The 44,701-nt window shown below is 71.4% G+C and carries 48 protein-coding genes and 1 tRNA gene (1 of these 49 cut by a window edge); 26 read left to right on the plus strand and 23 right to left on the minus strand.

The annotated features are described in order from the left end of the window. Positions 1-522: the 5' portion of a phosphotransferase gene (locus AB0M82_RS15195; RefSeq protein WP_364721771.1), read on the minus strand. 300 nt of this gene lie to the left of the window's left edge; the window shows 522 of its 822 coding nt (coding positions 1-522); it begins with the start codon at positions 520-522; its stop codon lies beyond the left edge, outside the window. A 136-nt stretch (positions 523-658) separates the two neighbouring features. Between AB0M82_RS15195 and ctaD the strand changes: the two genes are divergently transcribed. The 4 genes from ctaD (at position 659) to AB0M82_RS15215 (ending at position 5,057) form a co-directional block, all read left to right on the plus strand. Then, the gene (gene ctaD, locus AB0M82_RS15200; protein ID WP_364721773.1) at positions 659-2,446 is read left to right on the plus strand and encodes a cytochrome c oxidase subunit I; all 1,788 of its coding nucleotides are present in this window, start codon (positions 659-661) and stop codon (positions 2,444-2,446) included. Positions 2,447-2,630: 184 nt separating this feature from the next. Further along, entirely contained in the window at positions 2,631-3,860 is a 1,230-nt protein-coding gene (gene serB / locus AB0M82_RS15205) for a phosphoserine phosphatase SerB (RefSeq protein ID WP_364721775.1), read from the plus strand. Then, positions 3,857-4,636 (plus strand): peptidyl-tRNA hydrolase, encoded by a 780-nt coding sequence (locus AB0M82_RS15210; RefSeq protein WP_364721777.1) that lies wholly within the window; start codon positions 3,857-3,859, stop codon positions 4,634-4,636. The genes serB and AB0M82_RS15210 overlap by 4 nt, the downstream gene beginning before the upstream one ends. 16 nt (positions 4,637-4,652) lie before the next feature. Beyond that, entirely contained in the window at positions 4,653-5,057 is a 405-nt protein-coding gene (locus tag AB0M82_RS15215) for an OsmC family protein (protein ID WP_364721779.1), read from the plus strand. Here the strand turns inward: AB0M82_RS15215 and AB0M82_RS15220 are convergent. The 6 genes from AB0M82_RS15220 to AB0M82_RS15245 all read right to left on the minus strand — a co-directional run bounded on the left by AB0M82_RS15220 (position 5,054) and on the right by AB0M82_RS15245 (position 11,105). Beyond that, positions 5,054-5,395 (minus strand): hypothetical protein, encoded by a 342-nt coding sequence (locus tag AB0M82_RS15220; protein ID WP_364721781.1) that lies wholly within the window; start codon positions 5,393-5,395, stop codon positions 5,054-5,056. The two genes, AB0M82_RS15215 and AB0M82_RS15220, sit on opposite strands and share 4 nt — an antisense overlap. A 58-nt stretch (positions 5,396-5,453) precedes the next feature. Then, positions 5,454-7,505 (minus strand): ATP-dependent DNA helicase, encoded by a 2,052-nt coding sequence (locus AB0M82_RS15225; RefSeq protein ID WP_364721783.1) that lies wholly within the window; start codon positions 7,503-7,505, stop codon positions 5,454-5,456. A gap of 105 nt (positions 7,506-7,610) precedes the next feature. After that, positions 7,611-8,198, minus strand: coding sequence for a biotin transporter BioY (locus AB0M82_RS15230; RefSeq protein WP_364721785.1), 588 nt, complete (start codon positions 8,196-8,198; stop codon positions 7,611-7,613). A gap of 353 nt (positions 8,199-8,551) precedes the next feature. Next, a complete protein-coding gene (locus AB0M82_RS15235) occupies positions 8,552-9,196 on the minus strand; it encodes a bifunctional 4-hydroxy-2-oxoglutarate aldolase/2-dehydro-3-deoxy-phosphogluconate aldolase (RefSeq protein WP_364721787.1) in 645 nt (214 codons plus the stop codon). Then, positions 9,193-9,771, minus strand: a complete 579-nt coding sequence (locus AB0M82_RS15240) for an isochorismatase family protein (protein ID WP_364721789.1) — start codon at positions 9,769-9,771, stop codon at positions 9,193-9,195. The genes AB0M82_RS15235 and AB0M82_RS15240 overlap by 4 nt, the downstream gene beginning before the upstream one ends. A 32-nt stretch (positions 9,772-9,803) precedes the next feature. Continuing rightward, positions 9,804-11,105, minus strand: coding sequence for a nicotinate phosphoribosyltransferase (locus AB0M82_RS15245; RefSeq protein WP_364721791.1), 1,302 nt, complete (start codon positions 11,103-11,105; stop codon positions 9,804-9,806). Positions 11,106-11,180: 75 nt separating this feature from the next. Between AB0M82_RS15245 and clpS the strand changes: the two genes are divergently transcribed. The 7 genes from clpS to AB0M82_RS15280 all read left to right on the plus strand — a co-directional run bounded on the left by clpS (position 11,181) and on the right by AB0M82_RS15280 (position 15,512). Continuing rightward, a complete protein-coding gene (clpS, locus tag AB0M82_RS15250) occupies positions 11,181-11,480 on the plus strand; it encodes an ATP-dependent Clp protease adapter ClpS (protein ID WP_364721793.1) in 300 nt (99 codons plus the stop codon). Further along, positions 11,477-12,034, plus strand: a complete 558-nt coding sequence (locus AB0M82_RS15255; protein ID WP_125313000.1) for a DUF2017 domain-containing protein — start codon at positions 11,477-11,479, stop codon at positions 12,032-12,034. Before clpS ends, AB0M82_RS15255 begins: the two co-directional genes overlap by 4 nt. Next, a complete protein-coding gene (locus tag AB0M82_RS15260) occupies positions 12,031-13,014 on the plus strand; it encodes a P1 family peptidase (protein ID WP_364721795.1) in 984 nt (327 codons plus the stop codon). Before AB0M82_RS15255 ends, AB0M82_RS15260 begins: the two co-directional genes overlap by 4 nt. Positions 13,015-13,078: 64 nt before the next feature. Continuing rightward, positions 13,079-13,486 carry a M67 family metallopeptidase gene (locus tag AB0M82_RS15265; protein ID WP_364721797.1) on the plus strand — a complete coding sequence of 136 codons (408 nt, stop codon included), beginning with the start codon at positions 13,079-13,081 and terminating at the stop codon, positions 13,484-13,486. A gap of 69 nt (positions 13,487-13,555) precedes the next feature. Further along, complete coding sequence (locus AB0M82_RS15270) at positions 13,556-13,828, plus strand: MoaD/ThiS family protein (RefSeq protein WP_364721799.1); 273 nt, start codon at positions 13,556-13,558, stop codon at positions 13,826-13,828. Positions 13,829-13,831: 3 nt separating this feature from the next. Beyond that, positions 13,832-14,782, plus strand: a complete 951-nt coding sequence (locus AB0M82_RS15275; protein ID WP_364721801.1) for a cysteine synthase — start codon at positions 13,832-13,834, stop codon at positions 14,780-14,782. Between the two features lie 13 nt (positions 14,783-14,795). Next, positions 14,796-15,512: an aspartate/glutamate racemase family protein gene (locus tag AB0M82_RS15280; protein WP_364721803.1), complete on the plus strand. Its 717-nt coding sequence runs from the start codon at positions 14,796-14,798 to the stop codon at positions 15,510-15,512. A gap of 2 nt (positions 15,513-15,514) precedes the next feature. Here AB0M82_RS15280 and AB0M82_RS15285 read toward each other — a convergent pair whose 3' ends face one another. Continuing rightward, on the minus strand, positions 15,515-16,372 hold the full coding sequence (locus AB0M82_RS15285; RefSeq protein WP_364721804.1) for an arylamine N-acetyltransferase: 858 nt from the start codon (positions 16,370-16,372) through the stop codon (positions 15,515-15,517). A gap of 93 nt (positions 16,373-16,465) precedes the next feature. Between AB0M82_RS15285 and AB0M82_RS15290 the strand changes: the two genes are divergently transcribed. The 5 genes from AB0M82_RS15290 to rdgB are packed head-to-tail and all read left to right on the plus strand — an operon-like array spanning position 16,466 to position 20,127. After that, the gene (locus AB0M82_RS15290) at positions 16,466-17,128 is read left to right on the plus strand and encodes a rhomboid family intramembrane serine protease (protein WP_364721806.1); all 663 of its coding nucleotides are present in this window, start codon (positions 16,466-16,468) and stop codon (positions 17,126-17,128) included. Beyond that, positions 17,125-17,931, plus strand: coding sequence for a glutamate racemase (gene murI, locus AB0M82_RS15295; RefSeq protein WP_364721808.1), 807 nt, complete (start codon positions 17,125-17,127; stop codon positions 17,929-17,931). Before AB0M82_RS15290 ends, murI begins: the two co-directional genes overlap by 4 nt. 29 nt (positions 17,932-17,960) lie before the next feature. Beyond that, positions 17,961-18,728, plus strand: coding sequence for an MBL fold metallo-hydrolase (locus AB0M82_RS15300; protein ID WP_364721810.1), 768 nt, complete (start codon positions 17,961-17,963; stop codon positions 18,726-18,728). A 23-nt stretch (positions 18,729-18,751) separates the two neighbouring features. Next, a complete protein-coding gene (gene rph, locus AB0M82_RS15305; protein WP_364721812.1) occupies positions 18,752-19,528 on the plus strand; it encodes a ribonuclease PH in 777 nt (258 codons plus the stop codon). Further along, entirely contained in the window at positions 19,525-20,127 is a 603-nt protein-coding gene (rdgB, locus tag AB0M82_RS15310) for an RdgB/HAM1 family non-canonical purine NTP pyrophosphatase (protein ID WP_364721814.1), read from the plus strand. The genes rph and rdgB overlap by 4 nt, the downstream gene beginning before the upstream one ends. 1 nt (position 20,128) lies before the next feature. On the opposite strand, the gene AB0M82_RS15315 is transcribed toward rdgB, so the two are convergent. The 6 genes from AB0M82_RS15315 to AB0M82_RS15340 all read right to left on the minus strand — a co-directional run bounded on the left by AB0M82_RS15315 (position 20,129) and on the right by AB0M82_RS15340 (position 24,206). Then, positions 20,129-20,593, minus strand: a complete 465-nt coding sequence (locus AB0M82_RS15315) for a VOC family protein (protein WP_364721816.1) — start codon at positions 20,591-20,593, stop codon at positions 20,129-20,131. A 118-nt stretch (positions 20,594-20,711) separates the two neighbouring features. Further along, a complete protein-coding gene (gene bcp, locus AB0M82_RS15320; RefSeq protein ID WP_364721818.1) occupies positions 20,712-21,185 on the minus strand; it encodes a thioredoxin-dependent thiol peroxidase in 474 nt (157 codons plus the stop codon). Positions 21,186-21,208: 23 nt separating this feature from the next. Then, a complete protein-coding gene (locus AB0M82_RS15325) occupies positions 21,209-21,754 on the minus strand; it encodes a DUF4352 domain-containing protein (protein ID WP_364721820.1) in 546 nt (181 codons plus the stop codon). Positions 21,755-21,944: 190 nt separating this feature from the next. Then, positions 21,945-22,127 (minus strand): hypothetical protein, encoded by a 183-nt coding sequence (locus tag AB0M82_RS15330; protein ID WP_364721822.1) that lies wholly within the window; start codon positions 22,125-22,127, stop codon positions 21,945-21,947. 195 nt (positions 22,128-22,322) lie between these two features. After that, positions 22,323-23,210, minus strand: a complete 888-nt coding sequence (locus tag AB0M82_RS15335; RefSeq protein WP_364721824.1) for a hypothetical protein — start codon at positions 23,208-23,210, stop codon at positions 22,323-22,325. A 69-nt stretch (positions 23,211-23,279) separates the two neighbouring features. Then, positions 23,280-24,206 carry a helix-turn-helix domain-containing protein gene (locus AB0M82_RS15340; RefSeq protein WP_364721826.1) on the minus strand — a complete coding sequence of 309 codons (927 nt, stop codon included), beginning with the start codon at positions 24,204-24,206 and terminating at the stop codon, positions 23,280-23,282. Positions 24,207-24,276: 70 nt separating this feature from the next. On the opposite strand from AB0M82_RS15340, the gene AB0M82_RS15345 reads away from it, so the two are divergent. Together AB0M82_RS15345 and AB0M82_RS15350 are read left to right on the plus strand one after the other, a co-directional pair. Then, a complete protein-coding gene (locus tag AB0M82_RS15345; protein WP_364721828.1) occupies positions 24,277-25,233 on the plus strand; it encodes a saccharopine dehydrogenase NADP-binding domain-containing protein in 957 nt (318 codons plus the stop codon). 10 nt (positions 25,234-25,243) lie between these two features. After that, positions 25,244-25,546, plus strand: a complete 303-nt coding sequence (locus AB0M82_RS15350; RefSeq protein WP_364721829.1) for a hypothetical protein — start codon at positions 25,244-25,246, stop codon at positions 25,544-25,546. 11 nt (positions 25,547-25,557) lie between these two features. Here the strand turns inward: AB0M82_RS15350 and AB0M82_RS15355 are convergent. After that, positions 25,558-25,631: transfer RNA gene (locus AB0M82_RS15355), tRNA-Leu, on the minus strand. A 120-nt stretch (positions 25,632-25,751) separates the two neighbouring features. Between AB0M82_RS15355 and AB0M82_RS15360 the strand changes: the two genes are divergently transcribed. Further along, the gene (locus AB0M82_RS15360) at positions 25,752-25,973 is read left to right on the plus strand and encodes a DUF3618 domain-containing protein (protein ID WP_364721831.1); all 222 of its coding nucleotides are present in this window, start codon (positions 25,752-25,754) and stop codon (positions 25,971-25,973) included. Positions 25,974-25,979: 6 nt separating this feature from the next. Here AB0M82_RS15360 and AB0M82_RS15365 read toward each other — a convergent pair whose 3' ends face one another. The 5 genes from AB0M82_RS15365 to AB0M82_RS15385 form a co-directional block, all read right to left on the minus strand. Beyond that, on the minus strand, positions 25,980-26,414 hold the full coding sequence (locus AB0M82_RS15365; protein ID WP_364722025.1) for a hypothetical protein: 435 nt from the start codon (positions 26,412-26,414) through the stop codon (positions 25,980-25,982). A 212-nt stretch (positions 26,415-26,626) separates the two neighbouring features. Further along, entirely contained in the window at positions 26,627-27,184 is a 558-nt protein-coding gene (locus AB0M82_RS15370) for a helix-turn-helix domain-containing protein (RefSeq protein WP_364722027.1), read from the minus strand. A 112-nt stretch (positions 27,185-27,296) separates the two neighbouring features. Further along, entirely contained in the window at positions 27,297-27,767 is a 471-nt protein-coding gene (locus AB0M82_RS15375; protein ID WP_364721833.1) for a helix-turn-helix domain-containing protein, read from the minus strand. 180 nt (positions 27,768-27,947) lie between these two features. Then, a complete protein-coding gene (locus AB0M82_RS15380; RefSeq protein WP_364721835.1) occupies positions 27,948-29,612 on the minus strand; it encodes an LCP family protein in 1,665 nt (554 codons plus the stop codon). 146 nt (positions 29,613-29,758) lie between these two features. Next, positions 29,759-31,912 carry a phospholipase A2 gene (locus tag AB0M82_RS15385; protein ID WP_364721837.1) on the minus strand — a complete coding sequence of 718 codons (2,154 nt, stop codon included), beginning with the start codon at positions 31,910-31,912 and terminating at the stop codon, positions 29,759-29,761. A 150-nt stretch (positions 31,913-32,062) separates the two neighbouring features. Here AB0M82_RS15385 and AB0M82_RS15390 point away from each other — a divergent pair, with 150 nt between their 5' ends. Next, positions 32,063-33,049, plus strand: coding sequence for a hypothetical protein (locus AB0M82_RS15390; protein WP_364721838.1), 987 nt, complete (start codon positions 32,063-32,065; stop codon positions 33,047-33,049). On the opposite strand, the gene AB0M82_RS15395 is transcribed toward AB0M82_RS15390, so the two are convergent. Both AB0M82_RS15395 and AB0M82_RS15400 read right to left on the minus strand, forming a co-directional pair. Continuing rightward, positions 33,027-34,256, minus strand: a complete 1,230-nt coding sequence (locus AB0M82_RS15395; protein WP_364722029.1) for a GGDEF domain-containing protein — start codon at positions 34,254-34,256, stop codon at positions 33,027-33,029. The two genes, AB0M82_RS15390 and AB0M82_RS15395, sit on opposite strands and share 23 nt — an antisense overlap. A gap of 523 nt (positions 34,257-34,779) precedes the next feature. Continuing rightward, a complete protein-coding gene (locus tag AB0M82_RS15400) occupies positions 34,780-36,027 on the minus strand; it encodes an MFS transporter (protein WP_364721840.1) in 1,248 nt (415 codons plus the stop codon). A gap of 352 nt (positions 36,028-36,379) precedes the next feature. Here AB0M82_RS15400 and AB0M82_RS15405 point away from each other — a divergent pair, with 352 nt between their 5' ends. Further along, on the plus strand, positions 36,380-37,276 hold the full coding sequence (locus tag AB0M82_RS15405) for an SDR family oxidoreductase (protein WP_364721842.1): 897 nt from the start codon (positions 36,380-36,382) through the stop codon (positions 37,274-37,276). A 92-nt stretch (positions 37,277-37,368) separates the two neighbouring features. Here AB0M82_RS15405 and AB0M82_RS15410 read toward each other — a convergent pair whose 3' ends face one another. Further along, positions 37,369-39,225 (minus strand): AMP-dependent synthetase/ligase, encoded by a 1,857-nt coding sequence (locus AB0M82_RS15410; protein WP_364721844.1) that lies wholly within the window; start codon positions 39,223-39,225, stop codon positions 37,369-37,371. Positions 39,226-39,446: 221 nt separating this feature from the next. Here AB0M82_RS15410 and AB0M82_RS15415 point away from each other — a divergent pair, with 221 nt between their 5' ends. The 5 genes from AB0M82_RS15415 (at position 39,447) to AB0M82_RS15435 (ending at position 44,585) form a co-directional block, all read left to right on the plus strand. Next, positions 39,447-40,103 (plus strand): transcriptional regulator, encoded by a 657-nt coding sequence (locus tag AB0M82_RS15415; RefSeq protein ID WP_364721845.1) that lies wholly within the window; start codon positions 39,447-39,449, stop codon positions 40,101-40,103. A 595-nt stretch (positions 40,104-40,698) separates the two neighbouring features. Then, complete coding sequence (locus AB0M82_RS15420; protein WP_364721847.1) at positions 40,699-43,215, plus strand: nitrate- and nitrite sensing domain-containing protein; 2,517 nt, start codon at positions 40,699-40,701, stop codon at positions 43,213-43,215. Beyond that, positions 43,215-43,634, plus strand: coding sequence for a roadblock/LC7 domain-containing protein (locus tag AB0M82_RS15425; RefSeq protein ID WP_004561732.1), 420 nt, complete (start codon positions 43,215-43,217; stop codon positions 43,632-43,634). The genes AB0M82_RS15420 and AB0M82_RS15425 overlap by 1 nt, the downstream gene beginning before the upstream one ends. Beyond that, a complete protein-coding gene (locus AB0M82_RS15430; protein WP_364721849.1) occupies positions 43,631-44,002 on the plus strand; it encodes a DUF742 domain-containing protein in 372 nt (123 codons plus the stop codon). The genes AB0M82_RS15425 and AB0M82_RS15430 overlap by 4 nt, the downstream gene beginning before the upstream one ends. Beyond that, positions 43,983-44,585 carry an ATP/GTP-binding protein gene (locus AB0M82_RS15435; protein WP_004561734.1) on the plus strand — a complete coding sequence of 201 codons (603 nt, stop codon included), beginning with the start codon at positions 43,983-43,985 and terminating at the stop codon, positions 44,583-44,585. The genes AB0M82_RS15430 and AB0M82_RS15435 overlap by 20 nt, the downstream gene beginning before the upstream one ends. Positions 44,586-44,701 lie beyond the last annotated feature (116 nt).

Below are 44,701 nucleotides of genomic sequence, written 5' to 3' on the forward strand. Positions count from 1 at the left end.
GGCGACGTCCGGCAGCGTCGCGGCGAGGCGGGCCGTCTCCGCGCGCAACCGGGGCGTTTCGCCGTCCAGGTCGTGCCGGCCGAAGATGCGCTCCAGGTCGTCGAGCGGGCCGCGCCGGGGCAGTTCGCCCGGGAACTCCCGCAGTGCCGAGTGCACCTCGGCGAGCGAGCCCGCGACGACGTCCGGTGCGTACCGGTGGTCCGGATCGTGCGGGGTGTGGTGCCAGAGTGTGACCGGCAGATCCTCGGCGAAATGGGGTCCGGCCGGGGGATCGGTGGCCGGTGAGACGACGAGCACACCACGTTCGGTGAGGAACCGGGACACGGCCACGTCCCGCTCCTGCCACGCCGCCCCGGGCCGCGCCAGGCGGATGGTGCCCGGCACCCGCGCGACCAGCGGACCCAGCTTCACCAGCACGTTCGAGCGCTCGTGGAGCACCTCGGGCTCGTGCTCGCGCAGGCCGAGCCGGGACGTCACGGTCAGTGCCGCGCGAACCGCGGCGCGCGTGTAGTCGTCGGCCACGGCCCGATCTTGCCAGCCGGTGCGCGCGACTGTCGGTAGTGAGGGATACGATCCCCCCTGACCGCCGGAGCCGGGCCCAGCCCGCGCCCGGCGGCCGGACGATGACCACCACAAGGTTTCAGTGTTGGAGGCAGGAGTGACGGCCGTAGCCCCCAAGCCGATCGCCACGCGCCCGTACCCCGCGCGCGAGTCGGTTAAGGGTTCGTACCTGCTGCGGTTGTTCCGCACGACGGACCACAAGCAGATCGGGATCATGTACCTGGTCACGTCGTTCGCCTTCTTCATGGCGGGCGGCGCGATGGCCATGCTCATCCGCACCGAGCTGGCGCGGCCCGGGCAGCAGTTCCTGTCCCAGGAGCAGTACAACCAGCTGTTCACCATGCACGGCACGGTGATGCTGCTGCTGTACGCGACCCCGATCCTGTTCGGTTTCGCGAACTTCATCCTGCCGCTGCAGATCGGCTCGCCGGATGTCGCGTTCCCGCGGCTCAACGCGTTCTCGTACTGGCTGTACCTCTTCGGCGGCCTGATCGTGATGTCCGGCTTCCTGACCCCGGGTGGCGCCGCCGACTTCGGCTGGTTCGCCTACACCCCGCTGTCGGACGCGATCCACTCGCCGGGCGTCGGCGCGGACCTGTGGATCTCCGGCCTGGTGATCGGTGGTCTCGGCACCATCCTCGGCGCGGTCAACATGATCACTACCGTGGTCTGCCTGCGCGCGCCGGGCATGACGATGTACCGGATGCCGATCTTCACCTGGAACATCCTGGTCACGAGCATCCTGGTGCTGCTCGCCTTCCCGATCCTGACCGCGGCCTTGATGGGCCTGCTGGCGGACCGGCATCTCGGGGCGCACGTGTTCGACCCCGAAAACGGCGGCGTGATCCTCTGGCAGCACCTGTTCTGGTTCTTCGGCCATCCCGAGGTGTACATCGTCGCGCTGCCGTTCTTCGGCATCGTGTCGGAGATCTTCCCGGTGTTCAGCCGGAAGCCGATGTTCGGCTACAAGAGCCTGGTGTGGGCGACGCTGGCGATCGCGGCCCTGTCGGTCGCGGTGTGGGCGCACCACATGTACGCCACCGGCGCCGTGCTGCTGCCGTTCTTCTCCTTCATGACCTTCCTGATCGCGGTCCCGACCGGCGTGAAGTTCTTCAACTGGATCGGCACGATGTGGAAGGGCCAGCTGTCCTTCGAGACGCCGATGATCTTCTCGATGGGCTTCATCGTCACGTTCCTCTTCGGCGGCCTGACCGGCATCATGCTGGCCGCGCCGGCGATCGACTTCCACGTGTCGGACAGCTACTTCGTCGTCGCGCACTTCCACTACGTGCTCTACGGCACGATCGTGTTCGCCACCTTCGCCGGCATCTACTTCTGGTTCCCGAAGATCACCGGCCGGATGATGGACGAGAAGCTGGGCAAGTGGCACTTCTGGACCACGTTCATCGGCTTCCACATGACGTTCCTGGTCCAGCACTGGCTGGGCGCGGAAGGCATGCCGCGCCGGTACGCGGACTACCTGACCAGTGACGGCTTCACCACGCTGAACACGATCTCCACGATCGGCGCGTACATCCTCGGCGCCTCGACGCTGCCGTTCATCTGGAACGTCTTCAAGAGCTACCGGTACGGCGAGATCGTCACGGTGGACGACCCGTGGGGCTTCGGCAACTCGCTCGAGTGGGCGACCTCCTGCCCGCCGCCGCGGCACAACTTCACCGAGCTGCCCCGGATCCGCTCCGAGCGGCCCGCGTTCGAGCTGCACTACCCGCACATGCTCGAGCGCATCCACAAGGAAGGCGAGATCGGCTTCTTCGGGAAGCAGAAGGTCAACAGCCACGCGGCGCCGTCGCAACTGCTCACCGAAGCGGTGATCCCGGGAGACCACTCCAAGGACAACGCGAGCGAGCAAGGCGACAAGTAGGACCCCCTGAACGAGTCAGCGCGTGCCCGGCTTCGGTGAAGCCGGGCACGCGCTTTGCTTACCGATCCGGCCAGAGCAGGCCGAGCCCTCACGTGGCTGTGGTCGGATTGGTAACAATCGGCCCACTTGGCCGAGTCCGGCCCGGCAGACTGACCGTGCAGCGTTGCCGAACGAGGGATGACCAGTGACACAGACCCCCGTCCTGATCACGACGACCGGCCCCGACAAGCCGGGCGTCTCGTCCGTGCTGTTCGCCGTGCTGACCCTGCACGACGTCGACGTGCTCGACGTCGAGCAGGTCGTCATCCGCGGGCAGCTGGTGCTCGGCGTGCTCGCCGGGGTCTACCGCGACCCGGAGGGCCTGCAGGAGTCGGTCGAGCAGGCGATGGCGTCCGTCGGCATGCAGGTCGAGGTCAAGATCGGTGCGGCGATCGGGGAGGACCCGTTCGCGCTGGGCCGCGGCGACTCGTCCCACGTGCTGGTCGTGCTGGGCCGTCCGGTCACCGCGCGGGGCTTCTCGGAGGTCGCGCGCCGGCTGGCGTCGCTCGGCGCCAACATCGACGCGATCCGCAGCGTCGCCGACTATCCCGTGACCGGGCTGGAGCTGTACGTCTCGGTCGACCGGGACACCCCCGAAGCCGACGCGGCGCTGCGCCTGGAACTCGCCGACGCCGCGGTCGAGGCCGGCATCGACATCGCCGTGGAGCGGGCGGGCATCATGCGGCGCGCGAAGCGGCTGGTCGTCTTCGACGTCGACTCGACCCTGATCCAGGGCGAGGTCATCGAGATGCTGGGCGCGCACGCCGGGGTGGAGCCGGAGATCCGCGAGATCACCGAAGCGGCCATGCGCGGTGAACTGAACTTCACGGAGTCGCTGGAACGGCGGGTCGCGCTGCTGGCCGGTCTGCCGGCCACGGCGATCGACGAGGTCGCCGCGTCGATCGAGCTCACCCCGGGCGCCCGCACGACGATCCGCACGCTCAAGCGGATGGGCTTCCGCACCGGCGTGGTGTCCGGCGGGTTCACCCAGGTCATCGACGGCCTGGCGGAGGAGCTCGGCCTCGACTTCGCGGCGGCGAACGAGCTCGAGATCGTGGACGGCAAGCTCACCGGGAAGGTGGTCGGCGAGATCGTCGACCGCGCGGGCAAGGCGAAGGTGCTTCGCCGCTTCGCCGGTGAGTACGACATCCCGCTCGAGCAGTGCGTCGCGGTCGGGGACGGCGCCAACGACATCGACATGCTTTCCGCGGCGGGCATGGGGGTCGCGTTCAACGCCAAGCCCGCGCTGCGCGAGGTGGCCGACACCGCGCTGTCGCACCCCTACCTCGACGTCGTGCTGTTCGTGCTCGGCCTCACCCGCAGCGAAGTCGAAGCGGCCGACGCCGCCGACGGGCTCGAGCTGATGCGTCCGTGAGCAGCGTTCTCGACCCGCTGGGCGCCCGCTACGCCTTCTGGCTCGGGCTCCCGGCCGAAGACACCTCGGACACCTCCGACGAGCTCCCGGAGGAGGTCCGGGCGATGCCGGTGATCCTGCGCATCGAACGCGCCGAGCCGCCGGGCCGCACCCCGCTGCTGGAAGCCGCGGCGGCGGCCGCGCTGGCGGTGTGCCTGGACGAGCGCGCCGAGCCCGGCGGCGAGTGGGCCGAGCCGATGCACGCGTGGCTCGACAACCGGATCCGGAAGGTCGCGCGGCGGGCGCGGGGCGCGCACTGGGCGGCCGTCCAGGACCTGCCGGGCATCACCTGCGAGGTCGACGGCGCCGAGGCCAGGGCCCTGGTGCCGGGCCTGGTCACCGAGACGCCCAAAGAGGTCGCGCGGCTGCAGATCTCGGGCAGCGAACTACCACCGGACGAGCCGGGCCCGGTCCCGGACGGCGTCCCGTTGCTCCTGCTCAACCCGCACGTGCCGATGACCGTCGGCAAGGCCGCCGCCCAGGTCGGCCACGCCACGATGATCCTCGCCGCGCTGCTCGGCGAAGCGAAGCTGGCCGGCTGGGCCGAACGGGGTTACCGGACCGCGGTGCGCACGGCGAGCGTCGCGCGGTGGAAGGAACTGCACCCGGGAGACGATCCCGAGGGCGCGTGGCGGCGCGACCGGGTGATCGCCGTCCGGGACGCCGGGTTCACCGAGGTCGACCCGGGGACGATCACGGTTCTTGCCCAGTGGGAACCGGAACAAGTGTCTTCCTGACCGGGTTGGAGCGGGCATGGGACTCGAAGTACGACGCGACGGGCAGCACGCGTTCGTCGGGCGCAACGACCGGGGCGCCGAGGTGCGGCTGGGCCGGGCGGGCGCCGAAGGAGCGTTTTCGCCCGCCGAACTGCTGCAGATCGCGGCCGCGGGCTGCGGCGCGGTGACCGCCGAAGAGCTGATCACGCGGCGGGTCGGCGAAGACGCGAAGTTCTGTGTCACCGTCTCGGCCGACCGGCGCGAAGGTGCTTCGGAACTGGATGCCGTGCACGTCGCTTTCGACGTCGATGTGTCGACATTGGCGGCGGATCACCGGGCGGCGCTGGCCGCCGCCGTGGACCGGGCGATCGAACGGCTCTGCACGGTGAGCCGGACGCTCAAGAAGGGCGTCCCCGTGACGGAGACCTTCCCCCGAACCTAGTTCTGGCTGGATTCCCAGACAACGTAGGCCTGGTCCGCGTCGGTCGTCATGGCTTCGATGAACTTCTCGTTGTCGAAGCCGGGCAGGGCCTGCAGCCGTTCGATCAGCGCGTCGGCCGCCGGGTCGCCGCTCGGCACCGCGGTGCCCTTGCCGTCGTTACCCACCAGCATGAAGAAGACGTCTTCGTTCCAGGGGCCGTCAGGGATGACCCTGACCATCACCGAGGACAGCTCGGACCACGTGACGGCCTCTTCGCTGCCGTCCGCGAGCCGCCGCCGCACTCCGGTGTCGTCGACGCTGACGGTCCGGGACTGGGCGCTGGACGAATCCTGGGTCAACCGGTGCTCCCTTGTTGCTTCGGTGGGTTCACCGTACCGGGCGCGGCCGTGGACCGCGTCACGCGGGCGCGGCTGCGTCGAGCCGCCGCAGCGCTTCCCGCACCACTTTCGGGTCCATCGTCGGCCAGAACGGCGGCAGTGACGCGCGCAGGAAGCCGCCGTAGCGGGCGTTCGCCAGCCGGGAGTCCAGCACCGCCACCACACCGCGGTCGGTGACCGACCGGTGCAGCCGCCCGGTGCCCTGTGCGAGCAGCAGCGCGGCGTGCGTGGCTGCCACGGTGAGGAACCCGTTGCCGCCCCGGGCTTCCACCGCGCGCTGCCGCGCCGAGGACACCGGGTCGTCCGGGCGCGGGAACGGGATCCGGTCGACGACCACGAGCTGCAGCGACGGCCCGGGAACGTCCACGCCCTGCCACAGGCTGAGCGTGCCGAACAGGCACGTGCGGACGTCTTCGGAGAACTTCTGGACCAGCAGCGACGTCGCGTCGTCGCCCTGGCACAGGATCGGGAAGTCCAGCCGCTCGCGCATCTCCTCGGTGGCCTGCTTGGCCGCCCGCATCGAGGAGAACAGCCCGAGCGTGCGCCCGCCCGCGGCCTCGATCAGCTCGGCCAATTCGTCCATTGTGGACGACGTCAGGCCGTCGCGGCCCGGTGGCGGCAGGTGCTTGGCCAGGTACAGGATGCCGTTCTTCCGGTGGTCGAACGGCGAGCCGACGTCCAGGCCGGTCCACTTCGGGCCGGTTTCCACGTCGGACGGCGCTTCCTTGTCCGTCGCCGCGCCGGGCGCCTTCTCGACCCGCGCCGGGGCGGGCGGGAGCCCCCACTGGCGCGCCATGGTGTCGAACGTGCCGCCGAGGGTCAGGGTCGCCGAGGTCAGGATCGTCGTGTGCTGGTTGAACACGCGCTCGCGCAGCAGCCCGGCGACACCGAGCGGCGCCACCTTCAGCGCCGGCGGCCGCGGGTTCGACGCGTACTTGTCGCCGGACAGCCAGACGACGTCGCGCTGGTGCGCCTGGTCCTCCTCGAACGCCTCCAGCAGCCGGACCGCGGTGTCGTGCACCTCGTCGAGCAGCGACCGCGCCAGCTTGCGCGCCGTGGCCCCCTCGACGTCCTCCTTGCGGTCGGAGCCCAGCGCGGTGATGCACGCGTGCGCGGCGTCGCGGATCGCCGGGATGGCGCCCTGCAACGGCCGGGGCAGCTCGTCCAGCCGGCCGGCGGACAGGTCGTCGACGATCAGCGCGAGCCCGTCACCCGCCTCCAGCAGGCGGTCGGCGACGTCGGCGTCGATGAGCTTGCCGCAGCGCCGCGCGGCCGCCGCGCACATCGCGCTGGTCAACTCGCCGGTGGCGACCGACGTGACGCGGTCGACCAGGTCGTGCGCCTCGTCGATGATCACCACGTCGTGGTCCGGCAGCACCTGGTAGCCCTGCAGGGCGTCGATCGCCAGCAGGGCGTGGTTGGTGACGATGACGTCGGCGCGGCCGGCCTCGGCGCGGGCCTTCTCGGCGAAGCAGTCCGTGCCGATCGGACAGCGCGAAGCGCCGAGACATTCCTTCGCCGTCACGGAAACCTGCCGCCACGCCTGGTCGGTGACGCCGGGGACGAGCTCGTCGCGGTCGCCGGTTTCGGTGTCCGACGCCCACTCCCGCAGCCGCGTGACCTCCTTGCCCAGCCGGGACACCGCGAACGGGTCGAAGAGCTGGGCGTCCTCCGGCTCGTCCGGCGCGCCGGAATCCAGCCGGTGCAAGCACATGTAGTTGCGGCGGCCCTTGAGGATCGCGAAGGTCGGCTCGCGCCCGAGTGGCTTCCTCAGCGCCTTCGCGAGCCGGGGAAGGTCGCGGTCGACGAGCTGGCGTTGCAGCGCGATCGTGGCCGTCGAGACCACGACCGTGGCCTCCTTCTCGACGGCGTGGCGGATCGCGGGCACGAGGTAGGCCAGTGACTTGCCGGTGCCGGTGCCGGCCTGCACGGCCAGGTGCTCACCGGTGCGGATGGCGCGGCCGACGGCGTCGGCCATCTCGACCTGCCCTGGGCGTTCGGCACCACCGACGGACTCCACCGCGTGGGTGAGGAGTTCGAGGACGCCGGGGAAATCAGTTCGGGCGGGCACAGCGACACATTAGCGGCCACCTCCGACAGGATCGGTGATCCGTCGCGAACGGGCCACTCGCGCGCCGCCGGGGGCCGTCCGCGCGGGAAGGCCCCCGGCGAGCGGTCAGTCTTCGGTGCGGCGGGAAACCAGCTTCCAGGTGAGCGGCAGCAGACCGGCGGCCACGACGATCTTCAGCGCGTCGCCGACGAGGAACGGCGTCACGCCCTTGGCGAACGCCGTCGACAGGTCGAACCCGGTCGACGCCATCAGCCACGGCACGCCGAACGCGTAGATGACCACGTTGCCGAGCACCATGGTGCCCGCGGTGCGCAGCGGCGTCCGGTCGCCGCCGCGGCCGGCGAGGGCGCCGACCAGCGCGCCGGCGAAGACGAACCCGACGATGTAGCCCGCGCTCGCGCCGGACAGGCCGGCGGTGCCGTGCTGGAACCACGGCACGCCGACGGCGCCGACCAGCAGGTACACCAGCATCGACGCGGCACCGCGCGACATGCCGAGCGAGGCGCCCACGAGCAGCGCGGCGAACGTCTGGCCGGTCATCGGCACCGGGCTGCCCGGCACCGGGATCGTCAGCTGCGCGGCGGCGCCGGTGAGCACGGCGCCGCCGGCGACGAGCGCGATGTCCCGGACGAGCGTGCCGGGCACGAGGTCGGCCAGCACGGGCCGCTTGCCGGCGAAGGACAGCGAAGACACGAAACCTCCCAGGGTGGACTCTCACACGCGACGATCGAGGTTAACGCTCGTTACCGTTCCCGGGACCCCCTGAGTTGCGTTCCTCACCGGCCACTCGTACGGGTGGACCCGATCAGGGCGCCCCAATGCGGCGTTCGGTCAAGGCCGGGCAGTTAGCTGCGGCAGCGAGCTGTCAAGCTGCCCGATTGGCCCGATTGGCCCGATTGGCACGGCCTTCCGTTGACCGCTTGCGCGGCAGAGGAATCCTTAACTACCCGGCCTTGGGCGTTGGGTGCGTTGGATTGGACGCACCGAACGCCACATTGGGTGCGTTGGACGCAACCAACGCCACATTGGGGCGCTTGGGACCGGGGTCAGGGCGTGGTGAAGCGGCTCGCGGCCGCGACGAACTCGCCCGCCCGCGTCGCCAGGTCCGGCAGGCTGCCGCCGGACGACAGCGCGTCGCCCAGCAACGGTGTCGCCGCCGCGACCGCGATCGCGCCCGCGCGCAGGTAGCCCTCGACGTCGGCCAGGTGGACGCCGCCGGTCGGGACCAGCGGGACGTCCGGCAGCGGTGCCCGCACCGCGCGGACGTAGGCGACCCCGCCCGCGGCCGCGACCGGGAACACCTTGACCGCGGCCGCGCCGAGCCGCCAGGCCTGGTCGATCTCCGTCGGCGTCAGCGCGCCGCAGATCACCGGGACCGCCAGCGCCGCCGCGCGCTCGAGGACCGCCGGGTTGACCGTCGGCGTGACCAGGTACGCCGCGCCCGCGTCGGCCGCGATGTCCACATCGGACGGTTCGCGGACGCTGCCCGCGCCGATCAGGGCGTCGTCGCCGAGCGCCAGGCGCAGCGCGGTGATCGCGGCGGGCGCGCCCGGCGTCGTCAGCGTCGCTTCGAGCAGGCGGACGCCCGCCGCGTGCAGGACCATCGCGGCGTCGGCGAACCGCGACGCCTCCGGAGCCCGCAGGATCGCGACGAGCCGGTGCCGCGCCAACGCCGTCTGCAGGTCCTTCACGCGGCCGGCGGCACAGGCGCGGTGCCGGAGTAGGCGACACCGGCCTCCTCGAAGTCCTTCAGCGTCGCGTCCACCGTCGGCTGCGAGCCGCCGACGGTCAGGTCCAGCAGCACCCGCACGCCGAAGCCGGCCTTCGCCGCGTCGAGTGCCGTCGCGCGGACGCAGAAGTCCGTCGCGATGCCGACGACGTCGACGTCGGTGACGTCGTGCGCGCGCAGCCACGCCTCCAGGGACTTCCCGTCCCGGGCCGCGCCCTCGAAGCCGGAGTACGCGGCGCTGTACTCGCCCTTGGAGAACACCTCGCCGATCGGGACGACGTCCAGCGCGGGGTGGAACGACGCGCCCGGCGTGCCGGCGACGCAGTGCACCGGCCAGCTGTCCTTGAAGTCGGGTGTCTCGCTGAAGTGGCCGCCCGGGTCGATGTGGTTGTCCCGGGTGGCCACGACGTGGCTGTACCCGCCCTCGACGGCCTGCTTCGAGATGGCGGCGGCCGCGGCGGCCCCGCCCGGCAGGCCGAGCGAACCCCCTTCGCAGAAGTCGTTCTGCACGTCCACCACGATCAGCGCGGTCCCCATGGTCGAACTCCTTCTCTCAGAGCCAGTGTCGTTTACAAGAACTGCGTCGGGATGGCGGGCTCACCGTGCGAGAGCTTGAGGCCCTCCCACGGCAGGCTGACCAGGCCGCGGCGAAGCCGCTGCCTCGCGTCGTCGAGCGTAGGCAGGTCCGGCTCCGTGCGGCCAGCGCGGATCAGCGGGATCTGCAGCGGCCGGTCGTTCGCCTCGGGCTCCGGGGCGGCGCCCGAAGTCGTCCAGACGACCTCCTCGACCGCCGTGCCGGTGTCGCGGTGGCGCCGCAGCGCGGACTTCCGTCCGCCGCGGGACTCCTTGTGCGCGCTGCGCTTGGCGACCGGCTTGCCGTCCACCTCGACGAGCTTGTAGACCATCCCGGCGGTCGGCGCGCCGGACCCGGTGACCACCGACGTGCCCACGCCGTACGCGTCGACGGGCTCCGCGCGCAGCGCCGCGATGGCGTGCTCGTCGAGGTCGCCCGACACCACGATCCGGGTGTCCTTCGCGCCCAGCGAATCCAGCTGCTCACGGGCGCGGCGGGCGAGCGGGCCGACGTCGCCGGAGTCGATCCGGATCGCGCCGAGCTCGGGCCCGGCGACGCGGACCGCCGTTTTGATGCCCGCGGTGATGTCGTAGGTGTCGACCAGCAGCGTCGTGTCCTGCCCCATCTTCTCGACCTGCGCGCGGAAGGCCGCCTCCTCGCTGTCGTGCAGCAGCATGAAGGCGTGCGCGACGGTGCCGCGGGTCGGGATGCCGTAGCGGCGCCCGGCTTCGAGGTTGGACGTCGTCGCGAAACCGGCCAGGTAGGCGGCGCGCGCGGCCGCGACCGCGGCGTACTCGTGCGTGCGGCGGCCGCCCATCTCGATGATCGGACGGCCGTGCGCGGCGCCGGACATCCGGGCCGCCGCGGACGCGATCGCGCTGTCGTGGTTGAGGATCGACAGCACCAGCGTCTCCAGCAGCACGCACTCGGCGAACGAGCCGGTGACGGTGAGGATCGGCGAACCGGGGAAGTACAGCTCACCCTCGGGGTAGCCGGCGATGTCACCCGAGAACTCGTAGTCCGCGAGCCAGGCGAGCGTCGCCTCGTCGACGACCGCGGTGGCTTCCAGCTGCGCCAGCTCGGCGTCGGTGAAGCGGAAGTCCGCGATCGCGTCGAGCACCCGGGCGGTACCCGCGACGACGCCGTAGCGCCGCCCGTCGGGCAGTCGCCGGGCGAACACCTCGAACACGCAGGGTCGCTCCGCCGTCCCGTCGGCGAGCGCGCTGCCCAGCATGGTCAGCTCGTAGTGGTCGGTGAGCAGCGCAGTGCTGGCCGTGGCCGGCTCCGGTGAACCCATGGGGGTAAGCCTATTCACTCACATGGCCGGACCTGGCGCGGCGTACCCCGTGACCCCCGTGACACCATGGGGTGCATGTCCACGCCTGTCGCTTCCGAACAGACGCAGGTTGACCCGGTCGGGGCCGAGGCCACCGCCTCGGACACACCGTGGCGGACCGTGGTGTGGAACGACCCGGTCAACCTCATGTCGTACGTGACCTACGTTTTCCAGAAGCTCTTCGGCTACAGCCGCGACCACGCCACCAAGCTGATGCTGGACGTGCACCAGAAAGGCAAGGCGATCGTGTCGTCCGGCAGCAAGGAAAAGGTGGAGACGGACGTGGCGAAACTCCACGCGGCGGGCCTGTGGGCCACCATGGAGCAGCCATCGTGAACGGCTGGCGACGCAAAGGCGCGGTGATCCACGCGGGGTTCGAGCAGCAGGAAGCGGCCGTGCTGCGCGGGCTGGTCAGCCAGCTCGAGGACATGCTCACCGCGCGCGCCGAGGAGGCGCCGCAGGACGAGCTCGCCGAGCTGACCGGCATCCGGACGGGGCCCACCGAGTCCCCGGACGACCCGGTGCTGTCGCGGCTGCTCCCGGACTTCCACAAGCTCGACCCGGACAACCCGACCCGCGAGGACCTCGACTCCGCCTCGGCGATGCGCTCGCTGCACGAGCCCGAGCTGCTCGACATCAAGGTCGGCGTGGCCAAGATCGTGCTCGACACGCTGCCCCGTGACGGCGGCCACGTCCGGCTGACCGAGGAGCAGGCCGACGCCTGGCTGGGCGCGCTCAACGACGTCCGGCTGGCGCTGGGCACCGCTCTCGACGTCACCGAGGACATGCCCGACGAGCTGCCCGAGGACGACCCGCGGGCGCCGCACCTCGGCGTCTACCACTGGCTGACCTGGGTGCAGGAGACGCTGATCCAGGCGCTGACCGGATGATCACCGACGTGCCCGGTGTCCTGGTCGGGCACCACGAGCGGGTCGGGGACGGCTGGGCGACCGGGACGACCGTGGTGCTGGTGCCCGACGGCGCGGTCGGCGCCGTCGACCAGCGCGGCGGCGCGCCCGGCACGCGCGAGACCAACCTGCTGGAGCCGGAGAACCTGGTGCAGCGGGTCAACGCCGTCTGCCTCTCGGGCGGGTCGGCTTACGGCCTGGCCGCGGCCGACGGCGTGATGCGGTGGCTGGCGGAGCGGAACCTGGGCTTTCCGGTGGGCACGCGGCCGCACGAAGTCGTGCCCATCGTGCCCGCCGCCGTGCTGTTCGACCTGCCGCGCGGCGAGTGGGGCAACCGGCCTGACGCGTCCTTCGGCTACGCGGCCTGCTCCGCGGCGGACTCCGGGCCGGTGACGCAGGGCACGGTCGGCGCGGGCGCGGGGGCGGCCGTGGGGTCGTTGAAAGGCGGGATCGGCACCGCCAGCGAGGTCGTGGGTGAATTCACCGTCGGGGCGCTGGCGGCGGTCAACGCGGCCGGGGAGGCCGTGGACCTCGCCACGGGCCGGGCGTACGCGGCCGACCACGGCGACTTCGGCGTGACGTGGCCTTCCCGGCCGGCTTCACTGCCCTCTCGCCGGACCGACCTCAACACGACCATCGGCGTCGTCGCGGTCGACGCGGCGCTGTCGAAGGCCGAAGCTCGGCGGATCGCGGTCGCGGCGCAGGACGGACTGGCGCGGGCGGTGCGTCCGGCGCACACGATGTTCGACGGCGACACCGTGTTCGCGCTGGCCACGGGCGCGCACGCGCTGCCGGACGCGAGCGGGCCGTTCGGCGAAGCGGCGCGGCCGGCGGCGCTGGACGCGCTCTGCTCGGCGGCGGCGCGGGTGTTCGCGCGGGCAATGGTGCACGGCCTGCTGGCCGCGACCACGGCCGGCGGGGTGCCTGCCTACCGGGACGTCTGGCCGGAAGCGTTCGGGTAACCGGCCTGGTGAGCGGAATGTCTCACCATCTGGACCGGGTTTGTCCACGACCTAAGATGTCGGTGTGCTCCGGATCCGCCGTGAACTCGTCGACGAGATCGTCGCCCATGCCCGTCGTGACCATCCCGACGAGGCCTGCGGGGTGATCGCCGGGCCGGAAGGCTCGGACAGCCCCGAGCGCTTCATCCCCATGCTGAACGCGGCCCGGTCGCCGACGTTCTACGAATTCGACTCCGGCGACCTGCTGAAGCTCTACCGCGAGATGGCCGCGAAGGACGAGGTGCCGGTGGTGATCTACCACTCGCACACCGCCACCGAGGCGTACCCGTCGCGGACCGACGCGTCCATCGCGGCCGAGCCCGACGCGCACTACGTGCTCGTTTCCACCCGCGACCCCGAAGTGCACGAGTTCCGGTCGTACCGGATCGTGGACGCCGAGATCACCGAGGAGCCGGTCGAGATCGTCGACTGACCCCGCCCGGAATAAACCGCCGCGCCACCGGCGTCTGCGTGTAAGAACCCCCACCGGAGGTAAGAACCCATGGCCGTGACCGTCTCCATCCCGACGATCCTGCGCACCCACACCGGCGGCGAGAAGTCCGTCGAGGCGAAGGGCACGACCGTCCTCGAGGTCATCGACGACGTCGAGTCCCGCCACGCCGGCATCAAGGGCCGCCTGGTCAAGGAGGAGAAGCTGCACCGCTTCATCAACGTCTACGTCAACGACGAGGACGTGCGCTTCTCCGGCGGGCTCGAGGCCGAGGTCAAGGACGGCGACACCCTGACCATCCTCCCCGCCGTGGCCGGTGGCTGATCGATGGCTCGCTTCGAGTCCCTGCTCGACGCGCTCGGCGGCACCCCGCTCGTCGGGCTGCCCCGGCTCTCGCCGACGCACAACGTGCGCCTGTGGGCGAAGCTGGAGGACCGCAACCCGACCGGCTCGATCAAAGACCGCCCCGCGCTGGCCATGATCGAAGCCGCCGAGCGCGAAGGCAAGCTGCGGCGCGGCTCCACGATCCTGGAGCCGACGTCGGGCAACACCGGCATCTCGCTGGCCATGGCCGCCAAGCTCAAGGGCTACGGGCTGGTCTGCGTGATGCCGGAGAACACCTCGACCGAGCGCAAACAGCTCCTGCAGGCCTACGGCGCGCGGATCGTGTTCTCGCCGGCCGCGGGCGGCTCGAACGAGGCCGTCCGGCGGGCGAAGGAGCTGGCCAAGGCGAACCCGGACTGGGTGATGCTCTACCAGTACGGCAACCCGGCCAACGCCGACGCGCACTACCGCGGCACCGGCCCCGAGCTGCTCAAGGACCTGCCCACGCTGACGCACTTCGTCGGCGGCCTCGGCACGACCGGCACGCTCGTCGGCGTCGGCCGGTACCTGCACGAGGCGAAGCCGGACGTCCAGATCATCGCGGCCGAGCCGCGCTACGGCGAGCTGGTCTACGGCCTGCGCAACCTCGACGAGGGGTTCGTGCCGGAGCTGTACGACCCCAGCGTGCTCAACGGCCGGTTCTCCGTCGGCGCGTACGACGCGCTGCGCCGGACGCGGGAGCTGCTGGAGCACGAGGGCATCTTCGCCGGCATCTCGACGGGCGCGGTGCTGCACGCGGCGCTGGCGGTCGCCGAGAAGGCGGCTGCTCGCGGCGAAGCGGCCGACGTCGCCTTCGTCGTCGCGGACGGTGGGTGGAAGTACCTGTCCACCGGTGCCTACGCGGGCTCACTGGACGAAGCCGCGGAAAGGCTCGACGGGCAGCTCTGGGCTTAGGCATCCTGACGGCATGAAGGTCATCGGGCTGCTCGGCGGGATGAGCTGGGAGTCGTCGATCGAGTACTACCGGCTCGTGAACGAACGGGTGAAGGCCGTCCTCGGCGGGTTCCATTCGGCGCACACCGTGCTCTACTCGGTCGACTTCGCCGCCATCGAGCGCATGCAGGCCGACGGCCGCTGGGACGACGCCGGTGCCGAGCTCAACCGGGCCGCCAAGGCCCTGGAAGCGGCCGGCGCCGACTTCGTCGTGCTCTGCACCAACACCATGCACAAGGTGGCGGGCCGGCTGGAAGACGGCCTCGGCATCCCGCTGCTGCACCTCGGCGACGCCACCGCCGCGGCCATCGAGGCCGCCGGGATCCGCCGGGTCGGCCTGCTCGGCACCGGGTTCACCATGGGGCAGCCGTTCTACCGCGGCCGGCTCGCCGCGCACGGCCTCGACGTGCTCGTGCCGAGCGCCGAAGACCGCGACCTCGTGCACCGGGTGATCTACGACGAGCTGGTGCTCGGCGTCGTCAGACCGGAGTCGCGCGAGGCCTACCGCGGGGTGATCGCGCGGCTGGTCGACGCGGGTGCCGAGGGTGTCATCTACGGCTGCACGGAGATCGAGCTGCTGGTCGGCCCGGAGGACTCCCCGGTGCCGACCTTCCCCACGACCCGCCTGCACGCCGACGCGGCGGTGGACTACGCGCTGGGCACCGCCTCACTGCCGCAGCCGCCGGCCTGACGTCACACGCTGACCACCGCCTCGCCGTCCGGCTTGTCCACGCGCGCCTCGTGCTGCGCGACGACCTGCCGCCACAGCCGCTCGCGCTCCTCGGGTGTGAACTGCGCCGACGGGATGCCGAACACGTCACCCACCGCCGTCCACCAGTCTTCCGGCGACTCGAGCACCTCCTTGGCGCCGTGGCGGTCCAGGGTCAGCGCGCGCAGGGTGTCGACGCCGGTCGCGTCCCGGCGCAGGAGCGCGCAGACCCGCACGAACCCGGACTCGGGCGCCGTCGACAGCCAGGCGTGCTTCTCCGCGAAGTCGGCCATTTCCGCGGGGCCGGGCGCGAAGTCGAAGCCCGCGAAGCTGCCCGACGGGTCGTGGTCGAACCGCCAGCCGCCCGGCGCGACCTCCGACGGCCGGAGCCGGTAGGTGTGCGGACCCTGGACATAGGTGCCTTCCCGTAGGGGGAGCGGCTCGTGGATGCCGTCCCCCAGCCCGGTGTCCACCAGCCAGCTCACCGACGGGTCCTCGGGCAGGCCGGTGACGGTGAGGGCCAGGTGGTTGCGGTCGACGTTCGGCGCGTCCTGGCTGCCCTGCACCCCGCCGAGGTGGCGCGTGACCTGGTAGCCGAGTGCGCGCAGCAAGGCCGAGAAAGCGCCGTTGAGGTGGTAGCAGTACCCGCCGCGGCCCCGCAGGATCCGCGCCGTCGACGCCGATGGCTCGAGCGGTGTGGGCCGCCCGAGCTGGATCTCCAGTGCCTCGTACGGCACCCGTTCCACGTGTGCCGCGTGCAGCCGCCGCAGGGCGGCCAGGCTCGGCGGTTCCACGCCGAGGCCGAGCCGCCGCAGGTATCCGGTGACGTCGATGTTCCCCATGCCCGCCACGCTAGCGGCGACCACCGACAAAACCGGCGGATCAGGGATTTCACCCGAGGCGGACCCGCCGGAACCGGACGTAGCCTCGAAGACGTGAGCACTCTGCCCGTGAACCCGGCCCCGGAAACCGACGCCGCGACCGACGCCGCCAAGCGCGTGCTGCCGCCGAAACCGAGGGCGGCCGCGCTCGTCGCGCTGTCGTTCACCCTGCTGCTCTACCTGGTCGAGCTGGTGGACGTGATCCTCCCCGGTGACCTGGACCAGGGCGGCATCCACTCGCGAGCGCTGTCCGGGCTCGACGGCGTGCTGTTCGCGCCGGTGCTGCACGCCGGCTGGTCGCACCTGTTCGCGAACACGGTACCCGTCCTGGTGTTCTCCTTCCTCGCGATGGCCGCGGGGATCGGCCGGTTCGCGCTGGTCACGGCCATCATTTGGGTGGGTTCCGGCCTCGGCGTGTGGCTCGCCGGGCCGTCGGACGGGGTCACCGTCGGAGCGTCCGGGCTGGCCTTCGGCTGGCTCGCCTACCTGCTGGTCCGCGGCCTGTTCAACCGGGCGGCGGGGCAGATCCTGGTCGCCGTCGTCCTGCTCGGCGTGTGGAGCGGCATGCTCGCCGGGCTGCTGCCGGGCAACCCGGGTGTCTCCTGGCAGGGACACGTCTTCGGCGCGCTGGCCGGCGTCCTCGCGGCGTGGCTGACCAGCCGCACGGGCAAGTCCCGCAAAGCCGGGTCCGCGGTCCCGGGTAACCTCGGGGTGTGACGTCACCGCCCGCTGATGCCCCGATCGGCGTGTTCGATTCCGGCGTCGGCGGGCTGACGGTCGCGAGGGCGATTCTCGAGCAGCTGCCCGCCGAGCAGCTCCGCTACGTCGGCGACACGGCGCACAACCCGTACGGCCCGTTGCCGATCGCCACCGCCCGGAGCTACGCGCTCGCGGCGCTCGACGAGATCGTGGAGAGCGGCGTCAAGGCGTTGGTGATCGCCTGCAACACGGCGTCGGCGGCCTGCCTGCGCGACGCGCGCGAGCGCTACGACGTGCCGGTGATCGAGGTCGTCATGCCCGCCACGCGCCGCGCCGTCGTCGCCACGCACACCGGCCAGGTCGGCGTGATCGGCACCGAGGGCACGGTGCGGTCGCGGGCCTACGAAGACGCCTTCACCGCGGCGCCGGGCATCACGCTCACCAGCGTCGCCTGCCCGCGGTTCGTGGACTTCGTCGAGCGCGGCATCACCTCCGGGCGCCAGGTGCTCGGGCTCGCGCAGGGTTACCTGCAGCCGCTGCTCGACGCCCAGGTCGACACGCTCGTGCTCGGCTGCACGCACTACCCGCTGCTGCAGGGCGTGCTGCAGATCGTGATGGGGCAGGAAGTCACCCTGGTGAGCAGCGCCGAGGAGACCGCGAAGGACCTCGTGCGCGTGCTCACCGAACAGGACCTGCTGACCACGAGGGACACGCCGCCGCGGCACGAATTCCTGGCCACCGGCTCGGCCGAGCCGTTCACCCGGCTCGCCCAGCGGTTCATGGGCTTCGCCCCGGGTGTCCTCGCTCCCACCACCGCGTGATCGCGGTGGCCGACGCTTAGGGTGTCGTCGTGCGACTGACCATCCTCGGATGCTCCGGCAGCATCCCCGGGCCGAACGCCGCCGCGTCCGGTTACCTGGTCGAGGCCGAGGGGTTCCTGCTCGGCCTCGAACTCGGCAACGGCACGCTGGCCCAGCTCCAGGCCGTGGCCGACCCGTTCGACCTGGACGCGCTCGTGCTCACGCACCTCCATCCCGACCACTGCGCCGACGTCAGCGCGCTCACCGTCCTGCGGCGCTACCACCCGGCGCCGCCGTACCCGGCGCGCCCACGTCTGCTGCCGCTGTACGCGCCACCGGACGCGCCGACCCGCTTGGCGAACGCGTACGCGCCCAACGAGACCGAACGGGCCGTCACCGACCTCACCGACGTCTACGACTTCCGCCCGATGCGGGCCGAGCCGTTCCGCATCGGGCCGTTCGAGGTCGTCGCGGTCGAGGTCGACCACCCGACCACGGCGTACGGCCTCCGGATCTCCTACGGCGGCCGGATCCTCGCCTTCACCGGCGACACCGGGCCGTGCGCGGCGCTGAACGAGCTCGCCGACGGCGTCGACCTGCTGCTCGCCGAGGCGTCCTGGACGGACTCGGCCGAACGCCCGGCCGGCGTGCACCTGTCCGGGAAGCAGGCGGGCGAGCTGGCGCGCGACGCGGGTGTCGGGCGGCTGCTGCTCACGCACATCGCGCCGTGGACGGACCCGGGTGCGGTGCTGGCCGAGGCCTCGGCCGGGTTCCCCGGGGCCGAGGTCGTCAAGCAGGGTGCCGTCTACGACGTCTGAGCGGGCGGTCCTAGAGTGCACCCGTGGCTCGAAAAGATGGCAGGAACGACGACCAGCTCCGTGACATCAAGATCACCCGGGGGTTCCAGCAGTGGCCTGCGGGGTCGGTGCTGATCGAATTCGGCAACACGCGGGTGCTGTGCGCGGCGAGCGTCACCGAAGGGGTGCCGCGCTGGCGGGCCGGCTCCGGCCTCGGCTGGGTGACGGCCGAGTACGCGATGCTGCCGTCCGCGACCAACACGCGCGGGGACCGCGAGTCGGTGAAGGGCCGGATCGGCGGCCGCACGCACGAGATCTCGCGGCTGATCGGCCGGTCGCTGCGGGCCTGCATCGACCTGGCGGCGCTGGGCGAGAACACGATCGTCATCGACTGCGACGTCATCCAGGCCGACGGCGGCACCCGCACGGCCGCGGTGACCGGCGGATATGTGGCGCTGGCGGACGCGATCACGTGGCTGGGCGCGGCGAACCGGCTCAACGACCCACAGCCGCTGTCGTCGTCGGTGGCCGCGGTGAGCGTCGGCGTGGTCGACGGCCGGGTGCGGCTCGACCTGCCGTACGAGGAGGACTCGCGCGCCGAGGTCGACATGAACGTGGTCGCCACCGACGCGGGCACGCTGATCGAGGTCCAGGGCACCGGCGAGGGTGCGACGTTCGCCCGGTCCACTTTGGACACGATGCTGGACATGGCGCTGGCCGGCTGTGAGGAGCTGACCCGGCTGCAGAACGAGGCGCTGGCGCTGCCGTACCCCGGCGAGCTGCCGGAGCCGCGGCCGGACAAGAAGAAGGGCTCGAAGTGACGAAACTGCTTCTCGCCACTCGCAACGCGAAGAAGCTGGGCGAGCTTCGGCGGATCCTTGCCGCGGCAGGGATTTCGGGGATCGAGGTCCTCGGCCTCGCGGACGTTCCCTCGTTTCCCGAGGCGCCTGAGACCGCGCCGGACTTCGAGGGCAACGCGGTCGCGAAGGCCCGTGACGCGGTGGCGGCTTGCGGGTTGCCGGCCATCGCCGACGACTCGGGTATCGCGGTCGACGCGTTGAACGGCATGCCGGGCGTGCTGTCGGCGCGGTGGTCGGGTCGTCACGGCGACGACGAGGCGAACCTGGATCTGGTGCTGGGGCAGCTTTCCGACGTGCCCGATGACCGCCGTGGGGCGCAGTTCGTTTGTGCTGCGGCCTTGGTGCTGCCGTCGGGGGAGGAGACTGTGGTCCGGGGCGAGTGGCGAGGGACTTTGGTTCGCTCGCGGCGCGGGACGAACGGGTTCGGGTACGACCCGATCTTCCTGCCGGATGGGGAGAGCAGGACGTCGGCGGAGATGGAGCCGGCGGAGAAGGACGCGGTTTCGCACCGGGGGCGGGCGTTGCGGGCGCTGCTTCCGGCTTTGCGGGAGCTGGCCTAGGCTAGAGCCCGGGGACGTCCGGCGTGACGGCGTGCGGAGGGCCCGCGTCGGCCTGGGTGGCGACGTCGCGGGTCCAGAGTTCGACTACGTGGCCGTCCGGATCGGTGACGTACGCACTTCGCTGCCCGGGTGCCGCCGGATCGTTGCCGAAGTAGACCTCGTCGACGTGTACGCCTTGGGTTCGGGCACGGGCTACGGCCGCGTCGTAGTCCTCCTCCGCGACGGTCATCGCGAAGTGGACGTGCGCGCCTGGGCGGGCGCCCGCGATGCCGACGGCGGGCTTCCAGAGCCCGATGCGGGTCCGGTCGCCGGACTGGACCCAGACGGCCTCGCGGCCTTTCCAAGTCGGGCCCTCCCAGCGCAGGACCACGGGGAGCCCGAGCACGTCGGTGTAGAAGCGTTCGGAGGCTTCGAGGTCGCGGGCTTCGAGCACCAGTTCGGTGACGCCCTTGGTGAGGTCGGCCATGCGGTTCTCCTTGGTGGATGGGATCTTGACCCATGCTGTGACCTCTACTTTGGTTGAGGTCAAGGAGAACTGGTGGCTGGTCAGCTTGACTCCGGGGCCGAGCCTTCCGTGGAACGCCTCAGGAAGCCAGGCCGAGATCCCGGATCAGCTTGGCCACGTGGCCGGTCGCGCGGACGTTGTACCAGGCGTTGGCGATCTTGCCCGCCGGGTCGACGACGAACGTCGAACGGATCACGCCCAGGTACGTCTTGCCGTAGTTCTTCTTCTCGCCGTACGCGCCCCACTCGGAGATCACGGTCTTCTCCGGGTCGCCGAGGATCGGGAACGTCAGCTTCTCGGTGTCGGCGAACTTCGCGAGCTTCGCCTGCGCGTCCGGGGAAATGCCGAGCACCTGGTAGCCGGCGTCGTTCAGCTCGGCGAGGTTGTCGCGGAAGTCGCAGGCCTGCTTCGTGCAGCCCGGAGTGCTCGCCGCCGGGTAGAAGTACACCACGACGGACTTGCCGCGGAAGTCGCGCAGCGACACCTCCCTGCCCTCGCTGTCGGGCAGGGTGAAGTCCGGGGCTTCGTCGCCGGGGGAAAGTCGCTCGCTCATGCCCCGAGCCTAATGGCGACAGGTCAGGCGGGACCGCAGTAGGTGACCGCGGCGGCCTCGGTCGCGCTCGGCCGGATCTGCAGCCGCAGCTGCGTCTGCTGCTGGGGTACCGCGAACGCCAAGGTGACGTGCACCGTCCGGCCCGGCTGCACGTCCTTGCCGGCGTCGGCGATGCCGGTGAAGCCCTGGGTCGTGTCCACGACCTGCTTGACCGCTGTCCCGTCCGACGTGGCGGTGACCGTGAGGCCCGACAGCTTGTACGTCGTCGCGCCGTCGTTGGTCAGCTGGACGTCGAAGGCGGCGCCGCGCGGGCTCTGCGGGTACGCCGAGAGGCTCGGCTGGAACGACTTCGGGGAGCCGACCGAGATGGTGACGCCGCTGGCGAACCGGTGGTCGGCGCCGAACTTGAGGTCGTTGCCCGCCTGCGAAGCCGACGCCCCGGCACCCGCGGGGGAGCCGGCCGCGCCGAGCGCCGCGGTGCCTTCCTTGGCCGAAGGGACCCCGCACGCCACCGCCAGGCAAAGCAGTCCTGAGGTGAACATGATCTTGCACGTGCGCGCGGGCGCCATCGCGGGTACTCCAGTCGGCGGGTCGGGGTTCCGTTCGGCAACGGGCGTGCCGGGCGAACCCGCTCCACTGTGGCCGTGATCGCGCGGCGTTACGAGGCGCGACGGGGGGTTGTCGCGCACCTGGTGCCGCTCCGTGGCCAATCCGTGACCGGAACGGCACGGGTGGTGACAATCACTGCCGACATGCCACTTAAACTGCGAGCGCGAACAACAGGATGAAGATCGCCACGCCGGCCACCCAGGCGGCCATCAGCCAGCCGAAATCGCGAATCGGATCGACCGCGCGGCTCTCTTCGCCGGGCACGTACACGCCGCGTTCCTCGAACCAGTCGGCCCAGCGGGCGATCCAGCGCAACGGGTTGCGCGACGACATGCCTCACCTCCGGGAACCGGCTTCCCCGTCACAGTACGGGTTCGGCCGGGCCCGCCGGAAGGCGCGTGCGGCCGCTGTGACTCGACACGCCGGGTCCGGCCGGGGACGCGGAGAGTCACCACGGCCGGTTCGCTCACTACTCCGCTCCCTGAAGTTCCACGTTCGAGTGAACCTCGGTGTCGCTCGTGTAGAAGTTCAGGCGACGCCGTTGCGCTGAAGGATGGACACCGCACGAACGGTCGCGTAGCCCCGCCATTCGAGTGCCGCGGCGGGCGAGTAGCTCGCGAAGTCGACCCGCCAGCCGCCGTCGTCCTGCTGCTCGGCCGCGAGCTGCCGCAGCTCGGCGTCGATCACGTCGTCCTTGAACAACGTACGCGCCGGGCGGTCCGGCAGCGGCGCGAAGTCCAGCGCCCGCAGGGTTTCGCCCTCCGAACCACCGGCCACCGGGACCAGGCCGTCGGGCGGGACGAACGCGGCCAGGTGGTCGAGCAGCTCGGCCGCCTCCGGATGGAGGTCGTGGGCGGCGTCCACGAACCGCACCGCGAACGACAGCGCGATCGCGTGCGGTGCCGACGCAAGCTCGCGGATGCCGCGGAAGCAGTACCGCGTCGCGGCGGCCGGCCACGGGTGCTCGCGCACCGCCGCGTCGTGGCGGGCGACGCGCAACGCTACGCCGGCGGCGAACGCGGTGCTTTGCAGCGTGGCCGCCGCCGGATCGGCCTGCACCCAGAAAGGCGCGCAGCCGGCGGGATCCGCCACGGGCACGGCGAAGGGCAGGCCGCCGTCCGGCGTCGAGACCGAAGCCAGCCAGTCACAGAGCTTCGCCGCGTGCGGTGCCGTGTCCGGGGCGATCTCCTCGAACACCTCGAAGGCGTGGAGCGCGCCACCGGGCTGGCTCTCCGGCGCCCGCAGGTCCGGCTCGAGGCCCCAGCCGTAGCCGCCGTCGGGGTTCCGGTAGCCGTCGACGGCGGCCAGCACGGCGTCGGCGTTCGTTTCGCCGCGGAGCAGTTCGAAGCGGCGCCGGTCGAGGAGGCGGGCGTGCGTCGCCATGAACGACGCCGCCGCGGAAAAGTTCACAGCCATGCGGCCAGCGTCGCACCCGGCGCGGTCGCCCGTCTTGAACGGATCGGACCCCAGGGCGGCGGCCTCGCGTCAGGACGTCTGACCGCGGAACGTGCGGCGGTAGGTGTCCGGTGGCACGCCGACCGTGCGGTTGAAGTGCCGTCGCAACGTCGTGGCGGTGCCCATGCCGACCGCCTCCGCGATGGTGTCGATCCCGGCGTCGGTGTTCTCCAGCAGTTCCTGGGCGCGGCGGATCCGCTGGGTCAGCAGCCATCGCAACGGCGTCGTGCCGGTCGCCGACCGGAAGTGGCGGCCCAGGTGCCGGGAGCTCAGGTTCGCCTGGCGGGCCAGGTCTTCGACGGTCAGCGGCTGGTCGAGCCGGGCCGTGATCCACGGGAGCAGCGAAGCCAGCGGGTGGTCGTCGTGGGTGGGGACCGGGGTGGTGACGAACTGGGCCTGGCCGCCGGATCGGTGCGGCGGGACGACCAGGCGGCGGGCGACCGCGTTGGCGACCGCCGAGCCGTGGTCGGCGCGGACCAGGTGCAGGCACAGGTCCATCGCGGCGGCCTTGCCGGCGGAGGTGAGCACGCTGCCGTTGTCGACGTAGAGCACGTCCGGGTCCACCGTCACCCGTGGGTAGCGGGCGGCGAGGACGTCGGTGTGCGCCCAGTGCGTGGTCGCCCGCCGCCCGTCCAGCAGGCCGGCGGCGGCCAGCACGAACGCGCCCGTGCACAGGGACGCCACCCGCGCTCCGGCCGCGTGGGCCGCGCGCACCGCGTCGACCAGGTCGGCGGGCGGGGCCACGTCGACGTCGGCCCACCCGGGCACGATCACCGTGTCCGCGCGCGCCAGCCGGTCGAGCCCGTGGTCCGGCTCCAGCCGGAACCGGCCGACCCGCACGGGAGCGGAACCGCAGACCGAGAAGTCGTACCGCGGGTTCTCCCCGAACACCTCGGAGGCGATGGTCAGCTCGAAGGACAGCATCCCGTCGGTGGCGGCCAGCGCGACAGAAGTCATGTCCGAAAGTGTACGCATCGCGGCGTTCCGGACACTGGTGCCGGGGCACGGCAGCCGTGAGGATTGCTGCATGACTTCGGTACTGGTTTACGGCGCTTATGGGCACACTGGCCGCTTCGTGGTGGCCGAGCTGCGCGAACGCGGATTCGACGTGGTTCTTTCCGGCCGGAACGCGGCGAAACTGCCCGGCGGGCGGCCCGCCTCGGTCGACGACCCGGCGGCGCTCGACCGCGCGCTGGACGGCGTGGCGGCGGTGATCAACTGCGCGGGGCCGTTCGCCGAGACGGCGACCCCGCTGATCGAGGCGGCCATCCGCGCCGGCGTCCCGTACGTCGACGTCGCGGCCGAGATCGAGGCCAACCTCGACACGTTCGCGCTCTTCGCGGACGCGGACACCGTGATCGTGCCCGCGATGGCGTTCTTCGGTGGCCTGGGCGACCTGCTGGCCACGACGGCGATGGGCGACTGGACGACGGCCGACGAGGTGCACGTCGCGTACGGGCTGAGCGGCTGGCACCCGACGCCGGGGACCCTTTCGGCCGGCCGGGTCTCCCGCGAGCGCCGTGACGGCAGGCGGCTCCGGTACGCGGGCGGCCGGCTGGAGCACCGCGACGACGCCCTGCCGACCCTGGAGTGGGCCTTCCCCGCGCCGCTGGGGCCCCGGCCCGTCCTCGGCGAGTTCACGATGGCCGACGTCGTGACGATCCCGCGTCACCTCGACGTCCCCGACGTGACGACGTACATGACGACCGCCGCGGCCGAGGGCCTGTCGGCGGCGCAGGAACGCCGCTCGGCCGAGACGTTCGTGGTCGACGTCGTCGTGCGCGCCGGCGCGGAGGAACGCCGGATCGTCGCGCGCGGCCAGGACATCTACGCGGTCAGCGCGCCGCTCGCGGTGGAGGCCGTCGATCGGATCCTGACCGGCCGGACCCGCGTGAAGGGGGTCGCCTCGGCGGGGGAGATCTTCGACGCGCCCGGCTTCCTGCGGGCGCTCTCGCCGCACATCTCGGTCGAAACTCCGGCCTGAGGCGTCACCGGTGGGCCGAGACGAGGTCGTGTGCGGCTTCGGCGAAGGCGCGGACGCGGACGGAGGCCGCGTCCGCCCGCCCGCGCCGGCGGCGGCCATCCACGCCCGGCAGGACGCTCTGATCACCGGTCTCGGCCCGGACGTCGGCGACCGCAAGCCGTTCACTTGTCTCGCGCCGGGGGAGAACGCCGCGGCCACGTTCACCGCCGGCGCGCTCGAGCGGCTGCGAACGATCAAGCGGAACCGCGACCCGCACGGGGTGTTCCGCAGCAACTTCCCCGTCCTCGCCGGAACCGGGGGTGCTACGCGATGACGCGCCGAGAGTGGGCCCGGAGAGACTCGAACTCTCACTGGCATGGACCTAAACCATGTGCCTCTGCCAATTGGGCTACGGGCCCCCAGCACTCGGAAGCGTAGCGCGCTACGCGGTTCGCCACGTCGGGCGTGGCCGGTGCGGGTTGCCGGGGGCGGGCCAGCTAACGTGGGCCGCCTGGAGTCCCTTGCGGCGAGGAGGACACGTGGCCCGCGATCCCGAGACGATCGAGCGTGAGATCGAGCAGGCTAGGACCGCCCTGGCGGCGACGCTCGACCAGCTGACCGTCAAGGCCGACCCGAAGAAGCTCGCGGACGCGGCGAAGGACGGCGCGCGCGCCAAGCTGGACAACCCCAAGGTCAAGTACCCGCTGATCGGCGCGGGCGTCCTCGTGCTCGTCCTGCTGGTGCGCAAGCTCCTCAAGTAGCGGCGATCAGGCGCGGGCCCGCTTCGCCGGGGTCTTGGTCTCGGCCGGCACCGGACCGGCCGAGGCCTTGCGATCTTCGACGGCCTTGGGGAGCTGCTTGCTCGGCGGCAGCACCGGCTTCTTCTCCGTCGAGGCCGGTGCCTGCTCGCTGGTCTGCTGCTTCGGCACGCCGCCGGGCGGCGGGACCTCGAGCGGCGGGAGCTTCGGGAGCGTCAGCCGGGCGGTCATGTAGGCGCTCGTGAAGTCCAGCGCACTGCCGTTGAGCAGGTGCACCACTGTCGTCTTGCCGCCGTCACCGAGCTGCTCGACCAGCTGGTCGGCCCGGTCCCGCGCGGCGATGATGCCGGGCGCTCTGGCGGTCAGCTCCTTGCCGTGGCCGCTGACCGTGATCGTCCAGTCGGCGTCCTCTTGGACGTACGTCGCCGTGATCGCTTCCACCATCCACCTCACGCCCCTCTCCTCACCAGCTTGCTTCCCACTACCGTGACTCGGTCGCCACGTCGTCATGACGTGGTTTCCGCCTCCCTCGCACGGTCACAAAGCTCCAGCACACTTTCTACCGTGTCATCGATACCGTAGAGAAACTCTGTGTCACAAGACACGAAGCAGAGTATGCACTGAGTAACCGTCAGTTGGCGCATTGCACGCGCAGGCTACCGTGCATGCTGCCCAAGGCCGGCCCACAGTACGTCCATCGTGTACCGCGTGGCCATCTCGGGGCTCACTTCCTCGTGCCGCTCGCACCAGATCGCGAGCCGTTCACACGCTCCGACCACGAATTCCGCGGCCGCTTCGGCCCTCAGTTCGTCACCGCTGTCGAAGTGGTCACTCATCAGCGCGGCGATCAGGTCGGTCTGCTGGCGGCGGGTCTCCTCGACCTCGTCGGCGGCCGGCGTGCCGATCAGCGCCATCTCGTGCCGCAGCAGCGACCACGCCTGGCGCCGCTCCCGGATGAAGACGAAGAACGCCAGCACGCCGCGGCGCAGCGCGTCCTCGGCGCCGGTCGCGCCGGCGGTCGCCTGCTCGGTGGCCTCGCGCAGCACCGCCCGTGACTGCCGGATGCAGGCGAGGAGCAGGCCTTCCTTGGAGTTGAAGTACTCGTAGAGCATCGGCTTCGAGACGCCGACCAGTTCGGCGATCTCGTCCATGGACGCCGCCGCGTAGCCGCGCGCCGAAAAGACCTGCTCGGCGACCTCGATCATCTGCCGCATCCGGTCGGCCCGTGGCATGCGCTTGCGCTTCGCGGTGGTCACCGGCATCACTCTACCGTCAGTAACTTACTCTGAGTAAGGTGGACTGCGAGTAACAGGAACCCGGCGGGGCTCAGCGGGAGGTGTAGCGGCGGAGGCGGCCGATGAGATCGACGGTCGGCAGCTCGCACAGTTCGGCCATGCGCTCCAGCGCCGGCAGGTCGAGCGAGATCTCGCCGGCGCCGTGTTCGCCGGCCCGGCGCAAGCGGTCCTCGGCCCAGCGGCGCAGCGGAAACAAGTCGGCCGGCGCGTCGGCGACGACCTTGCGGAGGTCGACGCGGACCCGGCCGGGCTCGTCGACGAACACCCGGCTGTGCACCTTGGCCAGCAGGTTCTGGGGCAGCTCGTCCATCGCGACGCACAGCTCGACGAGGCGCACCACGGAACACTGCCGGGTGCCCAGTTCGTAGGTGGCCAGCGTCTGCAGCGAGATCTCGCTCTGCAGGTGCTGGTTCAGCTCCTTGCGCGTCCACCCTCGGCTGCGCCGGAGCTTGCGGAGCTCGTCCCCGAGTATCCGCTGGTAGTCCTCAGCGTCGATCAGCACATCAACGTCCCCTGCCGTGCGCTCCTCCGGCACCCGCACGACAGTGACAATTCCCGTGCAGGTGCACCCTCACGTGTATGTAAGTGCGCAGGAGGCCGGGCCTTACGCGAATTCCGGCATGTCTTTGATACCGATTGCGCGAGTTAGTCCGAACGGGGTAACGGCACCGCGTCGACCGGGTCAGTTGACGCAGGGAACGCCCTCGGCGGTGATCGGCTTCTCCTCGTCGGCGCCCGGCGGCGGAGCGGCCTGCGACGTCGCTCCGGCGGCGGCTCCGGCGCCGCTGCCGGCGCTGACGTTCGAGCTCGACGCCTCGTAGTCGGCACCGAGGAACACCGTCACGTGCCCCGCCTGGACGCTCTTGTCCTCCTGGATCGTCGGCGAGCCGCCGAGCGCGTCCGCGACGGCCTGGCCGGCGTCCTTGCCGCCCTTCGGCACCCAGATCACCGTGGTCTTGCGCCCGGTCGCGTTCGCCGTGTCACCGGAGGTGAAGCCCTTGCCTTGGAGGGTCTTGGCGACGCTCGCGGCGAGGCCGGTGCGGCCGGAGGCGTTGCGGACGTCGACCGTGGTCGCCTTGTTCGCGCTGTCGGCCTGCTGGGCGGGCGGCGCCGCCGTGCCGGGCTGCGGTCCGGCGAGCCCCTGCACGAACTGCTTCACCTCGGCCGGGTCGACCTGGATGGCCGAGCCGTCTTCGGGGGTCTTGTAATCGACGTTCTTCACCGGGATGGTGCGGAACTCGAGCTGGCCGCCGGTCAGGCCCTTCATCTGCTGGGCGAACCCGAAGATGTCCCAGTTCTGGTTGAGCACGACCGACTTCTTGATCGCTTCGATCAGGTCGGACAGCTTCGCCGGGCTGGTCAGGGTGCCGGCCGACAGCACCTTGCGGGCCATGCCGGCCATGAACACCTGCTGGCGCACGACGCGGTCGAGGTCGCCGTTCGGCAGGCCGTGGCGCTGCCGGACGAACTCCAGCGCTTCGACGCCGGAGATGGTGTGCTGCCCCTTGCTGAAGTTGGCGCCGGAGTACTGGTCCTTGACGTTGTTGTTCAGGCAGACGTCGACGCCGCCGATGGCCTTGGTGATCTCGCTGAAGCCGAGGAGGTTCACCGCGGCGTAGTTGTCGATGGTCGACCCGGTGAGCTTCTCGACGGTCTCGATCAGCTCCTTCGCCCCGGCCTGGTTGGCCTTGACGTCGAGCTCCTTCGGATCGGTGACGCCCTGCTTCTGCAGGTCCTTGCGGGCCGAGAGCATCGCGCGGGCGTACGCCGAGTTGATCTTGTGCTTGCCGTAGCCGCCGGGGATGTCGACGTAGGTGTCGCGCGGCAGCGAGATCGCGACGGCCTTGCTGCCGTCGTTCGGGATGTGCACGAAGATCAGCGAGTCGGTGTTGAGCTCGCCGTCGGCCACGCCGGCGCGCAGCTGGTCGAGCACTTCGCGCGGCAGCGGGTTGCCCTGGGCGTCGGTGCGGCTGTCGAGGCCGACCAGCAGGATGTCGCGGGCGCCGTCGGCGGGCTTCTCGCCACCGCCGCCGTCGCTGAGCACGTTCGTGTAGTTCAGCCCGTTGACCAGGCCCTGCATGGCCGCCCACGCGTACCCGGTCAGGCCCATCACCAGCAGCGACACGACGGTCAGCGAGATCTTCGCGCCGCGGAAGGAGCGCCGGCGGGGCGGGCGCGGCTGGGGGCGGCGGGGCGGCGGGTCGCCGCGGCGCGCGTCCACCGGCTCGCGGCGGGGTGCGGGGCGGCGCGGCGAGGTGCCGCGCCGGGCGTCGTCCTGGCCTGGCTCGTCCTGCCGGGGCCGGGCGGGGCGGCGGCCGCCTTGCCCGTTCCGAGGCGGGTGGTCCACGCGGGCGACTCCTCACTGCGTTCGAACGGGTGGTGCTAGGGGTTGGGACGCATGGTGCCTTCCCCGGGTTGCGGTAGCGTTACACATCCCCCTCCGGATGTGTCACACGCCACCCAGTTTCCCGCATGGCCACCGGTTACGCCTGGTCAGGACGTCGCATTCACCGGTCGTCTGGCCGCCAGCACCGTGCCGGCGGCGGCGAGCAGGGCGAACGCCGCCGTCACCGCGTGGAGCGTGACGCCGAGTAAGCCGGGGGTGTCCCCGTCGGCGGCGAACAGCAGCGAGGGCGCGCAGGCGAGTGCGGTGGCGAGCCAGGTGCCGGTGGCCGCGCCGGCCCCGATCCGGATCGTGTGCAGCAGGAACACCCCGAGCAGCAGGTGCACCAGGCTCTGGATCGGGTCGAGCCGCAGGCCCAGCAGGTCGGCGTCGGCGGCCACCCCGCCGAAGCGGGTCAGCGCGAAGCCGAAGACGCCGAGCGTCGCGTAGCCGATGCCGAGGCCGGCCGCGGCCCTGGTGAGCACCGCCGTCCCGCGGCCCGGGTGCTCGGCCGCGCGGGGGGCCCGGGCGTCGTGGGTGTGCCGTTCGAACCACCAGAACACCAGGGCGGCGGGCAGCGCGAGCAGTCCCACCGCGACCAGCGTGCGCGGCCGGACCACCCAGCTCAGCCCGTCGGCGATCCGGCCGGGCAGGTGGACGACGGCGACCAGGAGCAGCATCCCGGCGAGGAACGCCAGGTAGAGGCTCATCGGCGCGCGCAGGACGAACCGGCAGGCGCCGGTGACGGCAGGCCGCGCGCCGAGCCGCGCCAGCGGGCCGGCCAGGAGCCCGAGCAGGCCCAGCTGGACCAGGCCGAGCAGCAGCACGCCCCACGGCGGGGCGGAGAACGCCGCCGGGGCGCCCGGGCTGCCGAGCAGGACGGGCGGCCCGCCTCGCAGGACGCTCACCCCGGCGAGGCCCGCAACTCCGGCGAAGGCCACGAAGCCGAACAAACGCCGTGACGGGCGGACGCCGTCGGCGTGCGCGAAGGCGAGTTGCTGGGCGAGGAGCGCGAGCGCGAACGTCGCCGCGTAGCGCGGCAACGGCGAACCGGACCAGTTCGCTGTCACTTCGCCGACGACGACCAGCGCGAGGAGCGCGGCGGCCGCGCTCACCGGCGCCCGGCGGTGCAGCGCCAGCAGCGGGGGCGCGCAGACGATCGTCAGCAGGTAGACCCCGAGCAGCCAGAGCGGGTGCAGCGCGATCCGCATCACCGTGGCCGTCGTCCCCGCCGGGATGCCGAGGAGTTCGAGCGCGAGCGGCGTCAGCAGCGCGACGACCGCGAAGATCGACGCCGGGCGCAGCAGCGCGCCGGCGCGTTCGGCCAGGTAGTGGCGGTAGCCGCCGCCGTCCCGCTGTTCGGCGCGCCAGCCGGCCGCGTTGAGGTGGCCGCCGGCGAAGAAGATCAGCGGGGCCAGCTGGGCGAGCCAGGTCAGCGGCCACAGCGCCGGTTCGGGTGTGCCGGCCCAGTGCGCGAGCGCCGTCACCGATTCGCCGAGCAGCAGGAGGACGACCCCGCCGGCGCCGAGCAGCGCCCACCGGCTCACCGACGCCGGGGCGGCCGCGGGCGCCGGCGCCCGCGGCACGCGGCGGGCGTGCAGCCAGCCGCGCAGCCGGAACACCAGCAGGCAGCCGATCACCAGCACCCCGGCGACCATCGGGCCGATCGGGTCGCCGACCGGCGGGCCCCAGCGCTGGTGCCACGAGTTGACGACCAGCCCGGCCGAATAGAAGGACGCGACGACCCGGCAGGTGACCGCCGAGTTCATCGGGTTGAGGTCGCAGGCGTGATGCATGTCGGCCGAGAGCCGGTCGTCCAGTGCCTCGCGGACCTCCGGGCCGAGCGGGTGGCCCTTGCGGTCGGCGTACCGCAGCAGGTCGTAGCCGAGGTCGTGGGACTTGCACGGCACGGCGTAGTCCCACTTCGTGTTGTCGTCGCCCCACGGCGTCGAGCAGCCGCCGTCCACGTGCACGGCGCGGACCGTGCCGTCGCGGGCCGGCAGCGCGGCCGGGGTGACGCCGCTGAGCGCGGTGAAGTCCTTCGGCAGCCGCGCCAGCGCGTCGGGGTGCGGGCCGGGGTGGACCAGCGCCTCGATCGAGTTCCGCGCGGCGAGCACGTCCCCGGTGGGCGGGCCCTGGTCCGGCGGGGACGGCGGGCGCGAGGCGATCAGCCCGAACGCGAACACGACCAGCAGGACCAGCAGCAGCCAGCCGGACGTCGACCAGGGTCGGCGGACTCGGGGCGGCTCGGTCGGGGCTGGCATGGTTCCCAGGGTGCCAGCCCCGCCGCGGCGCCGACATGGGGCTAACCCGAGGGTTTCCCGGGCTGCCCGAACGGCCGCCCGTTCTTCCCTTCCGCCGCCGGCCCGCCCCCGTGAACAGTGGAGGTGGGGGCGGAACGAGGAGGGCGTGCAGTGGCCTCGACCGATCCCGGCACCGGCCGGCTCGCCGTGCCCGTGGAGAACACGGCGTGCGCGTTGCGCCGGCTCGCCCCCGGCGCCGCTTTGCGCGAACCGCGCACGCCGGAGCTGCGCGTGCTCGCCCGCGCGCTGCTCGGCTGTTCGCCGATGGAGCTGGCGCGCCGCCATCCCGGGCCGGTGGCTCGCGTGGTGCTGGGCGACCAGCTGCGTGCCCTCGACCAGGCGATGACGGGGTTGTTCAGGCCGGACACGCCGGGTCCGGAGGCGGCCCGGCTGGTGCGCGCCGCCCGCTACAGCGGGGCTTGGCGGGCGGGCCGCCGCGCCGGCGCCCTGCTCGACCGGCTGCGGACCGAGCCGGGACTCCGGGCGGCGGCGCTGGGCTGGGCGAACGGCACGGGCCACCGGATCCTGGCCGACGAGCTGCGCGGCGCCCCGGTGGTCCCGGACGGGGAGGACGGGGTGCGAGCCGCGGAGCTGACGGTGGCGGCACTCCTGCCACCGGCCGACTTCGGCGACCCAGGACGGGAGGTCTTGGTGTCGCGGGTCGATGCCGGTGAATGTGAGCCGTCCGGCCCGCTGCCGGGTGATCGCGGGCCGGAGGGTCTGTCGTCGCGGGCCGCCTTTCTCGACGTCCGCTCGGTGCGCGTCGGCGATCATGGCTTCCGCGTCGACATCGACTCCGATCCGCCCGTGGATCTGGTGGACGACCGAGGGGGGCCCACGCTGCGGGCGCTGTGGTGGACCGGCCTCGGCCGGGTGGCCGACGACCTCGGGCACGAGTACCTCCTCCTGGCCAAGGACCCGGCCCGGACCGGGCTCGTGCGGCACTGGTGCCACCCCCGTCCGGCATCCGGCGCCCGGATGCTGCGGCTGGAGTCGGCCGGCTACCGCGGCGAGCGGCTGCGGCTCGACCCGGCGGCGGCGGGCACGTCCGCCGAGGTGCTCGTCAAGTTCGAGCTCACGGTTCGGCTGGGCGGGTAAGGCCGGCGCCCGGCGTGTCCGGGGCGAAGCAGACCTGGTCGCGGCCGTTCTCCTTCGCCAGGTAGACGGCGGCGTCCGCGGAGTGGAGCAGTCGCTCCAAGGTGTCGCCGTGCCGCGGGTGGCGGGCGACACCGATCGACGTCGTCCGGCCCGCGACGGTGGCCGGATCGCCGCGCTTGTCCGTTGTCACGATATGCAGTTTGGCAATCGCTATACGTATTCGCTCGGCGGCGTCCCAGGTCGCCTCTTCGTCGATGTCCGGCAGCAGAATGAGGAATTCCTCGCCGCCGAATCGGCCGACCAAGTCACTGGGTCGCGTCACTTCGTCGAGGGTTTGCGCAACGGTGCGCAGCACGTCGTCGCCCGCCGGATGTCCATAGGTGTCGTTAATCCACTTGAAGTGATCGAGATCGACCATCAGGAGCGCCAGCTGATCGCCTGATCGAGCAGTCCGTTCGAGTGCCCGCTCGGCCGACTCCGACCACCCGCGCATGTTGAGAACGCCGGTTTTCGGGTCCGTCCGGACGTCGTTCTGGAGCTGGTCGAGTTCCGCGAGGCGATTGAAGACCACGGTGGCGACCGCCATCACGACGACCATCGGCGGGACGACGGCAAGCAGAATCGCGGTCACGGCGCCGAGGCCGATGGTGACCGCTTCGAGCAGATTGTCGGCTGGGCTGCCCAGGACGTTACGCAGGGTCGGCTCGGACGAGAGCCCGAGAGCCAGCGCTCCGCCGACGTAGAGGATCTGGATCACTTCGTACACGACGCCGGTCACGACGATGGTGCCCGCCTCGTGCCAGAAGCCGCCCCAGCCGGACTGGCCGAGCAGGTGCGGCCCGAGCGCCTCGTAGGTGAGGTGGGCGACCGCGCCGGCCAGCCCGTGGGTGATCGACGAGAAAATGAAGTTGTGAGCCGGCCGTCGCGCGATGAACCAATGCTGTGTGCGAATGAGGAAAACGATGAGCAGAGTCAGTGGCACCGGCAGGATCAACGCCGCCGAAAACGTCCAGACGGCGGTGAGGTCGATCAGTACCTTTTTGGCGCGATTGCGTCGCCGCTCCTCTTGCCGCTGCGTCAGCTGGATATGCACTGTGGCACCGCAGGCGAGAATGGCGAAATTGATCCAGTCGCGTCCACCGGGAATCGCGGAAAGGCGGAAGGAAACCGTGAGCACGGTGACCGCGACGACCTCGCAGCCGAGCATGAAAGCGATCAGCACCGGCGGGCGGCGCCAGAGCGCCCAGTTGCCGGGCCGATACGGGTGGTCGCGCTCGACCGTCCCAGCCGGACCGCCCGCCGGTCCGGCTGGGACGGTCACCGGTGGCTGCGGGGCTGGTCCCCGTGCCTGCCGCGCGGCCGCCGCGGCGCCGTCGCCGGCCGCCGGGTCGTCGTCTGGTCCGGGATGCAATTGGTCACCTCCTTTCCAGTCTAGCCCGGGGCTTGAGTAATCTCATCGGTACCTGTAAGAGTGTTGACGCATTCCGTAGCCGGGTATCATCCTTCAGTAACAGAACCTCCGGGTTCTCAGCCGAACCGACCGGGAACCCGGCCCAATCGCTTGTTCATGCTTCCCATGACGGAGGTGTCGACCCCATGTCGAACCGCGACTGCTGACTCGAGCGCGAATTACTCGCTGTCCCTGGCTGAATGTCATTCATGATCGATCCTGTACGGAGAGGTGGCGACCGATGTCGAACCGTGACGCCTGAAACCCGGCGAGAAACCGTTCATGACAACCGTGGCTCCGGTTCTGTCCCGCCCACCCGGCGCCAGGCCAGCGCGACTGGGACGGCCACCAGCAGCCCCACGGCTCCGGCGAGCGCGATGGTCGTGTTCACGGACCCGACTCCCTGGGCCACCAGTCCGCCGATGCCGACGCCCACACCCTGGGCGACCCGCAGCCCGGTCCGGTACAGCCCGCCGGCGCTGCCCCGGATGTCGTTGGGCACCCACGTGAGGAACGTGGCCGACACCGTGATGACGTACGCACCGGTCGCACCGGCCAGCGCGAGCAGGACCAGCGCGAGCGCCAGGTTCGGCCGCAGCGCGAACGCCGCGAGCGCGGCCAGCGGCAGCGCGGCCAGCACTCCCAGCAGCTTGCGGCGGTGCTCCGTCGAGACGAACCGCGAAAGCACGAACGTGCCGATCACGAAGCCCAGCGGGTCGGCGGCCAGTAGCCAGCCGACCGCCTGGTCGCCCGCGCCCAGCTGCGCGGCGAGTGGCGCGGCGAGGCCCTCCGGGATCACCGCGAGGCCGACGAGCCAGGACAGGTAGAGCAGCACCCGCAGCCGTTCGTCGCCGAAAACCTGCCGGACGGCGCCGAACCACGGCGCGGCCCCGTCCCCCGCGGCCGGCCGCCGCAGCACCAGCAGCCGCACCACGACGGCGGCGACCAGGAACGTCAGCGCGTCGATCGCCAGCGCCCACGACGTGCCGATGGTGGTGACGAGCAGGCCGCCGGCGGCCAGGCCGGCCAGCATCGCGGTGTTGTTCGTGATCCCGCGCAGATCCTGGCTCTGCAGGTAGACGTCGTCGTCGGCGAAGATCTCGCGGCCGAGCGCGTTCTGTGCCGCGTTGCCCGGCGCGTTCGCCAGCCGGGCGAAGACGAACAGCACGAACAGCCAGCCCATCGGCGTCCCGGGCAAGGCCATCAGCCCGATCAGCACGGCCTGGGCGAGCGAGCCGGACACCAGCACCGCGCGCCGGGGGAACCGGTCGGCCAGCTGGGACAGCCCGAGCCCGCCGGCGAGGGCGGGCAGGAAGGTCAGCGCGTAGACGACGGCCGAGAGCAGCGGCGATCCGGTCCGGTCGAAGATCAGGATGGCCAGCGCGACGATGGTCAGCTGGTCGCCGAGCATCGACTGCGTTTCGGCGAACCACAGCGCGCGGAACTCGCGGTTGGCCAGGACGGCCCGGAGCCGCGGGGTCGCGCGTGTCGCCACCTCGTAACCACCGTCCCCCGATCGAGTGAACATGGACCGTCGGCATTGTGCCTCGCCAGTGACGACCCCGTCCGGGGGAGTCACGGTCGGCCCTCCCGGAAGCACTAACAGTATGCCGCCGGCTACGCCCCGATGTCCTCGGAACGCGCTTCCTCATCCTCGGAGAGCCGATCGGATGACCCTCACCGGCCAGGGGCAACCGGTGGCCGTGACCGGCGCGCGGGGGTACCTCCGGGCTGATCGAACCGGACTCGCTCGGCGCAGCGCGGCCGCCGCTCGTCGTCGGGACGATGCCCCGTTCGACCGAATGGGCCAAGACTGGACGGAGAGCCGGCCGGGGTGGACGGCCGCGCGCCGCCGGGCGCCGCAAAGCGGGGAGAAGACGATGGACGGGTTGATGCAGGGCAAGGCGGTCGTGGTGACCGGCGCCGGGCGGGGGCTGGGTGAGGCGTTCGCGGTGCACGTCGCGCGGGCGGGCGGGTCGGTGGTCGTCAACGACATCGACGTCGAGCTGGCCGAGCGGACGGCGGAGAACATCCGGGCGCACGGCGGCCAGGCCGTGGCCAGCGGGCACACCGTGGCCGACGCCGGTGAGGCGCAGGAGATCGTCGAGCTGTGCGTCAAAGAGTTCGGGGGGATTGACGGCCTGGTCAACAACGCCGGGCTGAACTACGAGGCGCTGCCGTGGGAGGACGACTTCGAGCAGGCCCGCGAGCTGATCCAGGTCAACGTCCTCGGCGTGGTGAACACCGGACTGGCCGCGATCAAGGCGATGGTCGACGCGGGCACCGGCGGCTCGATCGTCAACATCTCCTCGGGCGCTTCGCTCGGGCAGCGCAAGCTCGGCGTGTACGCGGCGAGCAAGGGCGCGGTCGCGTCGCTGACCTACTCGTGGGCGCTCGACCTCGAGGAAGCCGGGATCCGCGTCAACGCCCTCTGCCCCCTCGCGCACACGCGGATGGTGTGGAAGTCCGAACGCTCCCTGCGCGCCTGCCCGCCGGACCGCACGCCGGCGCGGATCGCGCCGGTCGTGCTGTTCCTGCTCGGCGACGGCTCACACGGCATCACCGGCCAGATGATCCGGTGCAACGGCCCGCAGCTGCACATCATGGGTCAGCCGTTCCTCAAGCAGCCGATCCTCGAGCGCCCGGTCTGGGACACCGAGACCGTGCAGAAGGCGTTCGACGAGGTGTTTTCCGCCCACCTCGAGAACTACGGCCTCGAGAAGCGCGTCCCACCGCGACTGCGCAAGTGGACCGACACTTCGCCCCGCACCGCCTAACCACTTTGTGTTTCAAAGCCGAGCTTTCGCTAGGAAAGATGCGTCCGGAGGCCCTTCAGACGCATCTTTCCTAGCGAAAGTGGCGAGTTGGGCTACGAGCCGGCCGCCGGTTCGGGGTCTCGCGCCGCCGCGTAGAGGCTTTCGATGGCGGCCGAGTACCGGTCGTTGATGACCCGGCGCTTGAGCTTGAGCGTCGGCGTCAGCTCGCCGGACTCGGGCGTCCACGACTTCGGTAGCACGTGGTAGCGCTTGATCTGCTCGATCCGCGCCAGCCTGCTGTTGGCCGACTCGACCGCGCGCTCCAGCTCGGCCCGGACCGCCGGGTGCTCGGCCAGTTCGCCGGGCGCGGCCTCGACGCCGTTCGCCGCGGCCCAGCCGGGGGCGATTTCGTCGTCGAGGACGAGCAGCGCCGTCACGTACGGCCGGTCGTCGCCGATCGCGACCGCCTGGCCGATCAGCGGGTGCTCCTTGAGCAGCCCCTCGACGCGGGTCGGCGCGATGTTCTTGCCGCTCGAGGTGATGATCAGTTCCTTCTTGCGGTCGGTGATCGTCACGAAGCCGTCTTCGTCGATCGTGCCGATGTCGCCGGTGGCGTACCAGCCGTCGGCGTCGGTCGCGTCGGCGATCGTGCCGTCCTCCTGCAGGTAGCCGAGGAACACGATCGGGCCGCGCACCAGGAGCTCGCCGTCGTCGGCGACACGCACTTCGACGTCGGCGATCGGCTTGCCGACGGTGCCCGCGCGGAACGACTCGCCGGAGTTGGACGTCGCCGCGCCGGTCGTCTCCGACAGGCCCCAGACCTCGCAGATCTCGATGCCGAGGCCGGCCAGGAAGTAGATGATCTCCACCGGCAGGGCGGCCGCGCCGCTGGAGGCGACGAGCACCTTGTCCAGCCCGAGCAGCGCGCGCACCGGCGCCAGCGCGGCTTCGTCGGTCTGCCTGATCTGCTCGGCCAGCTCGGCCGGCACCGGCTTCCCGGCGCTGCGCAGCTTGTAGCCCTGCTGCAGCAGGTCGTTCGCCCGCAGCAACGCCGTGCGCCGGTCTTCCGGCACGCCGCCGAGCATGTTCTTCAGCCCGGCGACCATCTTCTCCCACACTCGCGGCACGCCGAAGAAGCTCTGCGGGTGCACCTTGCCGAGCGCGCCGACGACCCCCGTCGGGTCGGCGAGGGTGTGCACGTGGCCGGCCCACACGATCGGCAGGTAGATCGACAGCTCCCGCTCGGCGATGTGCGCGAGCGGCAGGTACGCGATGTTGGTCGCGTGCATCGGCGGGTGGTGCAGCTCCGTGACCGCGTACGCCTGGTGGATCGCGTTGCGGTGCGACAGCACGACGCCCTTCGGGTCGCCGGTCGTGCCGGAGGTGTAGATCATGGACAGCGGGTCGTCGGGCTTGATGTCCTGCCAGGACCGCTCGAACGCGCCGGGGTCGGCGGCAAGCGCTTCCCGGCCGCGGTCCCGGAGCGTGGCGAGGGAGAGGAAGCGGTCGTCGCCTTCGGGGATCGCGGTCTCGTCCATGACGACGACGTGGCGCAGCGCCGGGAGGTCGTCGAGCACCGGCCGCCAGCGCGCCAGCTCGTTCTCCCCGCCGAGCACCACGACCGGCGCCGCGCTGTGCCGCGCGACGAACCCGATCTGGTCCGGGCTGAGCGTGGCGTAGGCAGTGCACGGGATCGCGGACAGGTGCGTCGCGGCGAGGTCGGCGATGATGTGGTCCGGGCACCCGGGCGCCATGATCAGCAGGCGATCACGCGGGGCGAGCCCGAGCCCGGCCAGGCCGCGGGACACCTCGGCGATCGCGGTGCGGAACTCCAGCCAGGTCAGCGTCGGCTGCCCGTCGATGTCGAGCGAGGTGATCGCCGGCAGGTCGGGGTACTCGACCGCGTTGCGGTGCAGCAACCGCGGGATCGTCTGGCCTTCGGTCTGCTCGGCGACGGACGGGGTGGTCAACGCTGGCCTCCTCGGTGCTCCGGTTGGCCACACTGTAGGGGCTCCCGGGCCGGGTGGATAGAGAATCGCGGCCAGGTCGGGCGTCCCCTTCACGCGGTCGCCCGCGGTCAGGGGCCCACGATTGTCCACAATGTACTCGACGGTGGGCGGCGAACCGCGCTTGAATGGGCACAGTCACTTGAATCGCACAGTCATGTCCGGTGGACACACAGGGGGATCCGATGACCCGGTCGGCTCGCGAACTGCTCGACAGGATCCAGGCCGAACTCGCGCCGCGCGACGGCGACAACCGGCTGGTGCCGCTGATCACCGCGGGCCGCGCGCCGCGGGCGGTCTTCGCCGCGCTCGCCGCGGAGGAGAAGCTGATCACGCTCAGCGACTGGCGGAGCTTCCACGCGCTGGCCGCCCGGGCCGACGAGCCGCACGCGCGCACCTTCTTCGGCGGTCTCGCGCCGGGCGAGCAGCAGGCCAACGGGATGCTCGACGCGTTGATCAAGGCGGTTGGTCCGGACCACGGGAAGGAGCGGCCGCGCGCGGGCTGCCAGGCTTACCCGGCCTACGTCGCGTGGCTCGCGCTGAACGGCGAGTCGTCGGCGACCGCGGCCGGGATCTTCGCGAACTTCGCCGCCTTCGGCCGGTACTGCGCGGACGTCGCCGCCGGCATGCGCGCGCACTACGGATTCGCCGACGACGCGTGCGCGTTCTTCGACTTCTTCGCCGCGGACGTTCCCGAAATAGCGGAACAAGCGCTCGCCGCGGTCCAAGCCGGCCTCGACACGCACCGGCTCGACGAACGCGAGGCGCACCGCTGCGCCCGGCTGTTCCAGAGCTACGAACTGCTCTTCTGGAACACCCTCGCCGACGAGTTCCCGGGCTGACGCCCGCCGCGGGGTGGAACCGGTGCCGGCGCCAGGAGGGCGGTGAGACCACCGCGGTTGCGGAATAGCGGGACTTTCGGCGTCCTATCCGGTGAATCCGTGGCCGGGAAGGCGAATACCGGGTACTTTCGCTTCGGGGGAGCTGTCCGACCCGAACGAAGTGGCGATGAGCCGCTCCGGCCGTGAACTCGTGATGTTTCTCACCGAACGCTTCGCCGCTGTCGTACGTAGCGACGTCGCCGCCGGCGACCGGCGGGACGGCCACCGCTCCCGGCCTGCACCCGGTGCCGCGGAACGGAAGCCGGGCTGGGACGAACGTCACGACTTCCGGTGGTGGACTTTCCAAGCGCAGGCAGTGAGTGTGGAGGGGTCACCCTTCCAAGATCACGTTATCGCCTCGGACTTGACGCGCCCTGGAGCGCTGCCTAACGTCGTCGCGGGCGAAGCAGACCACGGTGGATGTTGATCCGGCTGGTCGGAATCCGGGTGTTGAGCGCCTCGGGCGACCCGAAACCATGTACTGCCGGAAGGAAAACGGACCCAGGTGAAGCAGATTTCTCTTCGACGCAACCGGGGATCCTCGATTCGGAAGCGCGTGCTCACGATCGCGCTCATCCCCAGTGTGGCCCTGCTGCTGGTCGGTGTGGCGCTCGCGGGCTACCTCATCTACGACGCGGTCACGGGGCGTGACTACACCAACCGGATCCGGGGCTCGGAAGCCCCGTCGGTCCCGTTCCTGGCCATGCTGCAGCAGGAGCGCCAGGGCACGCTGAGCCTGCTCGCGGGCCAGGGCAACCAGCGAGCCGTGCTCGCGTCCGTCCGCCCGAAGACGGACCAGGCCGCCGCGAAGACGATCGAGTACCTCAGGGACAACTTCGCCGACTACAACGACACCCCGCCGAGCGTCCTGCGGAACATCACCACGTTCTTCGGCTTGTTCCAGCAGCTGCCGCAGACCCGCCAGGCGGTCGACAGCGGTCAGATCCAGATCAGCCAGGCCTTCGCCTACTACAACAAGATGATCGACCAGTTCACCGACGGCGTGGCCGGGCTGGCCCAGAACGCGCGAGGCGCCCAGAACGCGTTCGACCGCCTGACCGCCATCCCGTTGTTCACCGCGGCGGACCAGATGCAGCGCAGTGACGCGCTCGCCGCCGCGGGGCTGGCCGCCGGTGGGCTGACCAACGACGACTTCCGCACCTACGTCGGTCAGGTCGGCGCCTACCACGCGCAGCTCGACGCGTCGGCGCCGAAGATGATCCCCGAGGTCAAGGCGAAGTACGACCAGCTGATGGCGAGCCAGCCGTGGCAGACCGTGAACCAGGTCGAGACCGCGTTCCTGCGCGGCGACCTGAGCAAGCTGCCGGTCGCCCAGGACCAGTGGCGCACCGCCGCCCGGCAGGTCGGCGACGCGCTGATGGGCATCTTCATCACGCAGAGCTCGAACGCGAGCCAGGCGGCGATCGACGACGCGGACTCGACGTTCACCGAGTCGCTGATCGCCGGTGTGATCGCGGTCCTGTTCGCGGTCTTCGTGGTGTTCGTCGCCGTCCGGCTGTCGAACCGGCTCATCGGCCGGCTGCACCGGCTGCGCGAGGACACCCTCGACGCGGCCGAGGTCCGGCTGCCCGAGCTGGTCGCCAGGGTCCGGGCGGGCGAGCCCGTCGACCTCGAAGAGGGCGGTCACTTCCTCGACCACGGCACCGACGAGATCGGCCAGGTCGCCGACGCGTTCAACAAGGCGCAGCAGACGGCCATCGCGGCCGCCATCGACGAGGCGAAGGTCAGGGAGGGCACCAAGACGGTGTTCCTCAACATCGCCCACCGCAGCCAGGTCATCGTGCACCGCCAGCTCAAGGTGCTCGACCAGGCCGAGCGCAAGCAGGAGGACCCGGACCAGCTGGACACGCTGTTCCAGCTCGACCACCTCTCCACCCGCGCCCGCCGCAACGCCGAGAACCTGATCATCCTCGGCGGCGGGCAGCCGGGCCGGCAGTGGCGCAACCCGGTCGGGCTGGCCGAGCTGGTCCGCGGCGCGTCCGCCGAGACCGAGGACTTCGCCAGGGTCAAGACGGCGGTGCTGCCGCAGATCGCCGTCCGCGGCCCGGTCGTCGGCGACCTCGTGCACCTGCTCGCCGAGCTGATCGACAACGCGACGTCGTTCTCGCCGCCGCAGTCGCGGGTCGAGATCCGCGGCAACGTGGTCGGCAAGGGCGTCGTGATCGAGGTCGAGGACCAGGGCCTCGGGCTCGAGCCGGACCAGACCGAAGAGATCAACGTGATGCTGGCCGACCCGCCGGACTTCGGCATCATGGCGCTGTCCGACGAGCCGCGCCTCGGCCTGTTCGTGGTCGCGCGGCTGGCCGCGCGCCACGGCATCCAGGTGCACCTGCGCGAGTCGGCCTACGGTGGCACCCGCGCCATCGTGCTGGTGCGCACCGACCTGTTGGCTCCATTGGCGGAGTCCGAGCCGGAGCAGCCGATCACGCCGCCGAAGCCGGAGCTCGTGCCCAACCCGGTCGAGCCGGAGCCGGTGAACGACGAGGTCATGCCGCTCAAGCGGCCGCAACGCCGCCCGGCCCGGCACCGCACCGATCCGCCCGCGCCGCCGGCGCCCGTGACGGCGCCCGCCGCCGTGCCGCCGCCGCCCGTGGCCGCGCCTCCGCCGGCCCCGGCGCAACCGCCGTCCGTGCCGACGCCGGTCCCGGTCGGGGCCGTCTCGGAGCCGGTGAGCCAGCCGACCCAGGCGCAGCCGGTGGCCTCGGTCCGGCCGCCCGCGCCGCCCGCCCGGACCTCGCGTCCGGCCCGGCCGGGCGCGCAGCAGCCGGTGTGGCCGCCACAGGAGCCACGGTCCTCGGCGTCCGACGGACGGCCGCAGCAGCCGCGCCGCCCGGAGGCGCCCGGCCGGCCGCCGCTGCCCCAACGGCGACGTCAGCAGAGCCTCGTGCCCCAGTTGCGGGAAGATAAGCCCGTGGCCGCGGAACGGGAAGAAGTCAGGCTGGATTCGCCCGAGATCGCCCGCAGCAGGCTGTCCGCCTTCCAGCAGGGCACCCGCCGGGCCCGCGACGAAGAGTTTTCCGAGAACGACGACAGGTACGGAGAGCGCGAGTAATGGTCAACTCAGGCGCCCACGAGCTCGACTGGCTACTGGACGACCTCGTCAAACGGGTCGCCGGGGCGGACCGGGCGGTGGTCCTGTCCTCGGACGGCCTGCTCATCGGACGGTCCGGCAACCTCTCCGAAGAGGACGCCGAACACCTGTCCGCGGTGGCTTCGGCGTTCCAGAGCCTGGCCCGCGGCACCGGACGGCACTTCGGTGGCGGCAACGTCCGCCAGACGATGGTCGAGATGGACCACGCGTTCCTGTTCGTGACGGCGGCCGGGCGGGGCGCCTGCCTCGCCCTGCTGGCCCGCGAGGACGCCGACATGGGGCTGGTCGCGTACGAGATGAACCTCATGGTGAAGCGGGTCGGACAGGTGCTCACCTCGGCTCCGCGGACCGGCGCCGGCGTCCAGCCCACGTCGCCATGAGCGCACGGCACGAAGCCTGGTTCGACGACGAGGCCGGCCCGCTGGTCCGGTCGTACGCGGTCACGGGCGGCCGCACCCGGTCGGACACGCTCGGGCTCGACCTCATCACGCTCGTCGTCGCGCTGCGGACCGCGCACGAAGCGGGCATGCTCGAACCGGAGTACGCGCGCATCATCGCCTTGTGCCAGCGGCCGGTCTCGGTGGCCGAGGTGGCCGCGCGGGTGGATCTCCCGCTGCCCGTGGTGAAGGTGATGCTGAGCGATCTCATCGAGCAGAACCTGGTGCTGTTCCGTACCGCGGCGCCGGTGAACGAAACCCCCAACAAACACGTACTCCAGGCGGTTCTTGATGGCATCCGGAAACTCTGATCCCCGGCGGAACCTGACCGCTACCGCGGTCAAGGTGCTGATCGCCGGCGGCTTCGGGGTGGGCAAGACCACGATGGTCGGTTCGGTGAGCGAAGTGCCGCCGCTGCGCACCGAAGAAGTCATCACGACCGCGTCCGAGGGCGTGGACGACCTGTCGGGGGTCGAGCAGAAGACCACCACGACGGTCGCGCTCGACTTCGGCCGCATCACGATCAACCCCGACCTGATCCTCTACCTGTTCGGCACGCCCGGGCAGGACCGGTTCTGGTTCATGTGGGACGAGCTGGCGGAGGGCGCGCTCGGCGCCGTCGTGCTGGCCGACACCCGGCGGCTCGACAGCTGCTTCGCGGCGGTGGACTTCTTCGAGCGTCGCAACCTGCCGTTCGTCGTCGGCGTGAACTGCTTCGACGGCGCGTACCGCTACGGCACCGAGGAGGTCCGGCAGGCGCTCGACGTCGGCATGGACGTCCCGCTGCTGCTGTGCGACGCGCGGGAGCGCGAGTCGACGAAGCAGGTGCTGACCAGCCTGATGGAACACGTGATGGCGCGGTCCGACCTCGCGGCCGCCCAAGGCGGCTACTGACCGGACCCCCGGGACCCCGAAGTCCGTGAATGTCGCATTGAGGGAGAACCGGATGCCTTCGGCGAGCCGGTTCCACACCGACTCCTTGAACGGCGTCCGCGCGTGCTCCTTGACGG

The sequence above is a fragment of the Amycolatopsis sp. NPDC051128 genome, assembly GCF_040682715.1.
Taxonomy (GTDB): Bacteria; Actinomycetota; Actinomycetes; order Mycobacteriales; family Pseudonocardiaceae; genus Amycolatopsis.

Excerpts from the sequence above, each read along its gene's own strand:
- AB0M82_RS15215 (WP_364721779.1), top strand. The coding sequence starts at position 4,653 with ATGGGACTCGAAGTACGACGCGACGGGCAGCACGCGTTCGTCGGGCGC.
- AB0M82_RS15240 (WP_364721789.1), bottom strand. The coding sequence starts at position 9,771 with ATGGGGACCGCGCTGATCGTGGTGGACGTGCAGAACGACTTCTGCGAA.
- AB0M82_RS15245 (WP_364721791.1), bottom strand. The coding sequence starts at position 11,105 with ATGGGTTCACCGGAGCCGGCCACGGCCAGCACTGCGCTGCTCACCGAC.
- clpS (WP_364721793.1), top strand. The coding sequence starts at position 11,181 with ATGTCCACGCCTGTCGCTTCCGAACAGACGCAGGTTGACCCGGTCGGG.
- AB0M82_RS15260 (WP_364721795.1), top strand. The coding sequence starts at position 12,031 with ATGATCACCGACGTGCCCGGTGTCCTGGTCGGGCACCACGAGCGGGTC.
- AB0M82_RS15270 (WP_364721799.1), top strand. The coding sequence starts at position 13,556 with ATGGCCGTGACCGTCTCCATCCCGACGATCCTGCGCACCCACACCGGC.
- AB0M82_RS15275 (WP_364721801.1), top strand. The coding sequence starts at position 13,832 with ATGGCTCGCTTCGAGTCCCTGCTCGACGCGCTCGGCGGCACCCCGCTC.
- AB0M82_RS15280 (WP_364721803.1), top strand. The coding sequence starts at position 14,796 with ATGAAGGTCATCGGGCTGCTCGGCGGGATGAGCTGGGAGTCGTCGATC.
- AB0M82_RS15285 (WP_364721804.1), bottom strand. The coding sequence starts at position 16,372 with ATGGGGAACATCGACGTCACCGGATACCTGCGGCGGCTCGGCCTCGGC.
- AB0M82_RS15315 (WP_364721816.1), bottom strand. The coding sequence starts at position 20,593 with ATGGCCGACCTCACCAAGGGCGTCACCGAACTGGTGCTCGAAGCCCGC.
- bcp (WP_364721818.1), bottom strand. The coding sequence starts at position 21,185 with ATGAGCGAGCGACTTTCCCCCGGCGACGAAGCCCCGGACTTCACCCTG.
- AB0M82_RS15325 (WP_364721820.1), bottom strand. The coding sequence starts at position 21,754 with ATGGCGCCCGCGCGCACGTGCAAGATCATGTTCACCTCAGGACTGCTT.
- AB0M82_RS15330 (WP_364721822.1), bottom strand. The coding sequence starts at position 22,127 with ATGTCGTCGCGCAACCCGTTGCGCTGGATCGCCCGCTGGGCCGACTGG.
- AB0M82_RS15335 (WP_364721824.1), bottom strand. The coding sequence starts at position 23,210 with ATGGCTGTGAACTTTTCCGCGGCGGCGTCGTTCATGGCGACGCACGCC.
- AB0M82_RS15340 (WP_364721826.1), bottom strand. The coding sequence starts at position 24,206 with ATGACTTCTGTCGCGCTGGCCGCCACCGACGGGATGCTGTCCTTCGAG.
- AB0M82_RS15345 (WP_364721828.1), top strand. The coding sequence starts at position 24,277 with ATGACTTCGGTACTGGTTTACGGCGCTTATGGGCACACTGGCCGCTTC.
- AB0M82_RS15365 (WP_364722025.1), bottom strand. The coding sequence starts at position 26,414 with ATGGTGGAAGCGATCACGGCGACGTACGTCCAAGAGGACGCCGACTGG.
- AB0M82_RS15370 (WP_364722027.1), bottom strand. The coding sequence starts at position 27,184 with ATGCGGCAGATGATCGAGGTCGCCGAGCAGGTCTTTTCGGCGCGCGGC.
- AB0M82_RS15385 (WP_364721837.1), bottom strand. The coding sequence starts at position 31,912 with ATGCCAGCCCCGACCGAGCCGCCCCGAGTCCGCCGACCCTGGTCGACG.
- AB0M82_RS15395 (WP_364722029.1), bottom strand. The coding sequence starts at position 34,256 with ATGCTCGGCTGCGAGGTCGTCGCGGTCACCGTGCTCACGGTTTCCTTC.
- AB0M82_RS15400 (WP_364721840.1), bottom strand. The coding sequence starts at position 36,027 with ATGTTCACTCGATCGGGGGACGGTGGTTACGAGGTGGCGACACGCGCG.
- AB0M82_RS15405 (WP_364721842.1), top strand. The coding sequence starts at position 36,380 with ATGGACGGGTTGATGCAGGGCAAGGCGGTCGTGGTGACCGGCGCCGGG.
- AB0M82_RS15415 (WP_364721845.1), top strand. The coding sequence starts at position 39,447 with ATGACCCGGTCGGCTCGCGAACTGCTCGACAGGATCCAGGCCGAACTC.
- AB0M82_RS15425 (WP_004561732.1), top strand. The coding sequence starts at position 43,215 with ATGGTCAACTCAGGCGCCCACGAGCTCGACTGGCTACTGGACGACCTC.
- AB0M82_RS15430 (WP_364721849.1), top strand. The coding sequence starts at position 43,631 with ATGAGCGCACGGCACGAAGCCTGGTTCGACGACGAGGCCGGCCCGCTG.
- AB0M82_RS15435 (WP_004561734.1), top strand. The coding sequence starts at position 43,983 with ATGGCATCCGGAAACTCTGATCCCCGGCGGAACCTGACCGCTACCGCG.